Origin of the sequence: Enterococcus canintestini (assembly GCF_001885735.1) — a bacterium.
GTDB lineage: Bacteria > Bacillota > Bacilli > Lactobacillales > Enterococcaceae > Enterococcus_C > Enterococcus_C canintestini.
In genome coordinates this window covers 1-53,746 of record NZ_JXKG01000018.1, presented here as the reverse complement: position 1 = coordinate 53,746, position 53,746 = coordinate 1, and the positions used below count along the sequence as shown (strand labels likewise).

Below are 53,746 nucleotides of genomic sequence, written 5' to 3'. Positions count from 1 at the left end.
TTGAAGGGTGGTTATGATTTTTATCAAGTAGTACCGTTATTGAATTATCTTCCAATATTTTTTACTCTTTTGTGTAGTGATAAATAATATCATGCAGAATATCTACTACATCCGCTTCTACCCGATCATTATAGTAGGCTGCAAAGCGTTCATCTGCTACGTACATATCCGCTAGACCACGATGATACTTTTGATTATAAAAGGGAGCAGCAACTTGTAACCAAGCTTTGTGAGCGTCAAAAACTTGGTGAGCTATCGTACTATCTAAGTCAATTTGGTCAGATTGCGCCAAAATTTTTAAATTAGCAAATAATGCGATTTCTGTTTCTTGTAATTGTTCATACTGACTAGGTGTTAAATGGGACCATTTATCATTGGCGGCACGAACGGCTTTTTCACCGTATTTTTCGCGAATTTCTTTACCAAATTGCGCTTCGTTTTCAGCAATTTTATCCGCTTTAAAAGCAGCAAATTTTTCACTATCGTTCATTTTAGTTCCTCCTTGGTAATAGACTAATGTTTGAGAAAGTGTCTGAATTGTTTTAGTTAGTTGCGCTTGTTGTTGTAACAATAACTGATATTGTTCTTCTAAAAGCACCAGTCGTTTTGATTGTGATAAGTTCATTGCCGTTTTGATTTTAGTCAAACTAAAACCAAAGCTTTTAAAAAACAAGATTTGTTGTAACGCATCGACGGCATCATTATCATAAAATCGATAGTCAGAGTCTGGTTTGCGCTTGGCTTTTAACAAGCCAATTTGATCATAATAACGCAATGTTCGACTCGAAACATTGGCTAACTTTGCTAATTCATTAATCGTATACATACAAGAGGCCTCCTCGTATAGTCGTTTCGTTTTCTTTCTCATAGATAGCATAAGCTTTGACGTTACGTCAAAGTCAAGTATTAAAAAGAAAAAATTTTTCAGGTATGTTGCATTTTTTATAGCACTTTTATTTGAAGGGATGTAAACAGAATCGATTGCAAAATTATTGGTTATTTAAACTAATTTAAAGCATAATTTTCTCGTTTTAGTCAAACTTTCTTTTTAAAAGTTAAAAACCGTTTATGTTATACTATTTTTGTGGCAACGTACAAAACCATAGGTATATGTAATAAAAATTATTTGAAAGGAACGATGTTATGAAAATAATTGAAACGCCAGTTAATAGAAATTTAAATTTAGAAAATTTTTATCCTAACATTACCAAATTTATTTTTGGTAAGACTGCTTTGAAATATTATAAACTTTACGCAGCGGATCGCACCCAAGTGATTTATGCGGATACGTATGACAAAATTCGCCTCATTTTAATTAATGATCGCAAAAAAATCCGAAAAGAAGAGGTGGATACTATTATTCACCGCCTTTTAAAAGTTGACCGTCGGGCTGTCCATGTTGATGTCAACATTAAACACAAAATGCAAGAAGCTGGCAGCACTTTTTCTAAACCGCACAAAGATATTATTTTAGTGGAATATACCCCCAAAAAAGATTAGTGCAAATTTCTTGTAATTTTGTCTTAACGTTGCGAAAAAATTGGTTAGGACACTAGGACAAAGAAAAGTTGCTGAAAGTTAACTCTTACGAAAATCCTATCATCTCTTTAATTATAAAAGTAAGTCAGCGAAGTTTGGCTTACTTTTTTTGTCGCATAAAGAAAAAGTGCGATTTTTCTATCTTTTACTATTTTTTTGATATAATGAAAGGCATAAAATATCTTGAGGAGTTTAAAAAATGCCAAATTTATATCCTGACGACAGCTTAACGCTGCATACAGATTTATATCAACTGAATATGATGAAAACATATTGGGAATTAGGGCGTGCGGATCGACATGCTGTTTTTGAATGCTATTTTCGGGAGATGCCTTTTAAGACAGGCTATGCAATTTTTGCAGGCTTGGAGCGTTTTGTTCGCTATTTAGAAAATTTACGTTTTACAGACAGCGATATTGCGTATTTACGTGACGTAACTGGCTACCCGGAAGAATTCTTAGATTATTTAGCCGAGTTAAAATTTAGTTGTACGGTGCGTTCTGCTTTAGAAGGCGATTTGGTTTTTAGTAATGAACCAATTGTTCAAATTGAAGGCCCACTAGCACAAGCACAATTAATTGAAACAGCTTTATTAAACATGGTTAATTTCCAGACTCTAATTGCAACTAAGGCTGCCCGAATTAAATCAGTTATTGGTGATGATCCGTTGTTGGAATTTGGTTCCAGACGTGCCCAAGAAGTTGATGCTGCCTTTTGGGGCACGAGAGCAGCTTTTATTGGGGGGGCAGATGCGACTAGTAATGTTCGAGCGGGTAAAATCTTTGGTATTCCCGCCAGTGGTACCCATGCTCATTCATTAGTCCAATCTTATGGGAATGATTATGATGCATTTATGGCCTATGCTAAAACCCATCGAGACTGTGTCTTTTTAGTTGATACTTATGATACGTTAAAATTAGGTGTTCCCGCAGCGATTAAGGTCGCCAAAGAAATGGGCGATAAAATTAATTTCTTGGGTGTTCGGATTGATTCAGGGGATATGGCTTATATCTCTAAAAAAGTTCGCGAACAATTAGATGAAGCCGGCTTTACCAATGCAAAAGTTTATGCTTCAAATGATTTGGATGAAAATACTATCTTAAGTCTAAAAATGCAAAAAGCTAAAATTGATGTTTGGGGTGTAGGAACCAAATTGATTACCGCCTATGATCAACCAGCATTAGGCGCTGTTTATAAATTAGTATCGATTGAAGATGATAATGGTGAAATGGTGGATACAATAAAACTTTCATCGAATGCCGAAAAAGTTACAACGCCAGGTAAAAAACAAGTGTGGCGCATTAATCGTAACAAAGATGGGAAGTCTGAAGGGGATTATATCACTTTGTGGGATGAGGACCCAAGAGAAGAAGAGGAAATCTTTATGTTTCATCCGGTTCACACCTTTATTAATAAAACTGTTCGTGATTTTAGTGCCCGTCCGGTTTTACAAGAAATTTTTTATGAAGGTAAGTTAGTATATGACTTACCAGATTTAGCACATATTAAAGCTTATGCTCATGAATGCCTAGATTCTTTATGGGATGAATACAAACGAGATTTGAATCCCCAACAATATCCGGTCGATCTTTCTACTGACTGCTGGAATCACAAAATGGCAATCATGGAAAAAGTGCGTAAATCAGTCGCAGCAGTAACCAAAGAGGAGGGACGTTTTTAATGTCTTTACAAACAGAAATTATTAACGAATTAGGAGTAAAACCAGTTATTGATCCGAAAGCAGAAATTAGAGTTAGTGTGGATTTTTTAAAAGCATATCTTAAACGAAATTCATTTTTGAAATCTCTCGTACTGGGAATTAGTGGGGGGCAAGATTCTAGTTTGGCTGGACGCTTGGCTCAACTAGCTATTTCTGAATTGCGAGCAGAAACAGGTGAGAATTACCAGTTTATTGCAGTGCGTTTACCATATGGCACCCAAGCAGATGAAGCAGATGCTCAAAAAGCATTAGCTTTTATCAAGCCAGATGTTTCTTTAGTAGTGAATATTAAGGAGGCTGTGGATGGACAAGTTGCTGCTTTAGAGGAAGCTGGTGTGGCAATTTCAGATTTCAATAAAGGAAATATCAAGGCGCGTCAACGCATGATAACCCAGTATGCTATTGCTGGGGCTAATAATGGAGCGGTCATTGGAACAGATCATGCCGCTGAAAATATTACGGGTTTTTTCACAAAATTTGGTGATGGTGGCGCAGATATTTTACCGCTATTTCGCTTAAATAAACGCCAAGGAAAACAGCTTTTAAAAGAACTAGGTGCACCTGAATCTTTGTATTTAAAAACACCAACGGCAGATTTAGAAGATGACAAGCCCCTAGTTGCAGATGAAGTGGCATTGGGAGTTAGCTATGATGAAATTGATGACTATTTAGAAGGAAAGGCTGTTTCTGAAAAAGCACAGCAAACAATTGAATCATGGTGGGAAAAAGGACAACATAAACGTCACTTACCAATTACCGTTTTTGATGACTTTTGGAAGTAAAATAAAATTATGATGGTGCAAATTAATTTTTAATTAAAATATTTCCGTCACTTTTGCTATATAACTTAGTTTATTTTATACTAAAAGTGGAGTTTTGGGGAAGACTCCGTCAACAACGGCTAGAGGATACCAGTATGGATCCTCTTTTTTTTTGCCCTTTTTTAAATTTTTTGGAGCTTCTTTACACTTACAAATCAAACCGCTACAATAAAAGCTATTGAGAAAAGAATAACAAAAATAAGGAATAGAAGGTTTCTTCATGAAAAAATTAAAATATGTTTTTGCTGCGATAGCAGTTTTTTTACTGATTATAATGAGTAACTTATATTTGCAGTGGTGTCAAAATGATTTATCGCTTGATTTAGCATTGAAGTTTGCATTTTCCTGGCATACAGCTAAATTTTTCTTAGGTAGTTTGGTTTTATTGGCCGTTTATGGTGTTTTTGCAGCTATTGCCGGATCGCTTTTATTTGGGGGCTTATTTTATAGCGTGGCCATTGGTTTATTAGGTTTTGCTGACTATCAAAAAATGACTGCCCGCCAAGAACCTATCTATCCTGATGATTTGAAAATGCTAGGACAACTTGGTGTTTTAAAAGATATGGTGGGTTGGCCACTTTTCATTTTTGCCCTTTTTGTCCTTTTATTAGCGCTATTAGCATTGGGATATAGTATTTATCGCAGTCGTAAATTAGCGCCCAAAAAGCAAATCTTTCGAGGAATTATTTTTTTACTGAGTGTCTTCTTTTTACTTTATGCCAGCCATTTTAATTCTAATGATAACTTATTGCGTAAAGCGTATAACAAAACAGCGCTTTGGATTCCATACTCTCAGAAGATGAACTATTATAACGTTGGTTTTGTCGGCGGTTTTTTGTACAATTTAAGAGTTGAAGCGATGACAAAACCACAAGATTATTCGGCAGAAAAAGTTGCCTCAGTTGTCAAAAAATATCAAGGCGATGCTGAAACAGATAGTAAAGAAAAGCCTAACATCATTTATGTCATGTCAGAAAGTTTTTCTGATCCCGCTCATTTAAAAGGAATTCAGTATACTGGGCAACCGTTGGCAGATTATTATGCGGTCGCAAACAATACTTATAGTGGCAAAATGTTGTCGCAAAATTATGGGGGCGGGACAGCTAATATTGAATTTGAAGCGTTGACGAGTTTTAGTATGGAGCTATTAAACGCCCAGATGACAACGCCTTATACGCTTTTAGTTCCAAAATTAAAGAGCTTACCATCACTTGTTTCCCTAACAAAAGAACAAGGCTATGATACTACTGCCATTCATCCTTATGATACTTCGATGTATAAGCGAAAAGACGTTTATAATATTTTAGGATTTGATCGTTTTCTTGATCAAGATACAATGAAATATCGTGATAAAATTGAAAATAATCCTTATATCTCTGATGAGTCTGCTTATGATGAGATTTTGGATCTTTTAAAAGCCAATAAGAAACCGCAATTTGTGCATTTGGTGACGATGCAAACACATATGCCTTATGGTGATAAGTACAATAATATTTCTTATAACGTAACTGCTGATGACAATGCGAATACGAATGCGATTGCGAATTATTTACAAGATGTAGCTTATAGTTCAGCTGCATTACAGCACTTTACCGAGGCGGTTAAGCAGTTACCTCGCCGTACATTGATTGTTTTTTGGGGCGATCATTTACCGGGGATTTATTCTGATGCCATTCAAAAAGCCAATAGTGGCACAACCCTCCATGAAACTCAGTTTTTAATGTTTGATTCAGCGGGAAAATTGGCGAATAGTCAGCAACATGACGCGATTACAAGTCCGTTTTATTTTGCGCCTAATCTATTCTCTCAAGCAGGACTTAAACTTAGCCCTTATTATGAGATGCTTCTACAGTTAGCACATACTTTGCCAGCTTTTGAAAAAAATATGTATTTAAATCAAGGAACGTGGCAAAAGAATTTGACATTAACAGGAGCGGCTAAAACGACTTATGAAGATTATCGTCTGATTCAATATGACATCTTAGCAGGCAAGCAGTATAGCTTAAAAACGGATTTTTTTAAATAATTATTTTTATGATAAGGAGTTACTATGAGCTTTAAGAAAAAAGACAACCAACTTTATTATAATCCCATTCGTCGGGCTATTTTAAATCATAATTTGATTGAACCAGGTGATAAAGTTGCAATTGGTTTAAGTGGGGGAAAAGATAGTAGTAGTTTACTTTATTTTTTAGATACCATTGCCAAGCAAGAACGGCTGGGCTTTTCTTTTGAAATAGTACCAATCAGTTTAGATATGGGCTTTGAAGGAGTTGATTTACAACCGCTCCACAATTTATGTCAAAATCTAGGTTACAAGTTGGAGGTTGTGCCTACAAATATTGCCGAAGTGGTATTTGATATTAGAAAAGAGCAGTCCCCATGTTCTTTATGTGCCAAGTTACGGCGGGGAATTTTGTACAATAAAGCGAGAGAACTTGGATGTAATAAAGTTGCTTTAGGACATCATTTAGATGACGCTATTGAAACTTATTTTATGAACTTTTTATTCCATGGTAAGTTAAATAGTTTTGAACCGAAAAGTTATTTGACAAAAACAGAAGTGACCTTGATTCGTCCGTTGCTGTATATACCAGAACAAGAGATTATTCGCTTTGTGAAAAGAGAAGAACTTCCAATTGTTTTTAATCCTTGTCCTGCTGATAAAAAAACAAAACGAGAAGAAATCAAGGGTTTTGTTGAAAATATTGCCAAAAGCTATCCTGATGTACGCCAGAAGTTTTTAATGGGGATGGAACAAGGAACTGCTGCGGATTTTTGGCCTTTAACAAAATAGCTAATTTTATTGAATACGAAGAAAAGAGTTAGTACCTTTTCTTCGTATTTTTTTATAGTTAGAGAAGGCTTGTTGCAGTCAAACCATTAAATTTTTGCTTTAATCGGTTCTTTTTTCTACAATTAAATAAAACGAGCAGTAAAAGTTTTAATTTGAGGAGGTGGCGAGGATGAAAGTTTGTGTGGCAATTGATTCATATAAAGGGAGTGCAACTTCAGAGGAATTAAACGGTGCAGTTTGCCAGGCGTTGAAAAAATTAGGAATTAGCAGTTGTAATGTCCCCATTGCTGATGGTGGTGAAGGGACTTTAGCGATTTTATCAAAAGCGTTTACTGGTCAAAAAAGAGAAGTGGATACGATTGATTTATTAGGTCGCCCAATAAAAGGACACTACTGGCTAACAGAAATTGATCAAGTTAAAACAGCAATTATTGAATCTGCGCAAATACTTGGTCTTACGCGCATCACTCCAAATGAAAAAACAATCCAAGCTGCTCATTCCTATGGATTAGGATTAGTGATTTTAGCGGCTATAAAAGAAGCAACCCAAGTATTTGTTTCTTTAGGCGGCAGTGGAGTAAATGATGGTGGACTGGGCCTACTTGCAGCACTTTGTGGGCAAGATATTCCGCCAAAAAATCCATTGCTATTAGAGGAAAAATATTTAGCTGAGCTTGTATTTCCTAATTTAGACGGTAAAAAATTGATTGGACTAACAGATGTAATGAATCCTTATACTGGCGTGAATGGCTTTTCTTATGGCTTTGGCGCGCAAAAAGGTGGCACTGAAAAAATCTTGGCCCAGTTTGATGCTGCTGCTGAAGCTGTGCGGAAAAAATTCCAATCACAAATTGATCTGAATAAATTTTCAGGTAGTGGCGCAGCAGGTGGAATTGGTGGCAGTATTTTATTAGCAGGTGGGCAGTTACAACCGGGTTTTGCGACAATTGCGCAATTACTTGATTTAGATCATAAATTAGCGAGTTGTGATTTTGTGATAACTGGCGAAGGGCGCTTTGATGAGCAAACAGCCCAAGGCAAAGTTCCTTTAGGCGTCGCGCGCTTAGCTCGCAAACATCAACTTCCTGTCGTAGCTTTTTGTGGCGCACGTCCGGAAAATATCACTGGAATCGAATATCATTTTGATGGTGTTTTCTCAATTCAAACGCGACCAATAACGTTAAAAGATGCGATGGTGAAAAAAGTTACGCTGGAAAATATTGCATTATTAACTGAAAATGTAGTGAAAGTCTATTTATCAGGACAGAAATAATAAAAGTTAGGCGGTGTGACAAAAATCTTGTCACACCGCCTTTTTGCGTATAAATATTGTGATAAAAGCAGCTTTTGCCACAATCACTAACTTTTTAAAATATTTTTCGTTCCTGTAAGTGAGGCACCAAGATTTCAATAAAAGCCGCAATTTCCCGTAAAACATCCTTAAATACGGCTTTATGCGTTAAAAGGTAAAAATGGCGGAGGTGATGCTCGTGAATTTCTTGATAAGGAATATCAGAGTTAATCGCTAATTTTGAGATGATAGAGCGACCAAAACCTTCTTTTAACAAGGCTAAAATTGCTTCATTATTGTCGACAAAAATAACGTTTGGCAACAAATTATTTTCGCGTAAATAAATTTCATTATAAAAGCGTAAGCCCGATTCGTTTTCTCTTAACAGCCAGTATTGCGATTTTTCATCACCAGCTAAAACTAATTCATCTTCATAAATAGGTGTTTGGTTAATTGCTTCGTTTCGTTCTGGTTTTTCGATAAAACCAATACTTACCTTATTTTGTGCCATTTGTTGGCCTACTTCTTCGGAATTCATTAGTTTAATGGAAAAATCAACATTTGGAAATTGTTTGACCAAATGAGGGAGCAGTTTGGGCACAAAATAGACCGCACAGGTGTGTGAGCATCCGACAATACATTGTAAACGAAAATTTTCTTGGTTTTTGAGCCGCTGACTCGTATCTTCCCATTCTTCAATGATTTGCAAAGCGCGGGGATATAAAAAGACGGCTTCTTTTGTCGGAATGATTTCTTGTTTGCCGTTTCGAATGAACAAGTCTACTTGTAAATGTTCTTCTAATTTTTTGATCTGAGCGGAAATCGTTGGTTGGGATAAAAATAAATCTTCTGCTGTATGGGTAAAATTTCTAGTCTCGTAGACAGAAACAAAGGTGTGTAGTAGATGTAACATCAGAGAACCTCCGTTTTAATAAAAAAAACTAATAATAAGTATTTATACTATTTATTTTTCTTTTAGTCAAAAAATCACTATACTAACTACGTACTCACTAGTGAGAAAGTAAACAAATTTTTAAAACGATAAGGAGGACAAAAGTGCGAGACTTTTTAAAAACAATCCCCATTCCCATTTGTGGTTTGATTTTAGGTCTAGCTACAATTGGAAATGTATTAAAAAACTATCAATTCATTCTACTTGGTAATAGCTTTGGGGTGATAGCTGGACTGTTATTTAGTGCTGTTTTACTCAAAGTTTGTTTAACTTTTCACCATGTGCATGCAAGTTTGACCGATCCGATTATTGCATCGGTGGCCCCCACCTTTACGATGGGGACAATGGTTTTATGTACCTATTTACTTCAAATACAAATAATTGCACCAGTAATCAAATATTTATGGCTACTTGCCATTATCGTTCATTATTATTTGATGGCGTATTTTACGTATCATTTTTTAATTAAGCCCAGTGTTACAATCGAACATCTTTATCCTAGCTGGTTTATTGTTTATGTTGGAATCGGGGTCATCTCGGTTACAAGTGGGAATTTCTTCCCCCTAATTGGCCAAGTAAACTTTTGGGTAGGTCTATTTTTCTACTTACTTTTATTGCCGTTAATTATTAAACGGGTTTTCTTATTTAAAAAGATGGCAGAGGCGACCTTACCTTTAGTTACAATTATCGCAGCTCCAGGGTCGCTTGAGTTAACGGGATATTTAAAAGCATTTTCAGATCCGCAGTTGTTTTTAGTAATTAGCTTACTAATTTTATCACAAATATTATATTGGTTCATTATTTTCCAAGTAGTAAAAATGATTCGTTTGCCTTTTTATCCTAGTTACGCGGCCTTTACTTTCCCCTTAGCGATTTCTGCTTTTGCCGCTAAAAGTGCGAGTGATTTTTTTAAAGAAATAGGACAATCTTTTCTTTTGATGGATCTTTTAGCCGTAGTTGAAACGTCTTTAGCCGTTATTATGATAATTTATGTAGGTGGACATTACTTGCATTTTTTAATAAAGCAAGTTAAAAGATTAGCTGTTATACACCAAAGCTAAATTAAGCCTGCTGAAATAAAAATAAATACAATCTTTTGAACCGTTCTCATTTTACTTGTAGAAGAACGGTTCTTTTTGATTGTGGTCTAGTGCTATCAAATTTAATTAATTCAAATTTTCTGAATAAAGAACTATGTTAGCGGCAGTTGAGTCAGCTTAGATTCAATCTTTTCTAAACGTTTTTGTAGTTCTTGTAATTTTAATTGTAATTCTTCTTCTTGTTTACGTTTATTGTAGAGATTAGGTTTACCACTGTTTAAATAGGCAGTAATTAAGTCAGCGACTTTGCTTTTTGAGACAGTAACTTGCGTAACATTGCGCACTTTACCTGTGTCATCAATTTTTTTAGTTGTTAAAAGCGCCATTTCTTCCCAGGCCATTGGACCGGGAATATAGCCTGCCGGACCCTTTTCAATTAGCCCAGTTTCTTTTAACCAACCATAAAATGTGTGTTGATTAAAACCATTTTCTTTTCGAATGTGATAAAGTTTCATAACAAAACTCCTTTCTTTTTCTACTAACAAGTACGCAAAAAGAAAGGAGTTTTACTTAAATAAATTAGCATAAGTTAATTAATCTATTCACGGTATTAATTAAAAGTATGATGGTAGCAAAAATTTTTATAATGCCGCTAATAAAATTTGATAGATTCGCGCTACATCTTTTGGTGTGCCGCGTAGCTCATAGTCAGCTAAAAAAGGACAATTAAATTGAGCGGCATATTGTTTAGCCGTTAAACAGTATTGTCGATTAAAATTCTTATTCCCGCTTCCAACAATTCCTAAACAATTTTTCTGGTTATCTTCATAAGCAATATATTCTCTTAAGGCTTCAGTTAAAATTTCCTGATCGCCATTATCCACCCCATTGCCACCTTCTAAATAAGTGGGAACAAAAACAAAAAAAGGTGCTGTGATAGGCTCTGGTAATGTATTGTCATCTACTGCGTAAAGGGTGATAGGAGGATTTGCGTTATTTTTCTCATGTTGGCTTTGTGCATATTTTTGTAAATTTGTCACAAATGTGCGCGTGTTGCCAGAAATTGACATATAGTAAATGTTCATTTAAGTTACTCCTTTTTATTAGTACTTCGCTTTGAATTATAACATGCTTTTTTTAGAAATTTATAGTAGACCCACTTGGTAAAATACATGGGACATGGTAAGCTTACTGGTGGAGGTTGATAACATGATACGTTATGCAAAAAAGTCTGATGCAGCTGCTATTGCGCCACTTGTATTAGTCATTTTAGAAGATATGGAGTTACCTTTTGTTAAAAAATATGGCGCCAAAAAAACTTTGGCCTTGTTAGAAGAAAGTGTCGCTATTGGCGATTATCGTTATGGTTATAAACGTGCATTGGTTAAAGAAATTGATGGCAAAGTTGCCGGTGTGGCTTATGGCTATCCAGCTAGTGCAGAAAAAACGATTGATGAGCCCTTAATTCCATTACTAGAAAAATTTGATATTCCGAAAGATACTCGTCTTTTTACTGATCCTGAAACGATTGAACCCGAATGGTATTTAGATTCTATTTCTGTTTCAAAAGAATTTCGCGGGCAGGGGATTGGCGGCGAATTATTAGCGGCACTACCGCAAATTGTTAAACGAGATGGAGAAAGCGTCATCGGTTTGAGTGTAGATGAACAAAATCCTGGTGCAAAGCGATTATATGAGCGCAATGGCTTTAAAACAGTTGCCAAAACCATGATTGCTGGCCATCAATATGAACATATGCAAAAACCAATATCTTAAAAAAAGACCGCTGTTTTTAGCGGTCTTTTTTTATATGCAGTTATCTTCTTTAAATGTGATAGAAATTGTTATCTGGAAAATAGCGTAGCAAATTTTTTCTTTAATTTTCTAAGGTAAAAATCTAAGTGACTAGAGAAAAAGAGAAAAAGTGCGATTTGGAAGTTCTTTAATAGCAAAAACAGGTAAAAAGCCAGCGCACAGACGCTGGCAAATAAAATGCAATTAATGAATTTAGTAGTTATTTAGCAATTGGGAGTAAGGCGGTAATCCAATTTTTGTGATTTGCTGCGATTATAAAGCCAATAGTCCATAATGGCTGCAATACAAATACAAACCGGCGCATCATCGTCATTTGTCACATCTAAAACGTAGTAGTCGCCAGAAAATAAAGTGGCTTTATCCATTTTCATAATAAGATGATTGAAATGGCGAATACTATATTGATGTTGGTAAATATTACCTTGGACTGTCCAATGAAGTTGTTGAATATAATAAAAATCACCAGGCCAGCGAAAAATCTTTTGTAAAGTACCGACTTTTTCAAAATTTTTGTAAATTTCAAAACGCGTCCCAAAAGTAAAACTAATCTGCTTGATGCTGGCTACCATTTCCCCGTTCATTTTATAAAGAGAGAGCGCATCACCTTTTGTTCCCCAACGTCCCACGAGTAAAAACAAAGATTTTCCTTTTTCGTCTTTGACAATGGTACGGGTGATGGAACTCAACTGTTTGTCTTGAATAAAAAATTCAGACATCCTAGCGCCTCCTTATTCATTCGCTAAAGCTTCTACTCGTCTTTTAGTTTACGCCAAATTCTCGTCAATTGCTCGCATAATGGCTTTACCAACACCTGATTCAATGTTAGTGGCGGTTAAATACTTGGCGTTTTCTTTCAATTCAATTTTAGCATTTCCCATCGCAAAACTCACTCCAGCTAGTTGAATCATACTTAAATCGTTCATATTGTCGCCAATTGTCATCACTTCAGACAAAGCGATATTTCGTTCTTTGGCAACATGGGCGACTGCAATTCCTTTTTGGGCATCACGATGATTGATTTCAATATTATTTTGTCCAGAAGAAGTCACGTGTAATGTTTCATTTTGATCTAATTGTTTTGCCACTGGTCCTAACACGGCTGGACCATCTTTATGAAAACAAATAATTTTTAAAACTTCAAAATGAGGTTTCGTTAAAAGGGCTTTAATATCGGCGACGTAATTTACCGGTAAAAATTCTAATTGTGCCGAGGTCATCGCAATCGCCATTTTATGCGTTAAATGGGGCATTAATTCTGCCATGTGTTCCGAAAAATTTTCAATTCTTTTTGCTTGGCTTTCTGAATAAAGTCCTTCATTTGTTGCTACTTCATAATAAATATCAGCAGCACGTAAAGTATCTAAAATTTCTGAAACCACATCTAGTTCAATTGGAACGGTAAATAACGAATTTCCGTCCTCGTCAAAAACTTGAGCACCATTTAAGTTAATCATGGCGCATTTAATGCCTGCTTGTTCTAAAGCAGGTAAGGCTTCTTCTCGGTTACGCCCAGTAGCCACCATAAATTCAATTCCATGTTCTTTTGCATATTTAATCGCGGCAATATTTTCGACAGAAATCTGCATGCGGGAATTTAATAACGTCCCATCCATGTCAGAGGCAATTAATTTAATCATAAATAGGTGACACCATCCTTAAAATCTAATGTAAAAAGCTGAGGGAGTTCATTTTACGAACCTTCATACGCTTTCAGTTTAACATAGATTTGGACAAATTTGTGGCGGTTTCAAAGACAATCCTAGACATTTAGGCTACAATAACTTGGGAAGATAAAACCGATTTAAGCTGGCAGTCCGAAAAAAATTGTCCCTTTTATCAGTAGTTATTACAGGAGGTAGCCATGAAAACAATTATTCATAACAGTTGGCAAGATATCTTAGCACCTGAATTTAATAAACCTTACTATTTAGAGTTGCGGGAGTTTTTAAAACAAGAATATCAGACCCAAAAAATTTATCCAGATATGTATCACATTTTTGAAGCGCTAGAACTAACGCCTTATGAAGCAGTCAAAGTTGTTATTTTAGGTCAAGATCCTTATCACGGAGCTAACCAAGCTCATGGGTTATCGTTTTCCGTTCAACCTGGTGTCAAAATTCCGCCTTCTTTGCAAAATATTTATAAAGAATTACAAAGTGATTTAGGGATAGCACCGGTTAATCATGGCTATTTAACGAGCTGGGCAAAACAAGGTGTTTTACTTTTAAATACAGTGTTAACAGTGCGAGAAGGCCAAGCTTATTCGCATCGTGGTAAAGGCTGGGAGCAACTAACAGATAAAATTATAGAGAAGTTAAACGCAAGACAAAAGCCGATTGTTTTCATTTTGTGGGGCAAAGGTGCACAAGACAAAATTAAAATGATTGATCAAAAGCACCATGTCGTTATAGCTTCACCGCATCCAAGTCCATTATCGGCACATCGTGGTTTTTTTGGTTCACGTCCTTTTTCAAAAGCTAATGCTGCTTTAGTTTCTTTTGGTGAAAAGCCAATCGATTGGGCGCTACCCCAGGATGCAACCATTGTATAATACAGTGTAATAATGAAGCGCTTGCTGTTATATAATAAAAATGAAACTATGTGAAATTAATAACAAAAAACTGACGCTTTTTACTATAACAGCAAAAAGAACTGTTCTTTTTTTTGTGAATAGTGTATGATGGGGGTGAGAAAAAATACAGGAGGTAATTCCGGTGGAATTATTTGATAGTTTAAAATTTAAAATTGTACGTCGAGGCATCAAAATTGCTTTTCCAGAAGCAACTGATTCACGTATTTTAGGTGCAGCTGCGCGTTTGAATGCAGAAGAGTTGATTACACCTGTTTTGATTGGGAATAAAGATGAGGTTGCAAAGGCCGCTGTCGCTCGTGGTATTACCATTGATCAATTTGAAATTCTTGATCCTGATAACTATGCAGACTGGGATAAAATGGTCGAAGCCTTTGTAGAACGCCGTAAAGGTAAAGTAACCAAAGAACAAGCAGAAGAAATTTTAAAAGATGTGAACTACTTTGGTACTATGCTAACTTACATGGGTGTAACAGATGGAATGGTTTCTGGTGCGATTCACTCAACTGGCGATACTGTTCTTCCTGCGCTTCAAATTATTAAAACAAAACCAGGTGTTAGTCGTACCAGTGGTGCATTCTTAATGGTTCGTGGCCGCGATCAAGAAAAATATTTATTCTCTGATTGTGCGATTAATGTCAACCCCTCTGCTCAAGAGTTAGCAGAAATTGCGGTAGCTTCAGCTGAAACTGCTGAATTATTTGATATCGATCCTAAAGTGGCATTATTAAGTTTTTCTACAAAAGGTTCTGCTAAAGCACCAGAAGTAGATAAAGTTGTTGAAGCGACAAAAATCGCAAAAGAAATGGCACCAGATATTATTTTAGATGGTGAATTACAATTTGATGCAGCTTACGTTTCAGCTGTTGGGCAACTAAAAGCGCCAGAGTCAGCTGTTGCTGGTAAAGCGACTGTCTTTGTTTTCCCTGAATTACAATCTGGTAACATCGGCTATAAAATTGCACAACGCTTCGGTAACTTTGAAGCGATTGGACCAATCTTACAAGGTTTAAACAAACCTGTTTCTGATTTATCTCGTGGTGCAAATGAAGAAGATGTTTACAAATTATCTATTATTACAGCAGCACAAACTTTAAACATTGCTAAATAAAGTAGTCAAGTAGAGGCGTGACAATATTTTTGTCACGCCTTTTTTAATATCTAAGTTGTTAAATTTGTAGTGTTTGTTTTTGCATTCTACTATTGTCCCAGTTATACTTAGCAAAGCTTCTACTAAAAGTAGATATATTTATTGGTGAGGAGGAGCGAGCATGATCGCTTTAACAGATCTTTTGGCAACAGAAAAACTAGGCCAAATTATTGGTGAATGTGCCACTGCCGGCGACGTCATTATTTTGACAGGTGAGCTGGGGGCAGGAAAGACGACAATTACAAAAGGCATCGCCCAAGGACTTGGTATAAAAAGAATGGTAAAAAGTCCGACGTATACGATTATTCGCGAGTATGAAGAAGGCCGCCTACCCCTTTATCACATGGATGTTTATCGGATTGGAGCCGATGCTGAGGAATTGGGATTAGAAGAATATTTTGAAGGTGAAGGATTATCTGTAGTAGAGTGGGGACAACTACTAGCTGATGGAATGCCAGTCGATTATTTAGAATTAACTTTAAGAAAAGTTGAGCACGACGATAATGCCCGCACGGCGGAATTTACAGCTTTTGGTAGCCAAAGTGCAGCCTTTTTGAAACGGATTTTAAATACTTGGGAGAATAAAGCATGACAGATGTCGCTGTAACCATTCGACCTACCCAACCAACTGATGCTCCGCAACTTTTACAAGTGATGAAAAAAATCGGCAGTGAAACGGATTTTCTAATTATGGATGAGCATGGCCTTTCATTGACTGAAGAACAATTAGCCATGCAATTAGGCGCTTTTTTGGAAAGTAAAAATAATTTATCATTAGTAGCTTTAGCAGGAGAAAAAATTATCGGCATGGCTTCTGTTTTAGCCGAAGATAACCCCCGCGTCGCGCATATTGGCGAAGTTGGTATCTCCATTTTAAAAGAGTACTGGGGCATGGGACTAGGCGCTGCCATGATGGAAGAAATTATCTGGTGGGCAGAAAACTCCGGTGTTATTCGTCGATTAGAGTTGACAGTTCAAGCGCGTAACAAAAGAGCAATTCATCTTTATCAAAAATTTGGTTTTATTAAAGAAGGTAAAATGCAAAGAAGCTTTTTAACTAGGCAAAATGAGTTTATTGACGCTTATTTAATGGCACTTTTGATTGATTGAGTTCCTTTTTAAAACAGTAAAGGGTCCCAAGAGTTTTTGTAAATAAAAAAATAGACGTAACGTCTGTTAGCTATTAAGCTATACAAACGTTACGTCTATTTGATTGTCACTAATTTTTTTAACGGATCAGTACCAAATTCTGCTTCTTGCCGTAATAAAATTTCAGCACAAGCACGGCTATCTTCTAAAGCATCGTGGTGATTATTTAATGTAATATCTAGCATATCACACATTGTATTTAAACGGTGATTAGGAAATTCAGGGTATAGTTTGCGGCTAGAACGCGCGGTGCAAAGGGATAGATAGGGTTGTTTTTCCAAGCCATAATACTCAAGGCAACCAGCTAAAACTCCGTTATCAAATGGCGCGTTATGGGCGACAATTAAACTGTTTTGATTATAATATTGCGAAATTTGTTCCCAAACAGCAGGAAATTTAGGCGCGTTTACAACATCTTCCGGATGAATACCGTGAATTTGAATATTACGCCAGAAAAAAGGAGTTTCCGGTTTAATTAAAGAGTAGTATTCACCGACAATTTTACTATTGCGTACCATCACTAAAGCCAGTGAACAAGCACTATGTTTTTCGTGATTAGCTGTTTCAAAATCCATTGCAATAAAATTCATTTTAATCGTCCTTTCTTCGTGTAATTTAGCACAAAAAAGACGACAGAAGCAATTATTCCATCGTCTTTTTAACACAAATTAAAAATTTAAATCCAATTCAACCGGACAATGATCACTGCCAAAAATTTCTGTATGAATTTTTGCATCTACTAGTTTGTCTTTTAAGTCTTCTGAAACCACAAAGTAGTCAATTCGCCAACCCGCATTATTCTTTCGGGCGTTAAAGCGATAACTCCACCAAGAATAAACTCCTTCAAGTTCGGGATAAAAATAACGGAAGCTATCAATAAAGCCAGCATTTAATAATGCAGTGAACTTACTTCTTTCTTCATCCGTGAAACCGGCGTTTTTGCGATTGGTTTTCCAATTTTTTAAATCAATATTTTCATGGGCAACATTTAAATCACCACACAGAATAACTGGTTTTGTCTGGTTCAGTGTAACTAAATAATTACGAAAATCATCTTCCCAAGTCAAACGATAATCCAGCCGTTTTAGTTCATTTTGTGAGTTTGGGGTATAGCAGTCGACTAAGTAAAATTCCGGATATTCTAAAGTAATCACTCGGCCTTCTAAATCATGGTGATCAATGCCAATTCCATAAGTCACATTAAGCGCTTCTTTTTTTGCGAAAATAGCTGTTCCAGAATAGCCTTTTTTCTCAGCATAATTCCAGTATTCATAGTAATTAGGTAAGTCCATTTCAATTTGACCGGCTTGTAATTTCGTTTCTTGTAAACAGAAAAAGTCAGCATCTAATTCGTTAAAGACCTCCATAAAATTCTTTTTCATCACTGCCCGTAAGCCGTTGACGTTCCAAGAGATTAATTTCAAAATTTTTCCTCCTTTATCCCTATTAACATTCTTATTTATTTTAGCGAAAAATGGTGTAAGATGAAAGAAAAGGCAACTAAAGGAAGTGTTTTAATGAAAATCGGTGTCCTAGGAATTGGCAATATTGCCCAAAAGGCTTATTTGCCGACGTATTTAAAAAAACAAGATGAAGCCCAGTTTTACTTTGCGACGCGTAATAAAGAAGTTCAAGCCTTACTCAAAAAACGTTATGGCTTTTTACATGTATATGAAAATATCACCGAATTATTCGAGCAAAATATTACTGCTTGTTTCATTCATAGTGCAACTAAAAGTCATTATGAGCTGGTAAAAGCATGTTTAAAAAAAGGAATTCATGTTTTTGTCGATAAGCCGCTGACAGAAAGTTTATCGGAAACTAAAGAATTATATCAACTTGCGGCTGATAAAAATTTAATTTTAATGTTAGGTTTTAATCGACGTTATGCACCTTATATGAAACATTTAAAAGATTTACCTGACAAAAGACAACTGCACCTGCAAAAAAATCGGATTGCCGGTCGGGGTACGCCTGAGTTTTTAGCTTATGATTTATTTTTACATTTAGTCGATACAGCAGTCTATTTAATGCCTGGTACGCCAAAACTTGCTTACGGTGATTTGCAAGTGACAGACAATAACTTGGAATATGCGACGATGTTACTTACCAGTGAGCAGATGAGCGCGACGATTACAATGGATTTAAGAAGTGGCGCCAATTATGAGCGTTACGAGGTGACAAGTCCCGCTAAAACGTTAATTCTTGAAAATCTGACAAATTTAACGGAATTAAATTCTAAAGGCAGTCTGCAATTAAGTGGTGACGATTGGCAGACGACTTTAGCAAAGCGTGGGTTTGAAGAAATGGTCACTCAATTTTTAGCTGCGGTGGAAAAAAATGAACAGCCCCTACAAGAAAATGTTATCGTTAGCCATCAGTTATGTGCGGAACTGCTAGCCAAAAGTCAAGCCTAGGTGGCAAGATTTTCCTTGACGTGCTAAAATGAGTGGGATGTTTTTAAAAGAGAGGAAAATTTTTCATGAAAGATGCATTTAAACAAGCTTTTCCTGAAATTAGTATTTTATTAGATGAACCGTTAATGAATTATACTTTTACCAAAACCGGTGGCCCAGCCGATGTTTTAGCTTTTCCTAAAAGTGCAACTGAAACGAAAGCTTTAGTGGACTACTGTCGGGAAAATGATATTCCGTGGTTAGTTTTAGGCAATGCGAGTAATTTAATTGTTCGGGATGGTGGTATTCGCGGACTCGTTATTATGTTAAGTCAAATGACAAAAGTGAGTGTCAAAGATACGCTTGTAGAAGCACAAGCTGGGGCAAAATTAATTGATACCACTTATGCTGCTTTAAAAGAAAATTTAGCTGGCTTTGAATTTGCCAGTGGTATCCCTGGAAGTATCGGCGGTGCTGTCTTTATGAATGCGGGTGCTTATGATGGCGAGATTAAAGATGTTTTTGCCAGTTGTGAGGTATTATTTGCTGATGGTACAATCAAGACATTAAATCATGATGAAATGAATTTTTCATATCGTCACAGCGCAGTTCAAGATTTGGGTGCGATTATTTTATCAGCTCGTTTCCAATTAAAAAAAGGAAATCACGAAATGATTAAAGCGCGGATGGATGAACTAACTGCTTTACGTCAATTAAAGCAACCTTTAGAATATCCTTCTTGCGGGAGTGTCTTTAAACGCCCAGTTGGACATTTTACAGGCAAACTTATTCAAGATGCTGGTTTACAAGGAATGAAATGGGGCGGCGCCCAAATATCTGAAAAACATGCAGGCTTTATTGTGAACATTGATAATGCGACAGCAACAGATTATGTCGAACTAATCGCCTACATCCAAAAAACGATTAAAGAAAAATTTGATGTAGCTTTGGAAACAGAAGTCCGGATTATTGGTGAAGAATAAAAATAAGCGGTGTGACAAAATTTTGTCACACCGCTTATTTTATTCTTTTTAATACATTTCTGTGCGATTCTTTTTAGTAAGTCGTAATAAAATGCTACAAACAGCAGCCGTTACAACACCGGCTACAATGGCTTCTGGAATACCTTGCGTGAAAATAACCGTTAAAATAGCGCCATATAAGAAATCGTGACTTTGTCCACTTTGACTAACATAAGTGGCATAACTATTTTGAAAGAGAAAATAAATCAGATTCATTACTAATAGCGTATTAGTTAAACCACCACTAATTCCGGCGATAAATAAAGTGATGCTATTGGCTTTATTTTTTAGTAAACGCCGTCCGTATTTATAGACAAAAAATGGAACTACACCAATCAAAATGCGGGGGAGAATCGCGACAATTAATGCTTTCCAATCGCCATGATTTGTCCCAATAACGTTAATAAAAGGTGAGAAGACAAAAGATAGCGGATTGGGTCTGGTGGTGGAATTGTACACGCTCATAATCCCCATTGAAAAACCGAGAAAGGCACCTAAACGAGGTCCTAAAATAATGGAACCGATAATCACAGGGACATGTAAAATTGTCGCATTTAACGGCCCAATTGGGATAAAACCTAAAAAAGGTACAAGACTCATTAAAATCATGATGCCTAAAAAGAGTGCAGTTAACACAAGATCAAATGTTTTGCTGTTTTTCATCATAAACTCCTTTTACTTAGCGTCGCTTCTACTGCTTTAATGATAGTTTCATTTGTTGCTAGTGCACCGCGACCAAAATCACCACAAGCGAGTAATGCTTCACGTGGTTCTATTTCTTTATACCCGAAGTCTTTTAAAGTGGCAAGATTTTTTTCCATGACTGGGTTTTGATACATGTAGGTATTCATGGCAGGAGCAATTAATTTAGGTACTTTGGTTTCTAACGCCATCGCCACAGTCGTCACCATATCATCAGCAATTCCATTTGCAAGTTTGCCGATAATATTTGCAGTAGCAGGAGCAATTAAAAGTAAATCTGCATGTTTGGCTAACTCAATGTGATTGACTAAATCAGCTCTTCGTTCAGTCATTACATCAGTATGGACTGGTCGTTTGGATAATGTTTGCAAGGTAAGTGGGGTAATGAATTGGGTGCTGTTTTTTGTCATTAAAACATCCACTGCATAGCCGCGTTTGGTTAATTCATTTGTTAAATCTGCTGCTTTATAAGCTGAAATACTAGCCGAGACACCTAGTAAAATATGTTGTTGGCGCATAATTTTTCTCCTTTATACAATTATTGTTTTGAAGCCGTCACAATTGCTGCTTTAATCAGTTCGGCAATTTCTTGTTTGGTAGTGCCAGTGGTGTAACTGCCATCTTGTGCAATTAAATAGCCCAGATGTTGTTTTTCACCGACTTTCGTTAAATCATTGGCTAAAATAAAGTCAGCCTGATTTTTTTTAATACTATTCATAGCTACGGTATAGAGTTCATTAAAGGAAACATCCACTAACAGTTTGAAGCCAACTAAAATCGTTTCGGGTTGTAATTGCTTAATTAACTGAATAATTTTTGGATTTTTCTTTAAAATTAGAAATAGATGATCCGTTTCTGATGAGATTTTTTTCTCTGTTACTGGTAATTCTTCCAATTCACGAATCCCGTTTTTTAAATCGGTCATGTTTAAGGAGTTACCTTGATAATTTTTCAACAAACGATTTAAAACGGTCAATAATTGTTCTTCTGATAAACTCGTAGCTGGCGTAAAGTCACTGACAGCCATACTGTGAATAACAGCATCGTAGTGATTTTGTGATAATAGAGACTCTAGAGTAGCACTTAAATTTTTTGTATCACTAATCAAGTGTAAGTTAATATTAGTGTTACTGGGCTTTTGTGCACTGTTTGTTGTCACATAGTCGATTGTAGTTGTCTTTTCATAAAAGGCATTAGCGATGGCTACACCTAAACGACCACTAGAATGATTGGTAATAGAGCGGACATCGTCAATTTTTTCTGACGTTCCGCCAGCGGTGATTAAAATTCGCATACAAATCTTCCTTTACATTTTAATAACACTACGTCCTTCATGGGTACCATTAAGTAAAGCAGCTGTTACTTCTTTAACAGCATTTAAAGGCACTTCATCATACTTTAATTGATCAGTTACTTTCCAATCGGTTGCTAAAAGTCGCCACATTTCTTGGCGCGTAGTCATCGGCTGATTAACAGAATCAATGCCAAAAACTTTTATGCCACGTAAAATAAAGGGTAAAACAGTAGTATTTAATTGGATACCACCAGCGTTACCACAAAGAGCGGCTACTCCTTCATAGTGAAGTTGGGGCAATAAAGCCGTTAAAAGTTCGCCTCCGACAGTATCGATGATGCCAGCAAATTGTTGTTTGGCTAATGGTCGAATTTTAGCTGGAATTAATATTTCAGGGGCAATAAACTCAGTTGCTCCTAAATTTTCTAGCCAAGATTTTACCGCAGTTTTTCGGCTTGTGGCAATAATCTTTTGATAGCCTAGTTGATGCAATAAGGCAATTGCGATACTTCCAACACCACCAGATGCCCCGGTCACTAAGACAGCTTCATCTTTTGCTATATTTTCGTTGATTTTTGCTACTGCTAAGGCAGCGGTAAATCCAGCTGTTCCATAAATCATACTTTCTTTTAAACTTAAATTTTGTGGTAATTTTACTAACCAGTCAGCGGGTACACTTTGATATTCACTTAAACCACCAGCATGAGTAACGCCTAGACCATAACCTGTCGCAAGCACTTCATCACCTGTTACAAAGCGTGGATCTGAACTTTTTACAACCGTACCGGCTAAGTCAATTCCTAAAGTTAAAGGATAGTTACGCACAACACCTGTTTTTGCCTGAGTTGCCAATGCATCTTTAAAGTTTAAAGATGAATACGCAATTTTCACAATAACGCCATCAGAATCAAGGGAGCTGAAATCTTGTTCTAATAAAGTAGCACTTACGTTTTCATCTTGGTTGTTAACGACAAATGCATAAAATTGATCGGCCATGATACCCCTCCATAAAAAAACAATTTAATTTTCTTCATCATACCATAAGATAAAAAAATACTTAGGGAAGTTTTCTCGTACCTAAGGGAAAAGTTTAGAAGTGAAAAAAATAGTCAAATTTTTTAAATATCCTTTTTTAAAGCGATAAAATAAAAGAATGGGTAATGTGAAAAATAGTTATTGTAATACAATTTAGTAAGTTTTTGCTATGATTGAATTAGGACTTGTTTTTTGTTCATTTATCAGTATTCTTAATGAGTATGACAAAAAATTTTGAAATGAAAAAGGGGGAGAAAAAGTGGCTAAATCCATCATCTCATTTAAAAATGTGACCAAACGTTACGACGATGAAGATACGGTATTAAAAAATGTCAGTTTTGAGATCGAGGAGGGCAAGTTTTATACCCTTTTAGGACCTTCTGGTTGTGGGAAAACGACAATTTTACGGATTATTGCCGGCTTTTTAGATGCTACAGAAGGAGATATCTTCTTTGACGGGCAAAAAATAAATGATGTTCCAGCAAACCAACGCCAAGTCAATACAGTTTTTCAAGACTATGCGTTATTTCCGCATATGAATGTTTTTGATAATGTGGCTTTTGGCATGAAAATAAAAAAAGTTCCCAAAGATCAGATTGAAAAACGCGTAATGGAAGCTTTACGTTTAGTTCAATTAAAAGGTTATGAAAAACGTGAAATCAGTGAAATGTCAGGGGGGCAAAGACAACGAGTAGCGATTGCTAGAGCGATTGTCAACGAACCTAAAGTTTTACTATTAGATGAACCACTATCAGCCTTGGATTTAAAATTGCGAACCGACATGCAATATGAATTACGAGAACTACAACAACGATTAGGCATTACCTTTATTTTTGTTACCCATGACCAAGAAGAGGCTTTGGCAATGAGTGATGAAATTTTTGTTATGAACCACGGTAAAATTGTCCAAAGTGGGACACCAGTTGATATTTATGATGAACCGATCAATCATTTTGTAGCAGATTTTGTCGGGGAAAGTAATATTGTGGCAGGTACTATGATTGAAGACAATCTGGTGGAATTTGTCGGTAAAAAATTTGAATGTGTCGATAGCGGGATGCGACCAAATGAACCGGTGGAAGTAGTTTTACGCCCAGAAGATTTGTCTTTAACTTCTGTTGAAAAAGGAAAATTAATTGTAAAAGTTGATACCCAACTCTTTCGCGGTGTGCATTATGAAATTATTTGCTACGATGAGCAGCAAAATGAATGGATGGTTCATTCAACGAAAAAAGCTGTTGAAGGTAGCCAAATTGGCTTGTATTTTGAACCAGAAGATATCCATGTTATGCGCTTTAACGAATCAGAAGCTGATTTTGATGCTCGTTTAGAAAGCTATGATGAATAGGGGGAGAGACTATGACTAAATTAAGACGTTTTTATTCCGTACCCTATTATATTTGGCTGCTTCTATTTGTGATTGCTCCGGTCTTACTAATTATTTATCAATCATTTTTTGATATGAATGGTAATTTTTCTTTATCAAATTATGAAACTTATCTTGGTTCGGGTAAGTATTTAATGATGACCTTAAATTCAGTTTGGTACGCATTTTTGATTACATTGTTTACCTTAGTGATTAGCTATCCCACTGCGTACTTTTTAACTAAGCTACAGCATAAAGATTTATGGTTGTTGTTAATTATTTTACCGACGTGGATTAATTTGTTGCTAAAAGCCTATGCCTTTATTGGTATCTTTGGTGTTCATGGCGGGATTAATAACTTTTTAGGATTATTTGGTATCGCGCCAAAACAGATTTTATTTACCGACTTTAGTTTCTTAGTAGTAGCGACTTATATTGAATTACCGTTTATGATTTTACCCATTTTCAATGCTTTAGAGGAAATTAATCCTTCGTTAGTTTTTGCTAGTCGTGATTTAGGGGCTAATAGTTTAGAAACATTTCGGCGCGTGATTTTTCCTCTTTCTTTAAATGGGGTAAAAAGCGGTGTGCAAGCAGTCTTTATCCCGTCACTTTCTTTATTCATGTTGACGCGTCTAATTGGCGGTAATCGGGTGATTACCTTAGGGACAGCCATCGAACAACATTTCCTCGTGACCCAAAACTGGGGGATGGGTTCTACGATTGGTGTGATTTTAATTATCGCGATGTTTATCGTGATGAGCTTAACTGGGGAAAAACGTAAAGGGGGCGTCAAAAAATGAAGAAATTTCGTTGGTCGAACCTTTACCTTGTATTTGTTTTTATCATTTTGTATATTCCGATTTTTTATTTGATTTTTTATTCCTTTAATGCTGGGGAAAATATGAATAGCTTTACAGGTTTTAGTTTGCAACACTACAAAGCTGTTTTTGAAGACACACGTTTGATTATTATCGTGTTAAATACTTTTATGTTGGCTTTTTTATCAGCATTATTAGCCACCATAATCGGCACGTTTGGTGCAATGGGAATCTATTATACGAAAAAAAGACGTTGGCGCAATGCGTTTTTAAGTGCGAATAATATTTTATTAGTATCACCAGATGTCATTATTGGTGCGAGCTTTTTGATCTTATTTACACTTTTAGGTAATATTTTCAAAAGCTTCAGCTTAGGCTTTTTTAGTGTTTTATTATCACATATTGCGTTTTCAATCCCAATTGTCGTTTTAATGGTTTTACCAAGATTAAAAGAAATGAATGATTCCATGATTGATGCGGCTCGTGATTTAGGGGCAAACAATTTGCAAGTATTGCAAAATATCATTTTGCCTTATTTGGCACCAGGGGTTATTGCAGGTTATTTCATGGCCTTTACGTATTCCCTTGATGATTTTGCTGTAACTTTCTTTGTGACAGGTAATGGCTTTACGACGTTATCTGTTGAAATTTATTCCCGGGCAAGACAAGGAATTAGCCTAGAGATTAATGCATTAAGTACATTAGTGTTTATCTTTTCAATGGTTCTTGTGATTGGGTATTATTTCATCAGTAAAGATAATCGCAGTAAAAAGCAAAAGAACCGCCGCAAGAAAGTGGAGGTGCCAGAATTACGATGAAAAAATTACAATCTCTTTTTATTGGTATTATCGCTGTGATTTTAGTTTTAGTTTTTGCCGTTAATCGCTTAGAACATACTAGTGGTATGGCTGGCGCAAAAGTATTAAATATATATAACTGGGGCGATTATATTGACCCAGATCTTTTAAAGAAATTTGAAAAGGAAACTGGCTATAAAGTCAATTATGAAACTTTTGATTCGAATGAAGCGATGTTTACCAAGATACAACAAGGTGGGACTGCTTATGATATCACCATTCCAAGTGAGTATATGATTCAAAAAATGATTCAAGAAAAACTAGTTTTACCTTTAGATCATAGTAAAATCAAAGGTTTAAATAACATTCATGAAGATTTTTTGAATCAAAGTTTTGATCCTGAAAATAAATACTCCGTTCCTTATTTCTGGGGAACTTTAGGAATTGTCTACAATGACAAATTTACCAAAGCAGATGAGTTAAAATATTGGCGAGACTTATGGAATGAGAAGTTTCGTGACAATATCATGTTAATTGACGGTGCGCGTGAAGTGATTGGCTTGGGGTTAAACAGCCTTGGTTATTCATTAAATAGTAAAAATGATGCCCAGTTAAATGCTGCGGTGAATAAATTAAAAGGATTAACTCCTAATATTAAAGCCATTGTCGCTGATGAAATCAAAATCTATATGGCCAATGAAGAAAGCATGGTTGCTGTGACTTTTTCTGGTGAAGCTGCTGATATGATAGCTGAAAATCCACATCTACATTATGTTATCCCAGCGGAAGGCTCAAATTTATGGTTTGATAATATAGTCATCCCTAAAACTGCTCAAAATAAAGCTGGAGCATATGATTTTATCAACTTTATGTTGCGTCCTGAAAATGCCGCTCAAAACGCAGAATATATCGGTTACTCCACGCCCAATAAAGCAGCTATGAAACTTCTACCTAAAGAAATTATTGAAGATAAACAGTTTTACCCTACTGATGAAATGCTTAAACATTTGGAAGTTTATCAGGATTTAGGGAAAAAATACTTGGGGATATACAATGATTTATTCTTAGAGCTCAAGATGTATCGGAAATAAGGAGAATCTACAATGGAAACGGCGTATTATCAATAATTTTTGGACATCTCCATCTACCGTTTTCGCTATTGGTTTCTCAAATTTCTCTCAAAAATTAGCTTTTTCGATGTTATTTTATTTTTTCTCTCAAAAATTTCTCTCACGTAATGTACTAGTAAGTATTTATTGTATTTAAAAATTGAAAGAATTAAAGAAGTTTTTTTGATTGTAAGATGAACCATAAAATCAATTTAATCTAGTATAACCATTGTAATAAGTATATCGTTTTTACCCAACAATTAAAAATGTTTAAACAAACAGAGTATTTTATTTTGACTGAAAACATTTAATTACTAATTAAAAGACTTTTAGTGCAGGAATGCTAGAAGTCTTTTATTCTGTTTTAATAGAAAGGAGATGCTATATCAGTTAAAAAATAAAGCTACTAATATCTACAGTGAGTTGTACTACTAGTATCCAAAAGTATTCGTAGAAAGTCCTTCATATCGCTTAATGTTTGAAAAAGCAAAAATTGCTTACATACTTCTAAAGTCAAGAATGGATTTTGCGTTATCGAAAAATCAAATTGACAAAGAAGGATTCGTTTATTTTGAATTTACTGGACAGAAATTTGCTTATATGATGAATTGTAGTGAACGGAAAGTAAATCGAATCAAAAACAGTTAGGGGAAAAAGAATTATTGACATAAGTTCATACAGGATTTAATAAAATAGAAAGAAATAAAAAACGTTTATATATTTGTGAATTAGAAGCAATGGAAAGGGAAATCTATGTGTTTCGACAAAGAGATCGTGTGGCTCAAAATCTCGCTACAAGTGAATATGATAAACGATTTACTTCATCTAAAATGGCTAAAACTCTTGAAAATAGTGGACTAGACAAATGTCTAAAAAACTATAGAATCCTATTTTTGATACTAAATTAGATACAAAGAAAAATAATCAATGAAATATGTCAATCAATTGGATAATGAAGAAGATTGTACGTGGCGTGAACAATTGGGAAAACAATATGCTCATATTTTTTGTAGAGAACAATTACTCAATTATATTGGACGTACAACAAGTAGTGTAGAAAAAGCTGCCAAAGCAATCGATATTTTCTATCAGATAAAACGAAAAGGAAAAGAGAGAAGAAGTATTACAGAAAATCCAATCGATGCACAACATTGCGGTAAATCGAAAAAGAAAGCAAGGGGAGGGGAAAGTGGCTGTAACACCCATTCACTAGGCGATGCGTTTTCTTTGTAATGATTGGTGCAGTGGCAAGCATGGTGTTTATCATTAATGGGTAGGGTATGAAGTCCCCACGTCAGAAATGAAAGGCGTTTGGACTCCTCGGACCGTCACTAAAAAACGGTTCAACCACAAAACAAGAACGAAGCCAACAAACCTGTCGGCAAACAAGCAGACACGTCAACATCAGAGAAGTCGACAACCACAGAATTAGCGAACGGAAAAGATGCAAGCAATAAAATGGCGGTATGAACTCAAACAACCTAGGGTAAACGAAGGTCGAGCTGGGACGAGCGACACAAATGAAGCAACAGATACTTCTGGTGGGGAGGGGAAAATCCGACTTAATCAATAGATTTGTTCAATCCAATAGAAGAGCATACTAAACCAACCACTCCAAGTCAACCGGCTGACAGCAAGCCTGTAGAAAAACCAAGCGCACCAAATCAACCCACAAAGCCAGCAACTGGTACTAAAAATACGAATATAAGTGAAACGTGTCATTATTGCGTTATCAACACGTCCTTATCAGAGAATCTTACCCAGACTTTGCAACAATCGGTAATAGTGGTATGTTTTTGTAAGTGTCTAGTATTTAGTTAGGATTGCAAAATAAGAATTTAGAAGTAAGAGGATAGAGAAATTTGTCCTCTTTTTTGTTGTCTAGGCGGAGCGGGAGACCAATGAAACAAGTATCCGAAATGGTCGGTTTAAAGGTTCGATTCCTTGTATTTGTATAGAAGCTAGAAATGGATTCGAAGGTAAGTTAATTGATTCTCCTTTCAACTTATCAGTATAGTTTCCGCCAAATCTTTATTGATGACTATACTGAGCCGCAGGTATTCAGATGTTCCGACATTGGCGAGTACGGGTTCGACTCCCGTTGCCTGCGTACAAAATTTTATAGGAGATTTTCCTATTTCTCTTGGCGGAAAAGATAAAAATCTGAAAGGAGACCATGACATGGCAGATATTACAGTGAATCAATTAGCTACTCAAACTTTTTATCAAATTCCCCAAATCTTTATGACACGGACAGAACGAATCAAAGATCAAACAGGAAAAGTCATCAAAAAGATTCGATATACGAGCGATTACGCCCAATTATCCAATGACGCAAAATTGGCGTACGGCGCATTGTACAATCGGTGTCAGTTATCGATTCGTTCTTACGAATCTGGAAAACATGATTTTGTTGATGAATGTGGTTCAGTTTTCTTGATTTATACTGTCGAAGAATTAATGGAGTTGTTAGATAAGTCGAATAAGACGATCACAAAGATCAAAAAAGAATTAAGACAGAAAAAACTTTTACGAGAAGAAAAGCAAGGATTAAACAAACCCAATCGACTTTATCTTCAGTTAGTTGAAGCTGATCATCAAATTATTGAAGAATATGATTCGAATAATTGCTTAATAAAACGACTTGATTATTTTGGTAATGAACTTTCTCTTCCAAATAAAAATCATTATAGAGAAACAGAAAAAACGGTTGAAACCATTGTGGGACAAGGACGTGTAAATTTTTCACGTGTAGAAAATACACGTCTTGACGTGAAAAATTTACACACTAGTAATACTTACTCTAGTAATACTGAAAATAATAACGATACAAATCGATACGAGAAACCAACAAAGACTCCTCTTTCAGAAATCTCAGAAAAAGAAGCAATAAAAATGGGGGATTTTCCATTTTTTACGGAACGAACAATTGACTTACTTTCTTTTTTTGGAACAGATGCAAAAAGAATGATTAATAAAATTTATGTTGCGAAACGAAAAGTAGAAAAAGAGTATGCGGATATACTAACCATTCATTTTCGTCTTTTGTCACGATTGAATGGAGAACTTTGGGCACAAGATTTAGAACACGAAGTAGAGAAATTTATTTTTAAATATCGTACCAGTTGCCATGAAGGAAAACCGATTCATGATATATTTGCTTATTTTTATCGGATGATGACTCAGTTCTGGAAATTAGTGTTGTTGGCAGAAACGGTTGTTTCTTTTTCTGAAATTGAATCTTTGAGACAAAAACTTTTAGCAAATGAATTGACAGAACGAAGTGTGATTCAAGCTATTTTTCCTGATAAATATACACTGCCACAATTGGATCAAGAGTTGATTAATTTACGTAAAATAGCGCTGGAGCGTGTGAAGGAGGAAAATAATGTTTCGAAACACGAATCGACGATGTTATAACGGGTACCATGTACCACTTGAAACGATGAGATATGCCAGTTGGCCACCTACTTATGTTGAATGTGATTGCGGAAATCTAGCGAAACATATCGTGCATTATAGACGCTTGCCTTGCGGGACACCACATTTCGCTCAGACATGGATTTGGGAATGTCCAATATGTGGACAGAAATATCGTTTACCTAAAGGCTCTTTCGAGTTTGAATCGATTAAGTAGAAAGAGAATATCCAAAATGGTATAGATCAGAAATAAGCAGAGTATAACCATTTTACGGTATTAAAGCAATTGTCGAAAAAGGAGATAAAAAGTATGAGGAGAGAACAAGAGAAAATTGAAAAACCAGTTACACGAGCAAAAAATCAAAGAATTTTTCGTATGACAGACATTCAACATTTTGGTGCAGAGTGTTATTGTTTCCCTGTATTTGAAACAGTTTCTATTCCGGAAGAAAAGACGCGTATCCTTCGGCGTTTACGAAAATTTCGTGTTGATGGCAAAAACGTTGTAGAATTTGAAGTATACATGGAAGGATTAGAGCGCAAACAGTATGAGAAACAAATCTTCCCGTTGAAAGCTATTTATCCAAATATCAAATGTGTAACCAATATCTATGGGAAAACAATCGCACGTCGGGTGAAACTAGGGCAACCGTTACGTTGGCTGCTTCCAAAAGGGAATCAGAGTGAAGATTAAAAAACTGAATAGACAAACAAAATACTTAATGTTCTCTTTTTCGATGTACCTTAACATCTAATCAAAGGAAACAAGGAAAGCCTTTGGACACTTGGAAAATCCATGGAGAACTTAGTGATCATAGTGGACTTGGAGAGTCCGCGGCTAAAGTTAGGGCATACTCGCTAGACCTTTTTTGAACTCAACGTCAGTTCTCTTTTACGTAAGTACAACAACGAATTGGCGCGTATGAGTCCATGCTATAGGAGCTAGGAACGGAAATGAACGAAAACGATGAGGGTTTTCGGTAAACCATGGATGGCACAAGAATGAAGATTGTGGGAATTGGGACTAATGATCGGCTATAGCGCCTTATCTAATCAGAACCGCTACTAAGGGGATAAGGTTACGTACATTTGTGAAATAGAAAATCAGATCTTCAGTAATGAGGAGATCACTTAGGAAAAGTTTTTTAAAAGACTTGTTTCTAAGCGTGTGCGGTAGTACATGTAGACACTTGCCAGGATAGCAAATGATTTGCAGGAGCATTTACCGTTGTCTACTAGGGTTCTGGATCCGGACGCCATAATCCAGTCGAATACCCGTTAGGGTAGATCGAAGAAGAGAACAGAGAAAATTAATGGTTTCCATAGGACGGAAAATAGATGGATTAAAGAAGCAAGGGAGTGTTTTAATTTTTTACTGGAAGAAATTAGACTCTTCCCGATATTCGTAGGAGCCAGCATATTAGATGAATGAAAAGATAGAGTGGGAGAAAGAACATGGATATTGTAGAAAGAAGAGCGGATACGATATCAAAATAATCAGAGAAAACACGGATACCATCAGTGATAAAGAAATGCTTTTAGCAGAGCTGATAAATGATGAACTGTTGAGGGAAGATATAACTTTTAATCAAAAATTACAAATTATAAAACGAGTGATGAAATTAGTTGAAATCCAAGAGCCTCTTACGAAAGAAGAACGATTTGAAATTGTTTGGGAATATAAAAACTTGTTTTCAATCTGGACAATTAACTTAGATACAGGCAAATCAGAAATTACTTGGAAAAAAGATGAATTAGAGCGCTACTGCAACATGTATGGAGTAACGCTAAAAGAGTTCATTAATTGGAAACTTGAAGATAATTAGTCAACGAATGATAGAAATTTCAGAAAGGGTGAAGTAATGTTAAAAGCCATGAAGTTAGAAAAAATAGGTTTTAATCACTCAATAAAACAAAATAATTTCTTTGATCATGAAGGTACTTCGTGGATTGTACGGGCTATCTCTGGAAATCGAATCAAAGCCCGGTATGTGAATGTTGGTGGTATAAAAGGATTTCAACATAACTTAATTGAGGCAACAGTAGTCGCACAAAAAACTGATACGTTTTTAAATGAGACTTAAAAAATGCAGAAACGGAATACATTGGTTTGCTCTGGAGTTAAACAAACGGCCTAGCGAACAAAAATTTCTATGACACCTTGAAAACTGAATAATCAAAGAAAGTAGGCGGTAGTATGAAGCGAAAATGTCGATCACCTGATGTTATTGGTAAGCGTAAAGTTTTGCGTTGGCCCGAATCAATGAAACGGTGTCGCTCACCTTAAGACCCTTGATGGGTGGTTCAATATTTTTTAACGTAAACGTTAAGTCTGTTTCATTATCAAGAGAAAGGGACGATTGAACCTGTATACCTTGTTTATTTTCCATTGTTGCTTGATTTTTATCTTTGTAAAAGACAGTGATGATTTGGCAGCTGCCTAAGTCCTCATAAGCTACGCCGAGTTGTTTTTTCAGGTCAGCATGTGTCGGCAAAGTCGTGTCTGTTTTTGTATCTTCTTTTGATTCTACTAAAACAGAAGGACTGCTGCTCGTTTTACTTTCTTTGGTTATCGTTGATTTTCCTTGAAGGGAGAAGGCGATTACAACTAAAAGAAATACAACAACACTTCCTAAAATACCGCCTATCACTTTTTTTCTAGTTGTCATGAGATGTCTCCTTTTCATTTATCTTATCTAAATATAACAAAAAAATTTTTTGGAAATAGTTGTAAAATAGTTGTAATGCAACTATTTTACGTGAAAACTATGTTTGTAAGATGAAAGTAGGGAGCATTATGCAAAGAAAAAATGCGGACAATAACCGTCAATCCCGAAGCAATAGATGATTTGAAGGAAATTGTCGAGTTATGGAAGCAAAAAAAGACATATGTTGGAAAATTGACACAAGGGCTTGTTACTGAGGAATTGTTCAAAGAAGAATTAAAAAGACTAAAAACTGAAAGTGAGGAAGGAAAAGATGAAAAGTAGCATTGTAAAAGGGTTAATCGTATCAAGTATTGCATTAGGTGGGTTAGTAGTCGCTGGACATGAAGCCAACGCAGCAGAATGGAAAGCCAACACACCTGACCAAATTCAAATTGTCAACGGACAAAAAGAATACACGATGAAACTTGGAGATACGTTATGGGCGATTGGGCAAAAAATTAATGTAAATCATGTCAAATTAGCTGAAATCAACGGGATTAACTTAAGTGCTGGGGAACAGTACCGCTTACCAGTTGGACGTGTCATTAGCTTTGAAGGTAATGTAGCAACCGTTAAAGAAAGCAATGGTCAAGTAGTCAGTCAGGCAGTTATTCAAGATAAGGATAAAGTAGACGCTTCTAAACCAGCAGGAGAACCTGTCAACGGAGACCAAGCGCAAACGCCACAAAATAGTGGACAAACAACGACACCAGCACAACCACAAACTGGCAACCAAGATGGGACACAAGCAACAACACCTTCTGAAAATGGAGGTACAGGTCAAACTGAAACATCTGTGACACCAACAGAACCAACAACGCCAGTAGAACCTACTGAACCAAGCAAACCAACGGAACCTGAAAAACCAGTGACACCAGGTAAAGATATGACGCCAGTTAATGTTGGAAACAGTGGAAAGATTTTTGATAGTGAAGCAGAAGCTATTGCTTATGGGGATAAAGAAATTAAAGATGAAAATAGTAAATGGTACTTATGGGGATATAGTACAACTGATTTATTAAACAAAGACAATAAAACAATTGGAAAATGGACGGTAGATTTCTATAACCCAGATAAAAATTAATGTGAGTTTAAAATAAGAAATAGTTAAAAAAGAAGACATGAAGAAAATGTCTTCTTTTTTTGTATCAAATAATTTAGAAAAGGGGACATTAGATATGAATAGTAAAATTAGAAAGCACTCCTTTCTAAAAGGCATGCTTTTTGTGTTATTTGCGAATATGTTCTTGTTTGGCGGGAACACATTAGTGAATGCTGTCGAAACAAGTGATTCAGCACAGCAAATTACCCAAGTAAGCAATGAACAAGTAGTTATTCAGCAGGAACCAGCTATTAGCGAAAAACCAGCTGAACAAGCAACTACAGAGCCAACACAAGAAATTCCTGTTACTGGAAATGAAAAACAAAATATCGATGCGACGATCGGTGAAGAACAAAATGCTGCTGATAGCCCGGTAATTTCAAGTGAGCCGGCAGTAGATGACAAGGAAGCTGAGCAACTAGCTGAACCAGTTGTAGGCAGTAAAGAAACTGAAAAACCCGCTGAGCCGGCAGTAGAAAGTAAGGAAGTTGAGCAACCTACTAAGCCGGTTGTAGGCAGTAAAGAAGCTGAGCAACCTGCTGAACCGACAGTAGAAAGTAAGGAAGTTGTAAAACCAGCAAAAGCGACTACAGATAAAAAAGAAGTCGTTAAGTCAAGAGCAAAAAGACAAGCCTTGCCACAACAAAAATTAGATGTAAAGTGGATTGATAAAGGGATTAACTGGATTGTCTACTCCGCAAAAGACCGTGAAAACTTCACAATGGATAGATGGGCAAAGTTCTATGTTAATGGAGAAGTTGCTTTCTGTATTGAGCCGAATAAAGAAGCTGCGATTGGTGCAATTCACACTGGTAGTGAATTATCTAGTTATATGAAAGATGTGAATCTTAGAAATAAAATTACCATGATTTCACATTTTGGTTTTATTAAAAACAAAGACCAATCCGACGAACAATACATTGCCACACAAATGATGATTTGGGAATTGCTTGGTGCGAAGTACCATACTATTTACAATGGTTTAGATTATGAATCAAGAAAAGCCAACATTCAAAAATTAATTAGTGAAGCAGAGAAAAGAACTTCTTTTCACAATCAAACTAAGGTCATTAAAATTGGTGATAAATTAGTTTTAACGGACACTAATAATACATTGAAAAATATGGAAAATATCCGTGTACCTAAAGGGGTAAAAGCCACTATTGATGGAAATAAACTCATTATTGTAGTTGACAAAACAGCACCTGATAACGCAACAGTAAGCTTAGACCGTATCAAAATTTTAGGAACACCATTAGTTTTTCAATCAGGGAATGCACAAAAAATAGGAGTATTACGCCCTACAGACCCCTTAAATAGTATTTTAAAACTACAAGTAATTAAAAATGGAAATGTCAAAATCGTTAAAGAAGATACTGAAACAGGAAATAAAGCCCAAGGAAAAGCGACTTTAGAAGGCGCTAAATATGGTTTATACAAAGAAGATGGAACAAAAGTTGCCGAAGTCACCTTAAAAAATGTAAATGGCAAAGTCCAAGCAGAAGTAAAAGACTTAGACCCAATCAAGTACTACTTCCAAGAAATCCAAGCGCCTAAAGGGTACACGTTATCAACGGACAAACTTTTTGTATCTGTACCTGCTGGAGAAACAGCGGTAATTACTGCTAAAGACCGTGTTATCAAAGGAAACATTAATGGTTACAAAGTTGGAAACAAAGAATTAGTCGCAACAACAAATTCTGATATTAAACCAAAATTAGCTGGTGTTGAGTTACAAGCAAAATCTAAAACAACAGGTAAAGTAGTCAAAACAACAACGGATAAAAATGGCTACTTTGAGTTTAAAGGTCTTGCTTATGATGACTACGAAATTTCTGAAACAAAAGGAATGGAAGGGTACAAATTAATTCAACCGTTTGCTGTCACAATTGAAAAAGACGGTCAAACAATCAACTATGTTTTAGAAGATAAAATCATTGAACAAAAATTAAAAGTAGTTAAAGTAGACCAAGAAACAGGGAAAACCATTGCCTTAGCGGGTACTCAATTCAAAATTTGGGATAAATTAGCAAACAATGGTCAAGGTGGCTATGTATCAATGGTATTACCGAACGATACAGAGCTTTCAGACGTCTTTACAACGAATGAGAAAGGGTACTTTGTTACAACGGATACCTTAAAATACGGAAAAGACCGTTACGAGTTGCGAGAAATTGAAGCACCTGAAAAATATGTCTTAAACCCTACACCTTATGTCTTTTCAGTGACAAGCGATACAGACACGATTCAAGTAATCAACTTTGCAAATCGCTTAGCGAAAGCCAATGTAGAAGTATTGAAATATGACACGACAACGAATTTTGACAAAAAAACAGCGATTGCTGGTGTCGCATTTGACTTGTTCAAAAAAGACGATAAAGGTACAACCTTTGTTGGTACATTCAAAACTGACAAAGACGGTAAAATCAATGTGAACGATTTATTGGTTGGCGATTACTTCTTCAAAGAAGTGAAACCATTAGCAGGGTATCTAGCCTTAGATAAAGACGTACCATTTACTGTAACCGTTGAGAAAGACGGTACAGTGATTGCATTAGAAGTGGAAAACAAACGGATTCCACCTGAAATCGGTACAACAGCTATGGGGAAATACACAAACCAACAAAAAGTAAACCCACTAAGCAGAGTAACCATTACAGACGCTGTCAAATATAGCAATCTGATTGTAGGAAAAACGTATACTGTCAATGGCGTGTTAATGGACAAAGAAGCGTCATTAAAAGCTGGAAAAGATGTTCCATTGTTAGCAAATGGCCAACAAATTACCGCAAGTAAAGTCTTTGTTGCGGAAAACCCTAACGGAACGATTTCTTTAGATTTTGTCTTTGACGCAAGCGCATTAGCAGGAAAAGAGACCGTCGTATTTGAAAATGTCTATCGGGACGGACGTTTAGTCGCTTCTCACACCGACATTCACGACAAAGGTCAAACAATACGTATTGTTAACCCTACGATTCATACAAAAGCAACAGGTCAAAACGGCGAAAAACAATTACAAGCTCTACCAAATCAGAAAGTGAAGGAATGGGTACAATTGAACGACTTAATTGTTGGGCAAATGTACAAATTATTAGTGCAAGGGTACATTACGCCAGACGGTGTGAAATTGGACGGCACAAATGCTGAAAAGATTTTCAAAGCAGATAAAACTACTTTAGAATTTCTCTTTGAATTTTTAGTTGACGGTCGGAAATTAGAAGGAAAAGGTTTAAGCTTTGCGGAATGGTTAGAAGCTCAAGTTGAACCTGACGAAGAAAGACCAAGTAACGAAATCGAATTTGAAGAAGTGGCGAAACACAACGTGGACTTAACAAGTGAAGAACAAACCGTGAATTTTGTTAAAGTGCCAACACCTGAAAAACCACATGTACCGAATACACCTGAAACACCAAAAGAAGTGAAAACCAGTGCAATGTTACCTAAAACGGGCGAACAAACAACATTGTCAATCGTGATGACAATGTTAGGCGTATTTGTACTTGTTACTCTAGGAGTTATCGTTTACAAGAAACGCAAAGCATAAGAACTAAAAAGAACGCTGACTAATAATAAGTTGGCGTTCTTTTTTTATTCTAGGAAAAGGACGGAAAAATATGGAAGCAACTTTACTAAGACAAGAAAGGTTTGACGTTATGAGAGAAATCGCAATCCAAGAGAAAGACCTTGCTTTGCAATGGCGTAGCGGCAAAGGACAATTATTGTACGTCAAACTGAAAAAAGCCAAAACGCTAGAAGCAAGAGTGAATAACTTAATTACAAAGCGAAACATTCATGAAATTAGTTCGCTCAAAATTTTAAAAAATCAGCGGACGTTCACGCTAAAAGTAGACACGCAAAGAACCACTTATCTTCACTCACCAAGTGGGAATTACGACGCACCTGTTTTTTACATTGAAACACCAATTACAAAAGCAGAGTACGAACGTATTTTCAATTCAAAATAAACGAATACAAAGGAGGAAATCGAATGATTATTTTATCAGGAATCTTTCTACTTGTTGTAGGTGGCGTTGGGGGTTACCAGCTTGCCAGTTTTCCTAAGTGGGTAGAAATGCAGCAAAATAGAGCCATTCAAAATCATTTTCATGTGAAAGCCAATGAGTATACGTACTTTGTAGAAGGGATAGAAGACGGCTTTATTTTATCACTACAAGACACCGAGTATCGTATTAAATTTTCGAGCAATAAACCGTTAAAAGTGGTTTATGTTGAAGAACTTGCACCTGTGGAAGGGTGATAAACATGTGGATTGAATTTTCAACGGAGGAACAAAATCGGTCAGTCGTTGATTTACCAATGAAACAACGGCTTCCTTTGGTACAAGGAATTCCGTTATTAGAAGAGACCAGTCGAGAGCTTTTGGCAATCCATCAACAAGTAGTGATTGATTATTGTATTTATAACGAGAAAAACCAAGATTTAGCGACGCTTGAAGCGACATTAACATTGCCTGTAGAGGGTCAAACGATTGTCGAAGCCATTCAAGCACCTGTACGGGATAATGAGGAGGTTGATTCTGAAGACGCAAGAGCATTTCTTGCATTATTTGAAAAAAGTTTACCTAAAGATAAGCGAACACAAGGAACAAAAAGAAGGAAAACAGGAACAAACACCAAACAAAAAACGGCTAGTCAGGAACTGATTGTTCAAGCTCCTTACACAAGGGGAAGAATGATTGTCAAATTTGCGACGTTTCTTAAAGTCATGTTTCTATTTTTTTTACTACTGGGGGGATTTTATCTTGGAAAATCTGTTCAATCAGAGCCTAAGATTCCAAGTGAAGTGAGCGAACAATTGAACAACTTGGAAAAACAAGTCCAACAACAAGCCAAAATTGATACATTCAGCCGCTTCTTTTTATCTAATTATTACACAGGAACAAAAGAAGATGACAAAGTACAAGAGAAAATCAAGCGTTTTGTTGACAAAGAAACATTGAAAGAGTTTCGAGGAACAGAAGAAAAAATCAAAAGTATTTTGCCTTGGGAAGTCAAACGTGATGGGTCGACTTGGCAGGTTTCTTACGTGATTAACCTACAAAATAACCAAGAAAAAACAACTACTCAGAAAGTGACATTTTCAATTAAGGAAGAAGAGAAACAATACAGAGTAATGACAGTACCCAAAGAAGAACCTTTTGAAATCAATCAATAAACCCAAAATTTTAGGAGGAATTTTCATGAAAAAAATGATTTTAACCAGTTTATTTAGTGCAACCCTTTTATTCGGTTCAGTTGGAACCACAGTATTTGCAGACGAATTAGTCCCTACTGATTCAAGTACGCCACCAATTGAAGTGCCAACAGACCCTAGTACGCCCGTTGACCCGACGGAACCAACAACGCCTGTCGACCCACCTGTTGACCCCGTTGAACCACCTGTCACACCAACAGACCCGACGGAACCAGTGGAACCAACAGAACCTACAGAGCCGACAGAACCAAGTGAACCTGAAAAACCTGTTGACCCAACAGAGCCAACAACGCCAACAGAGCCGAGTGAACCCGAAAAACCAACGGAACCAAGTAAACCTGTTGAACCTGAAAAGCCAGTAGAACCAAGTAAACCAACGGAGCCTGAAAAACCAGCGAAACCCACACAGCCTGACAAACCAGTAGATGTCGTTGTGACACCAAACGGAGAAATTAGTCATGGTGGGAATACTAGTCAGCAGCCAACCGTACCCATTGAAACGAGTAATGTCAATGAAATCACCCATGTACCAACACCCAACACACCTATTACAACGGCAAACGGGGAATCAATTGTTGCCGTTCTTGATGGTACACCACTAAAACAAACAGAAGAGGGATTGAAACCCATTCAATCAGATTTTAAAGTGTTGCCTAGTGGAAACGTTGAAGTAAAAGGGAATGATGGGAAGTTAAAAGTATTGCCAAAAACAGGGGAAGAAATGAATGTCTTTTTATCTACCGCAGGCGGTATCTTATCACTAGTATCTGGTTTTGTCTTCTTTAAAAAACGTCAATCAATGAACAATGATTAAAGAAAAGGGGGAGTTAACGTGTTAGTTTTAGTTGCTATGGTGCTGTGTGTTTTAGCAGCATTCTTTTTTTATCGTTTACTCAATAAAGATTACACAAAAAAGAGATTTTTTTTCGTTTTTTCACTCACCGTTCTAAGTGCTTCAACAGCTGTAGGAATATTTTTAACAATGCTTTTTAAGTGAGGCGGTTGCATGATTAAGAAAAAACTCGTCTGTGGCTGTTTTCTTTTTTTACTCCCCTTTTTCTTGTTAGTAGGTAGTGTCTTTTTGACCATATTAATGATTAGTGGGGGGTCAATGAGTAATAACTCAGATTGTATTACACCTAGTATGGACAACCCAGCTGACGGAACCACTGTTCCACAATCGATTGATGAATTTGTAAAAAGTCATAAAGACGCCTACATTCTTTCGTGGAAAGCAGGCGGCTTTTTACCGTCTGCCAGCATTGCGCAAACCATGGTAGAAAATGGCTTTAACTTTACGAATCCTTCGGGAACGTCATTTTGGCAAGCACACAACATGGGCGGGGTAAAAACGTCTAAAATTAATGATTTTCCACTCACTTTGGCTACATTTGGACGTGATTCTGTTGACATTACAGGAACAAAAGCGGGAACAAACGTCGGTGATAACACAGGCGGTGCTTACACGTGGTTTAAAGATTATAATGCAGGCATTGTCGGCAAAGCGGAGTTTATGGCACACCAAAGTCTTTACACAGGAGCTATCAATAATACTGATGGCTTAGGAACGCTCACGGCTATTTATCAGGGTGGTTGGGCGACTGACCCAACCTATCTTATGAAACTAACAACAACCTACAACAATTTAGGTAGAAAGTTTCAATGGTTAGACCAAGAAGCGATTCAAAAATACGGAGCTGCACCCTACAAGAAAAGAGACGAAATACCTAGTATTCTTGATAACCTACCTAAGAACAACGGAGAACAAGCAAACGGTCAATCTAGTAATTGTGTTGTGGTTTCTGATACGTCGGAACAGGTCACGGGAGAAAATTCCGCACCAACATTAGATGTTCCAGCGGAATATAAAGGGAAATTAACCCTGCCACCACCCGATAATAAAAATTATGCAGGAAACAGTTATCCATTTGGACAATGCACGTGGGGTGCTTTTAATCGAATGGCACAAATTGGACGCCCAATTGAGTGGTTTTCAGGTGACGGTGGGAATGGTGGTTCTTGGGGAGCTACGGCACGAACAAAAGGGTACACCGTTGTAAAAGGGAAGCCTACTGTTGGTTGGGCTGCTAGTTTCTATGGCGGTTTAGCTGGGTCTACGCCCCCTTATGGACATATTGCAGTAGTGGAATATGTCAATCCAGACGGTAGTATGTTGGTTAGTGAAACCAATGTCGTAAGTAGTGGTTCTGGGACACGTTCTTGGCGAGTGATTAACAAAGAAACTGTCGCACAAACGGAATTCATTCAAGGAAAAGGAGGATAGTGTCTATGGGCAACTATGATTTTATTAGCAAAATTCTATGTCCCGTATTGTTGGTCATACTTGTTTTAGGTGGCTTTTGGTTTGTGTCTGAAAGGCAAGAACAGGGAAGGGAAATTCAACGGTACCAACAAGAGTTAGCTAAGCAAAAAGAAACGCTTGTTGAGAATGAACAACGTTTAGAAAAATTTTCTAAGCAAACAGAAACCGCACCAAAAGAAACAAACAACGAAGGACTGATTACTGCCACCAGTCACCTGTTTTCAGCTGTTTTTGACTATCATTCAGACCGTGAAAAAGAAAGTGTCAAAGCAAGAAAGGAACAAGCTAGCACATTTGCGAACCAACAAGCATTAAATGGGCTTTTCCCAAAAGACGCAGATACAATCACCCCTTCTGTCACAACTGTTTCACGTTTAGAAAGAGAGCCAGAAATCTATTTAATGGCGTCTGAAAAGCAGGAAATCAAAGCGTTAGTCATGGTTGAATATTCCGTAACTATTGCTGGTAGCAACGCTCAAAAAGGCACCTTTATGTATAAAGTATCGTTTGACCCTACAGCCAAACAATTTACTTCTGTTAAGAATTTAGGTGAAATCCATGTTCCTTAAAGGTAGAAGGGTTCATTTTCTTTTAGGAATAGGCACTTGTTTTCTGCTAGGAATTTTTTGGCTTGTGGTTTCTACAATACAGACAAATCAAGCCATTCAGCGACAAGAACTTGACCGAAGCGTTGTAACGATTGCCACAAATGAAGAACGGGCGCTTGTATTCTACAAAGATGATTGTTCCGATTGTCAAAAGATTTTCCCCGAATTGTACAAGGAAAATTTAGCCAATGATAATCTGTTGTTTATTAATTTAAATCAACCAAAAAATAAAGGGTACATTGCCAAGTATCAGTTAGAAACTGTTCCGACCATTGTAACGCCAAAAGGCAGATACGCAGGGACAGACACAGAGAAGATACAACAATTACTAGAATAATAATCTATACGAAGGAGTGAGTTCTATTGCACGAAGAAATAAATCAGTCAGAACGACGAGAACAACCGAAAGAAACAATCGCAACGACCTATGCGTACCAACGTCCAGCGATTCAAGCAGCGCTTTTTGTTTTGTGGCGGATTCATAACAAAGCGTACCAAGCAGGCGCTCGGTTGTTTTATGAAGAAATTCACCAACACATTCACACGACAAAAGGGGCATATAAAGAAGCCTTAGCTTTTTTAGAAGGGGCAAGCGTCGTGGTGAATGAAGTCGTGGTGGAAAATAAAGTCCCAACGGTACTGATTCAACGCTACGGAATTCTTGAAAATGACTGAACGAAAACCCGTATTCAATCCGCAAACAGTGACGAGTAAAAAAAAGGTTGCAAAAAAAGGGCAGTCAAAAAATAAAGGGGTGGCATTGTTTCAACGAAAAAAAAAGCCAGACCCAAGTACACGAACGATACGCTTTGCGCCACGAACCGCACAAAGTGTCGTATCGTTCATGTTTTTTAGCTTCTTTTTGGTGATGTGTGTGGTCGTTTTAATGACCTTTGGTCGAGTAGATACCTTGTCAAGAATTGCTATGAGTAAGCAAGTGAATAAAGAGGAGTTGGTAACAAACGTCAACAATGCCTTAAAGGACACCGAACAATTGCGCTATGAGGGCATGAAGTTAGCTGACCGATTATTTACGATTTCTCACAAAGATAATGGGAAAAAGTATTGGGAAGAACAGCTGGCACCTTTTTTGGCAACAGGTTTGAATCCTAATGATTTAGGCTTTAGCACGACAAGTGTTGACCGAATCGCTCGGAACGTTCGTTTTATTAAGATGGACACGATTGGCGAAAAAGAAGCCCTGTATCGTTTATATTATGATGTTCGTTTTACAGAAGGTGATACGTGGCAGCAAGTACAAGTGATTCTTCCAGTGAGCTATGAAGGGCAAGAAATGAAACTGATTGACCGCCCCTCATTTACGAATCTTGCGACAACAGAAGAAAAAAACACGAGTATCTACCAAGAAAATCGTTTTACACCAAAGGGAAGTGACGTGAAAGACGAAGAAAAAAACAAAGTCACTGAGTTTACGCAACGATTTTTTGAGTTGTATGTGACCAATGATGAAAAACTAGCGTTAATTGCCAATGTTCAAGGGTTAGGAAAGGCAACACTAGTGAAAGTTGAACCAAAAAAAGTGCTAAAAACAGACAATGGCAATTACTATGTTCAAGGCGTTTACACGTTCGCTTTTGATGAAAGTAACCCATTAACGTCTAATTTTACGTTAGAAATTAAACCCACCAAAGAAAGTTATTATGTAACGAAAATGAATGGAGAGTGAAACTATGTTTGATTTAAAACCCATTTGGGATAATTTATCAGGACAAGTGATTATTTTGTTGGCGATTGTTGCCTTATTTTTGATTGTGGTAGGACTTGTGACACAAGGATTCGCCCGTACGATTTGTACAGTTCTAGGCGTGTTGGTGTTAATTGCTTTGATTTTAATGTTGTCTGATGCAGAAAAAATAGGGAATTGGATTAAGGATAAGGTGTTTAACCCTAGTGCAGGTGTTATTCTACCACCGAAAGGAATGGTCAATGTATGGAGTACAACTATACAAGAGAATTTAAGCAGCCTATCAAGATTTATTCCATAAAGGGCTATGCAATCCCTTTAGCACCTAATGGCATACGGTTGGAACATATCGTTGTAGGTGGTGTGTTTATCTTTCTAACCTTGCTGATTTGGTTATTAGGCTTTATTGCTAAGGTGTCCTTTATCCAATCCCTTTTTACAAATTATTGGTTAATCGTGATTGCAAGCGTGGGCGTCCTTGTTTGGACGCTCTTTTCATTGAAATGGGACAACAAGAATTTTATTGATTACATTCTAGGACGAGGAAGTTACGTTCTACAGAAAAAAAAGCGGTACGAGCATGAGTTGTTCGTACCTTTTTTTCATGAAAAAGTCACCTACCAAGTCAAAAAGAAATGAGGTGATGGGGTGGCACTAAAAAAGAAAGAACCTCGATTAGCTTTTCCAGTGGAAGCAATGACAGAGAACTTTGTTTTTACAGAAACGCAAGAAGTTTGGGTAGGCTACAAAATCGCCCACCAAGTTTTCCCTTTAAATGATTTAGATTTTTTTAAGGAGTACATTGAAGATGGGGAGGGATTATTTGAACATGACAATTACGAATATCATTTAATGAATATTCCTGAATACTTTGACTTAGAAGACCATGTAGAAGAAACCATTGACAAACTCGTACGAGGAAGTTTTTCAGACCTTGGGGAAACTTATTTTCGACAAGCAGGAGAAATTTTGCAGGACGAAGTACAAATGAACCAGTACAACACGTATTTATTTGTCCGTTTTACCACACCTATTCAAGTAGCCAACCCTTTAGAATACGTTGAATTGTTTAAAGATATGTGTGGACGATTGATTCACCGTTTGACAGGACAAAAAGTGCCAAGAAGTGTCCTTTTATCAACGTTTCGCAAAGCAGAAAAACAATTATACAATGACTTAGCGAATTACAAACAAATAGAACGTTTAGATACAAAAACAATGGGTCGTCTTTTTTATTATTTCTTCCACCGTGCAAATACACGCTTACCACAACGTGAATTACTTGTAGAAGAAATGACCGAAGGGGTGATTGAAAATCATAGTGGTTATCTAACCGTCGAACAGTTAGGGAAGACACATTATCTATCTTTTCTAACATTAACGGACGTTCCTACCAGTATGTTTGGGAGCGCATTTGTTCAAAATTTACAGGATAGCTTGTCTTCGCCGATTGAAACACATGTACGAGTGACATTTGACCATGAGGATAAAGACCGTCGACACGTGCATAAAATGAGAAAGCGAATTTTTGAACAGGACAAAGACCAAGAAACCGTTGACGGCATTTTAGATGATGATGAGGTCGTATTGTTCGGGGAAGAACGGTTGAGAGACCTTAATGAGCGATTAAAAAGCAAAGAACGTCGCTTGTGTCGCATGACAATTACGTTTGTATTAGCGGCAGAAAGCAAAAAAGAGCTAGAAGAACGAATCAAAGAAGTAGAATTTGTTCTTGATGGTACAGCTTACAAGGTCTATCGTCCACTTGTTGACCAACTGACCCTTTTCAATCAATGCTTAATCGGGAGTGTCAGCAAATTTAAGAGCTATGAACAAGTGGTTACCACAGGCTATGTGGCTGATTTTGGACTTGACCTTGAAAAAGAGGTGGGGAATCGCTATGGTATGCCACTTGGTCGAGTGATTACAGCGAAGAAGTTTAAATCCGTTCAACATGCGTTATCGTTATCGAGTAAAATCATTTGGTTTTTTCCGAATTTAACGAAACGAGCCATTGAAGGCGCCCAACATACTAACGGAAATACGTTGATTATCGGTCCGCCGGGTCAGGGAAAATCTGTATTGGTGAAATATATTTTCTTGTGGCTCACTTTTTTAGGACAAAAAATCCTTTACGTTGACCCAAAAAATGAAACGGAAGTTTTTTTCCGAAAAGCATTAGAAAAATTTGGCTACATTCCTGAATTTAAAGCGTTGTTTGAGCGAATTAATTTCATTTCTTTATCGAATGAGGAAAAATATCGAGGAATGCTTGACCCATTATTGTTTTTACCAAGAGAACAAGCGATTCAAACTGCCCGCAACGTTTTGGAAAATTTTGGAGAAGTCAACACGGACAGCCATACCTCCAGTGATAAGAAAACGTTGATTTTAGAAGCGGTAGAAACAGTTATGAGTGGCAAAGGAAAGAAACACTTAACGAAGGTGATTGAGGTCATTCGAGAAAAAGACCCAAAACTAGCCAAATTAATTTCAGGCTATAATGTAGGGTTAGGCAAAATCCTTTTAGGAAACGATTATAGCGAACCGATTCGCTTTGAAAATCAAATCAATGTATTGGGTACCCAAGGATTACAAATCCCCACACAGGAAGAAATAGAGGCAAAAAATCTAAATAATGAACAAATCGCTGGCATGTCCATTATGGAAGTCATAATGAAAATGACATACATTTTCTCCACGGACAAAAACGAAGACGCAGCGATTATTTTTGATGAAGCCAAAGGCTTTGAAGATACCGCTCAAGGACGATTCTTAATTGAAGATAGTTTACGGAAGGGACGTGCGAACATGACAGATATATACCTTGTCACTCAAGCGTTTATGGATTATGATAGAGAAGACAAGAAGGAATTGTTATCGTATAAGTTTGCCTTTCGTCCAAATCAAAAAGAAGCACAAGAAAAAGTGTTACACTTCTTTGGTATGGAACCTAATAGCGCCAACGTTCAGCTAATGAATGAACTAAAATCAGGGACGTGTCTTTTCCAAGACCACAGAGGACGAAATCAACCGATTGCCATTGATGTGTTATTTGATAGCTGGTTACTTGCGATTTCTTCTACCAATAAAGAAGACGAAGCGACCCAAGTGGCGCTTGCATTAGAACAAAGTTCCTAGAAATAACAAGAAAATTGTGGTATACTAGGGGTGCAAAGAAGGAACATGGTGTACACGAAACCCCTAGAGAGGTCGGATTCTCTAGGGGTTTTTCTGTGGGCTGATGTCGCCTCTTTACATGTTTTACTTCTTGTTTCGCTTATTCAGCCAATACTCGAATAAGGCAATGAATATGCCGACAAGAAGGGGGCAAAGAAATTCTTGAAACATGGTATACACCTCCTTCCAGTCGCAAGACTGTCGGATAAGGCGACACTTTATTATATCGTAAAACTATTTTAATTAGGGGGATTCATATGAAAAAAATACTTCTTTGGATTATTGGATTTGTAGGTATCTTGCTTTTAACTGGTTGTGGAGGAAACTCTATTAAAGATACATTGACTGCTGATGGTGGAGAATGGGAAGGCGAAGGATTTGGAGTATCAACTAAATTGACCTTTTATGATGATAATCAAATAAACGTAACAGAAAATAGTTCTAGCTATGGTGGTAGTTACAAGTATGACGAAAAAGATAAAAAGTTAACTATTACTTTAGAAGGAATTAGTACAACAATTTTAACAGACGTAAAAGAAAAAAACGGCAGTATAACAGCAAAAAATGGTGAAAAAGACGTGTCCTTAACCAAAATAAACCAGAAATAATGAGGTGATCCTTTGAAAAAGAAATCACTATTATTGACAGTCCTACTTTTTGTAGGCTGTTTTTTTATGTTTACACAATCTACGCCCGTGTTTGCGGCACCAGAACCCGATGAAAATAAGGTTATTATCAGAGAACCTACCACAGACGTAGATACCATTTACGAGAATTACAAGGATAATTCGTTTGAATTAATGACCCAAGATAAACCCAAAGAAAGTTTATCTGGAATAAGTGAAGCAATTACCAATGCCTCTGCTATATTAAAGAATTTTACATGGTCTGGTGTTAAAGGACTTGGTCAATTCAATGCTGAAATGGTCAAGTTTCTTTTTAGTATGGACGTTGTCACACCGATTAAACAACCTATTCAACAATTGACCTCCAATATCGCAGGAAACATGTTGAGTATTGCTGGAACGATAGGAATTGGGTTTGTTACGTTAATTATGGGAATTAAATTCATTGGTGAGCAGCGATTTCGCCAAGCGCTACGTGTCTTTCTAATGACAATCCTTATCTTTACAGGTCTTTCCGTTTGCAAAGACGCCAACACGTCCGATTCGTTGTTCAACCAAATGTTTGACGCAGACAAACAAATTGAAGCGGCATTTGTAAAAGTCAATCCCGTATTAAATGGTGAAAGTGTCCCAGAAAGTAAAGATGGGAACGTTAATGACCGCATGAAAAGCGCAGGAGAGTTGATTGCTTCTCGTGTATTTTACACCAATGTCTATGAACCTTATTTACTGATGAATTATGGTACGTCTAATCCTGAAACCATTCGTAAAAAACAAGTCGAATACAAAGACTCGGAATACGACCGTATCAACATTTTACTGGATAATGATGTGACCAATGATGAGAATATTAAACTTCATGAAGACATCACAAAATATGAAGCAGAAGAGCTTAAGAATCGAAACGTTCAGTATTACAAGAACTTGGATAATACTTTCTACGGACTGTTTTACATTGTCGTGAATTTGATTCAAACGATTGTGTATTTTGTCCTTTGCTTTGTTCGTCTCGTCATAGCGGTTTTACAGATATTCTTATTACCGCTTTTACCAATTCTTCTTTTAGTTGGATTATTCATGATAGGAATCAATGTCTTTGTGAATTATTTCAAAGCATTTGGCATGACCATTTTTATGAAAGCTATGACTGGCTTTGCCTGTATCTTCTTTGCTACGTTTCTGTCTTTAGGGTTTCAATTAAGTAACGCGGTTGATAATCCATGGCAAAAAATCTTAACGATTTTAATTTACTTGTTGACGCCATTAGGTTTGTATATCTTCCGTAAATTCTTAGGTAGTCTGTTTACTGGAAGGGTCTCTTTAGCCGACGCAATGGCGTTTGCAACCCACCCATTTAGTACCGAAAAGAAAATGCGTGAAGCTGCAAAAGAACAGAAGGCAGCCAACAAAGAACACCGCAAACAAGCCAAAGAAGAACGAAAAGCCGCACTGAGAAAACGCCAAGAAGAAGCGAAAAAACGAGGAAAACAAGAGCTTGGATTGAAACAAAAACCCGTGAAAGAACGAGAAGCCAAGCGCAGTGCCTTACGACGTGAGTTAAAACCAAAAGCACAGCACAAAGCCCCTAACAGTGTGGAAAAAGTGCAACAGAATCTGCAAAATCTACACGAAAAAGGACGCCAGCAAGAATCGAAGGAACAACAACAGCTTGCTCGTCAACGTCAGCGCAAAGCCTACGACAAGGAGAATTTGCAAACAGCAGCGGCACTTGTGGCAGCCAATCAAAACTTGAGGAAAGGAACCCCGTTAGCAGACGGAAAATCCGACCCAAGAGAGAAACAACAAGGGACACAAATCCTTCAAAACAACCGACGGATAGGACAATCACGAAAAGGAAGCGTCGACGGTCAACGTTCAGCGACACGTCGTCAAGGGCAAAAACAAGCGCTGGCTAAGACAGAAGCTGCACAGACGGGAACCAAACAGCGGCAAGCGACAAACAATCGGTCAGTCGCCCGTAGCCAACACCGAACGATTGGGCAAAAACCTGCCAATACAACGATTACACCTAAAACCAACAGCCAATCAAGAGGACGCTCCTTAAACGGAACGGGGGGCAGTCCATTGCGATATAAAGCACCTGTTCGTCAAAAAATGCAAGCTGTTCAACAAGTCATTGACCAACCATCACCGAAAGTTCAAGCAACAGAAAGTCGTCCGACGACAACCGTTGTGCCACCGATTACACGCATGGCCAAACGAAATGCACCACCTGTAAAAGTAAAAAAAGCAAAGAACGGGACAGCTGGTCGTCGAACCATTAAAACTAAGCCAGCCCCACCTTCTGCAAAAAATCCAACGAAAGGAATGAGACGAGCTCGTGCAAGAAAATAATTTTTTTAATGGACTGTTTCAGTCAAAAAATCCTTCAAAAGGAACCAACCAACCTCCACAACGGACAAAATACCAGCAACTACTCCTTGCCTTTTGTTTTGTCGGGGTGTTGCTTTATCCCTTTTCATTTGCGGGCGTTATTCCTTTGTTAGTGGTACAAACGATTGATAAGAAAGAGAAAGCAGCCCATGTCTATGATATGGATTATGAGAGCTTCCTAAAGCGTGGAAGCTCTCTTTTTTTTAGCCTAGCCTTTCTCTTTTTTGTCCTTAATCTACTTAGTTTTACTTTATGGATTCCACGTGGCTACTTTTCCGCCTATCTCTTTTTTCCACTTAATTTGTTACACACGAGCCTACAATTTAGCTGGGAAACAATCGTCGCATTAGTGCTTGGTGGGTGTGGCATGGGCAGTATCTTTGTTTCATTTTCAGCATTTATCGCCAAGCGGAAAGTCGTGTCAAAAGAAGATGAGCGCAAGCAAATTCTACAATCCAAAGACTACAAGAAACGAAAGAAAGAGAAGTTTAAAGAATCGCAACGATATACAGAAGAACATGAACGTGCGTATGAAACTGCCATTGAAACCATGGACTTTGCGTTGTATGAACAACTAAAAAAACAATTTCTTATAGGGACAAGTGAGTTTGGGCTGCCATATATCATGGACTTTGACGAGTTCAATCAACATGCGTTAATCCCAGCAACCACTGGTTCAGGGAAGACTGTTTTGCTTCAATTATTCGTTCAATATGCTGCTAAATTCAATATGCCAGCAATACTGATTGATGGTAAAGGCGCACGAGATACATTGGAAGCCATGCAAGCGATTGCTGGCTATTACGATAAAGAAGTACGAGCGTTTACAGATGATGGGGATATGCGATACAACCCAGTAGAACATGGGAATGACATATCGATTCGAGATAAGCTGGTTACCTTAGCAGAGACAGAGAGCGTCTTTTATTCAGGCGCCGCAAAAGCTCTTTTGCAAGTCACTATTCAATTATTAGACGAGTTTAAAGGTGCTGATGTCCACCTATCAGGTGACACCGAAACAACCACAGGTATCGAAAGAAGTTTGCCTTTTGTGCAAAAATTCTTGCTTCCTAGAAACGTTCTGCACTTGTTTGCGGACGCTATCTTACCCAATAATCCCAAGTTATTTGAGATTGAGGTAGAGAAAAAAAGTGAGCGTCCAAAGAAAAAAGCAGCAAAAGAAGTAACACAAATACTTGATGATTCAGGCGTTCAAACGGAGAATGAGAACCAAGAAGAAGTGAAAAAATCGCAAGTAAAAGATAGTAAATTTAGAAACATTTTCCAACAAGGAGACACACAACCAGAGACAGAAACGATTGTTCTTAATCGTGAAACATTGGATTTAGATTCGTATTATCTGTTACTCAAAAGGAATCTTAAGTACCTACCAAAAAATGAGGAAACAGGAGAGAACGTCAAGCGGAAATTGTTTGAACGATTGTTTATTCGCTATGAACACAAAGACTCTCCGTTTTATTTGTACGCTACTTCCGAAGCATTACAGACCAATTTAAACATGTTACTTGATAGCAAATTGGGGGAACTATTTGATACAAAAGGCGCAGAAAACAAACTAGATATTCAAGAAATCGCTCGTCAAAATGAGATTGTTTATGTCTCATTAAATGGATTGATTTACAAAGAATACATTCGTACATTAGCACAAATGCTTGTGGGGGACGTCAATTATTTTGCGTCAGAAATGTATCGAAAAAACCAAAGTAAAGGCATACTGGTACTCTTTGATGAGCCCGCTTCTTACTTAAACGAAGCGTTTATCGACATGGTAAACAAAGGCCGTGGTGCAGGTGTCCACGCCATTTTTTCCCCACAAACCATGGCAGATATTGCCAAACTGGGCGATAAATTACAAGAGCAGCTTGTCGGAAATGTAAATACATTGATTATTGGAAAGACGAATGAGACTGGCGAAGCAGAGTATTGGAGTAACACAATGGGTACCTATGAAGACATTGAGGTAACGAGCATGATTGAACAAGAAGAAGGATATTCTGATGTCGGAAAAGCTGATTGGACAGGCGAACGTGGAACAAAACGAAACGTCGACCGCTTCAAAATTAACCCAAATGCGATTAAAGCGTTGCGTACAGGTGAGTTCATTGTGTCACGTACTGCCAAGAATGTAGACGAGCCGCCACAAACGGTTTACGTACGAAACGCACTCAATTGGCTGCAAAAGAATAAATCAAATGAAAATAAATGATGTGCATAAATCCGTGGTTATACCGTGGTTACGCCGTGGTTATACCGTGGTTTTGATATTTTAGTGATGTGTCCTCGGCGCTTGGTATTAAAGGGTTTCTCCGCCTGTAAAATTCCTGACCATTTTCGCTCAACGTGGGTTAAAACCCCTTATAAGCGAAAATGGTCAGGAATTTTACAACTACGAAAAAAATACCAAGCGCCGAGGACAAACAGAATAGAGAAAAATATATGAGATAGAAGTAAGGATAATAATAATTAAGTTCAAGAGATAAGTTCAAAAGATGAAGGTCAAAAGATGAACAACTACCCCTTGCGATAGACGCCCCTTCACCAAACCTTGAAGGGGCTATCGCTCAGAGCAACAATCTCCTAAATCCTCAAACTTGGAGGACTTAAGAGTCGAAAAAGAGTTTCTACACGTTGTTTAAGAAACTCTTTTTCAATGAAACAAATAGGCAATGCCTATTTGTACCTTTTTAGGAGTGCGGTGATATTTTGAAAGCATTGCTTTACAATTACTATTTAGATTATAAATCAAGTAACAAAACTAGTTTAATCATTTTATGTTTACTTCATGAATTAAGAGTAGTCTTAAACCAACAATTATTCGATTTCTTTTCTATTGAAACGATTGCTTCCAAAAGAGCTGTTGAAGATGCCTTACGATTTCTTAGAGATAACGAGCTTATAAAATCGTCTAGGATTGGTAAGAATTCATTTCATTATTTAACGAAAAAAGGACACAATTACATTGGCGGTTATTACACGCTACCTAAAGTTCCTGAATACAATTTGCAGCACCATTTACAATGGATAGATGTCAATAAAGTA

General features: G+C 36.9%; 55 protein-coding genes and 2 pseudogenes. 43 read left to right on the top strand and 14 right to left on the bottom strand.

Features of this window, described 5'->3' with window-relative positions; all coding sequences use genetic code 11:
* Positions 1 to 61: 61 nt before the first annotated feature.
* Complete coding sequence (locus RU96_RS10180) at positions 62 to 826, bottom strand: MerR family transcriptional regulator (RefSeq protein ID WP_071865414.1); 765 nt, start codon at positions 824 to 826, stop codon at positions 62 to 64.
* Positions 827 to 1,143: 317 nt separating this feature from the next.
* On the opposite strand from RU96_RS10180, the gene RU96_RS10175 reads away from it, so the two are divergent.
* From RU96_RS10175 to RU96_RS10150, 6 genes are all read left to right on the top strand, one after another.
* Complete coding sequence (locus tag RU96_RS10175; RefSeq protein WP_071865413.1) at positions 1,144 to 1,500, top strand: DUF1827 family protein; 357 nt, start codon at positions 1,144 to 1,146, stop codon at positions 1,498 to 1,500.
* A gap of 238 nt (positions 1,501 to 1,738) precedes the next feature.
* Positions 1,739 to 3,220 (top strand): nicotinate phosphoribosyltransferase, encoded by a 1,482-nt coding sequence (locus RU96_RS10170; protein ID WP_071865412.1) that lies wholly within the window; start codon positions 1,739 to 1,741, stop codon positions 3,218 to 3,220.
* Positions 3,220 to 4,041, top strand: a complete 822-nt coding sequence (nadE, locus tag RU96_RS10165; RefSeq protein ID WP_071865411.1) for an ammonia-dependent NAD(+) synthetase — start codon at positions 3,220 to 3,222, stop codon at positions 4,039 to 4,041. The genes RU96_RS10170 and nadE overlap by 1 nt, the downstream gene beginning before the upstream one ends.
* 259 nt (positions 4,042 to 4,300) lie before the next feature.
* The gene (locus RU96_RS10160; RefSeq protein ID WP_071865410.1) at positions 4,301 to 6,106 is read left to right on the top strand and encodes an LTA synthase family protein; all 1,806 of its coding nucleotides are present in this window, start codon (positions 4,301 to 4,303) and stop codon (positions 6,104 to 6,106) included.
* A 24-nt stretch (positions 6,107 to 6,130) separates the two neighbouring features.
* The gene (locus RU96_RS10155) at positions 6,131 to 6,877 is read left to right on the top strand and encodes a tRNA 2-thiocytidine biosynthesis TtcA family protein (RefSeq protein ID WP_071865409.1); all 747 of its coding nucleotides are present in this window, start codon (positions 6,131 to 6,133) and stop codon (positions 6,875 to 6,877) included.
* A gap of 169 nt (positions 6,878 to 7,046) precedes the next feature.
* Positions 7,047 to 8,150: a glycerate kinase family protein gene (locus tag RU96_RS10150; protein WP_071865408.1), complete on the top strand. Its 1,104-nt coding sequence runs from the start codon at positions 7,047 to 7,049 to the stop codon at positions 8,148 to 8,150.
* 94 nt (positions 8,151 to 8,244) lie between these two features.
* Here the strand turns inward: RU96_RS10150 and RU96_RS10145 are convergent, their stop codons facing one another.
* Entirely contained in the window at positions 8,245 to 9,081 is an 837-nt protein-coding gene (locus RU96_RS10145; RefSeq protein ID WP_071865407.1) for a LysR family transcriptional regulator, read from the bottom strand.
* A gap of 143 nt (positions 9,082 to 9,224) precedes the next feature.
* Between RU96_RS10145 and RU96_RS10140 the strand changes: the two genes are divergently transcribed.
* Positions 9,225 to 10,181: a TDT family transporter gene (locus tag RU96_RS10140; protein WP_071865406.1), complete on the top strand. Its 957-nt coding sequence runs from the start codon at positions 9,225 to 9,227 to the stop codon at positions 10,179 to 10,181.
* Between the two features lie 131 nt (positions 10,182 to 10,312).
* Here RU96_RS10140 and RU96_RS10135 read toward each other — a convergent pair whose 3' ends face one another.
* Both RU96_RS10135 and nrdI read right to left on the bottom strand, forming a co-directional pair.
* Positions 10,313 to 10,675 carry a hypothetical protein gene (locus RU96_RS10135; protein ID WP_071865405.1) on the bottom strand — a complete coding sequence of 121 codons (363 nt, stop codon included), beginning with the start codon at positions 10,673 to 10,675 and terminating at the stop codon, positions 10,313 to 10,315.
* Positions 10,676 to 10,801: 126 nt separating this feature from the next.
* A complete protein-coding gene (nrdI, locus tag RU96_RS10130; protein WP_071865404.1) occupies positions 10,802 to 11,245 on the bottom strand; it encodes a class Ib ribonucleoside-diphosphate reductase assembly flavoprotein NrdI in 444 nt (147 codons plus the stop codon).
* Positions 11,246 to 11,369: 124 nt separating this feature from the next.
* On the opposite strand from nrdI, the gene RU96_RS10125 reads away from it, so the two are divergent.
* The gene (locus RU96_RS10125; RefSeq protein WP_071865403.1) at positions 11,370 to 11,936 is read left to right on the top strand and encodes a GNAT family N-acetyltransferase; all 567 of its coding nucleotides are present in this window, start codon (positions 11,370 to 11,372) and stop codon (positions 11,934 to 11,936) included.
* Between the two features lie 242 nt (positions 11,937 to 12,178).
* Here the strand turns inward: RU96_RS10125 and RU96_RS10120 are convergent, their stop codons facing one another.
* Both RU96_RS10120 and RU96_RS10115 read right to left on the bottom strand, forming a co-directional pair.
* On the bottom strand, positions 12,179 to 12,691 hold the full coding sequence (locus RU96_RS10120) for an LURP-one-related/scramblase family protein (RefSeq protein WP_071865402.1): 513 nt from the start codon (positions 12,689 to 12,691) through the stop codon (positions 12,179 to 12,181).
* Positions 12,692 to 12,739: 48 nt separating this feature from the next.
* Positions 12,740 to 13,612, bottom strand: coding sequence for a Cof-type HAD-IIB family hydrolase (locus RU96_RS10115; protein WP_071865401.1), 873 nt, complete (start codon positions 13,610 to 13,612; stop codon positions 12,740 to 12,742).
* A gap of 224 nt (positions 13,613 to 13,836) precedes the next feature.
* Between RU96_RS10115 and RU96_RS10110 the strand changes: the two genes are divergently transcribed.
* The 4 genes from RU96_RS10110 (at position 13,837) to RU96_RS10095 (ending at position 16,825) form a co-directional block, all read left to right on the top strand.
* Complete coding sequence (locus RU96_RS10110) at positions 13,837 to 14,526, top strand: uracil-DNA glycosylase (protein ID WP_071865400.1); 690 nt, start codon at positions 13,837 to 13,839, stop codon at positions 14,524 to 14,526.
* A 163-nt stretch (positions 14,527 to 14,689) separates the two neighbouring features.
* Complete coding sequence (gene pta, locus RU96_RS10105; RefSeq protein ID WP_071865399.1) at positions 14,690 to 15,676, top strand: phosphate acetyltransferase; 987 nt, start codon at positions 14,690 to 14,692, stop codon at positions 15,674 to 15,676.
* A 160-nt stretch (positions 15,677 to 15,836) separates the two neighbouring features.
* Positions 15,837 to 16,307, top strand: a complete 471-nt coding sequence (gene tsaE / locus RU96_RS10100) for a tRNA (adenosine(37)-N6)-threonylcarbamoyltransferase complex ATPase subunit type 1 TsaE (protein WP_071865398.1) — start codon at positions 15,837 to 15,839, stop codon at positions 16,305 to 16,307.
* Complete coding sequence (locus RU96_RS10095; RefSeq protein WP_071865397.1) at positions 16,304 to 16,825, top strand: GNAT family N-acetyltransferase; 522 nt, start codon at positions 16,304 to 16,306, stop codon at positions 16,823 to 16,825. Before tsaE ends, RU96_RS10095 begins: the two co-directional genes overlap by 4 nt.
* 95 nt (positions 16,826 to 16,920) lie before the next feature.
* Here RU96_RS10095 and RU96_RS10090 read toward each other — a convergent pair whose 3' ends face one another.
* The gene (locus tag RU96_RS10090; RefSeq protein ID WP_071865396.1) at positions 16,921 to 17,454 is read right to left on the bottom strand and encodes a 3'-5' exonuclease; all 534 of its coding nucleotides are present in this window, start codon (positions 17,452 to 17,454) and stop codon (positions 16,921 to 16,923) included.
* 78 nt (positions 17,455 to 17,532) lie between these two features.
* Positions 17,533 to 18,288, bottom strand: a complete 756-nt coding sequence (locus tag RU96_RS10085; protein WP_071865395.1) for an exodeoxyribonuclease III — start codon at positions 18,286 to 18,288, stop codon at positions 17,533 to 17,535.
* Between the two features lie 93 nt (positions 18,289 to 18,381).
* On the opposite strand from RU96_RS10085, the gene RU96_RS10080 reads away from it, so the two are divergent.
* Complete coding sequence (locus RU96_RS10080) at positions 18,382 to 19,281, top strand: Gfo/Idh/MocA family protein (RefSeq protein ID WP_071865394.1); 900 nt, start codon at positions 18,382 to 18,384, stop codon at positions 19,279 to 19,281.
* Positions 19,282 to 19,346: 65 nt separating this feature from the next.
* Positions 19,347 to 20,243, top strand: a complete 897-nt coding sequence (gene murB / locus RU96_RS10075; protein ID WP_071865393.1) for a UDP-N-acetylmuramate dehydrogenase — start codon at positions 19,347 to 19,349, stop codon at positions 20,241 to 20,243.
* Positions 20,244 to 20,291: 48 nt separating this feature from the next.
* Here the strand turns inward: murB and RU96_RS10070 are convergent, their stop codons facing one another.
* Genes RU96_RS10070 through RU96_RS10055 form a run of 4 tightly spaced genes read right to left on the bottom strand, consistent with a single transcriptional unit; the run spans position 20,292 to position 23,274 of the window.
* A complete protein-coding gene (locus tag RU96_RS10070) occupies positions 20,292 to 20,945 on the bottom strand; it encodes an ECF transporter S component (RefSeq protein WP_071865392.1) in 654 nt (217 codons plus the stop codon).
* The gene (gene coaC / locus RU96_RS10065; protein ID WP_071865391.1) at positions 20,945 to 21,502 is read right to left on the bottom strand and encodes a phosphopantothenoylcysteine decarboxylase; all 558 of its coding nucleotides are present in this window, start codon (positions 21,500 to 21,502) and stop codon (positions 20,945 to 20,947) included. Before coaC ends, RU96_RS10070 begins: the two co-directional genes overlap by 1 nt.
* A gap of 20 nt (positions 21,503 to 21,522) precedes the next feature.
* Positions 21,523 to 22,278, bottom strand: a complete 756-nt coding sequence (coaB, locus tag RU96_RS10060) for a phosphopantothenate--cysteine ligase (protein WP_071865390.1) — start codon at positions 22,276 to 22,278, stop codon at positions 21,523 to 21,525.
* A gap of 12 nt (positions 22,279 to 22,290) precedes the next feature.
* Positions 22,291 to 23,274 carry a YhdH/YhfP family quinone oxidoreductase gene (locus RU96_RS10055; RefSeq protein WP_071865389.1) on the bottom strand — a complete coding sequence of 328 codons (984 nt, stop codon included), beginning with the start codon at positions 23,272 to 23,274 and terminating at the stop codon, positions 22,291 to 22,293.
* Between the two features lie 298 nt (positions 23,275 to 23,572).
* On the opposite strand from RU96_RS10055, the gene RU96_RS10050 reads away from it, so the two are divergent.
* The 10 genes and pseudogenes from RU96_RS10050 (at position 23,573) to RU96_RS10000 (ending at position 32,910) form a co-directional block, all read left to right on the top strand.
* Entirely contained in the window at positions 23,573 to 24,661 is a 1,089-nt protein-coding gene (locus RU96_RS10050; protein WP_071865388.1) for an ABC transporter ATP-binding protein, read from the top strand.
* Between the two features lie 11 nt (positions 24,662 to 24,672).
* Positions 24,673 to 25,482, top strand: coding sequence for an ABC transporter permease (locus tag RU96_RS10045; RefSeq protein ID WP_071865387.1), 810 nt, complete (start codon positions 24,673 to 24,675; stop codon positions 25,480 to 25,482).
* The gene (locus RU96_RS10040; protein WP_071865386.1) at positions 25,479 to 26,318 is read left to right on the top strand and encodes an ABC transporter permease; all 840 of its coding nucleotides are present in this window, start codon (positions 25,479 to 25,481) and stop codon (positions 26,316 to 26,318) included. Before RU96_RS10045 ends, RU96_RS10040 begins: the two co-directional genes overlap by 4 nt.
* Positions 26,315 to 27,388, top strand: a complete 1,074-nt coding sequence (locus RU96_RS10035) for an ABC transporter substrate-binding protein (RefSeq protein WP_071865385.1) — start codon at positions 26,315 to 26,317, stop codon at positions 27,386 to 27,388. The genes RU96_RS10040 and RU96_RS10035 overlap by 4 nt, the downstream gene beginning before the upstream one ends.
* 468 nt (positions 27,389 to 27,856) lie before the next feature.
* Positions 27,857 to 28,054, top strand: a pseudogene (locus tag RU96_RS13540) (replication initiator protein A); the annotation flags it as partial.
* A gap of 279 nt (positions 28,055 to 28,333) precedes the next feature.
* Entirely contained in the window at positions 28,334 to 28,639 is a 306-nt protein-coding gene (locus RU96_RS10025) for a hypothetical protein (protein ID WP_010746408.1), read from the top strand.
* Between the two features lie 948 nt (positions 28,640 to 29,587).
* The gene (locus RU96_RS10020) at positions 29,588 to 30,826 is read left to right on the top strand and encodes a replication initiator protein A (RefSeq protein ID WP_010746407.1); all 1,239 of its coding nucleotides are present in this window, start codon (positions 29,588 to 29,590) and stop codon (positions 30,824 to 30,826) included.
* Between the two features lie 310 nt (positions 30,827 to 31,136).
* Positions 31,137 to 31,520, top strand: a complete 384-nt coding sequence (locus RU96_RS10010) for a hypothetical protein (RefSeq protein WP_010746405.1) — start codon at positions 31,137 to 31,139, stop codon at positions 31,518 to 31,520.
* A gap of 730 nt (positions 31,521 to 32,250) precedes the next feature.
* Positions 32,251 to 32,652, top strand: a complete 402-nt coding sequence (locus RU96_RS10005; protein WP_010746404.1) for a hypothetical protein — start codon at positions 32,251 to 32,253, stop codon at positions 32,650 to 32,652.
* A 36-nt stretch (positions 32,653 to 32,688) separates the two neighbouring features.
* Complete coding sequence (locus tag RU96_RS10000; protein WP_010746403.1) at positions 32,689 to 32,910, top strand: hypothetical protein; 222 nt, start codon at positions 32,689 to 32,691, stop codon at positions 32,908 to 32,910.
* Between the two features lie 141 nt (positions 32,911 to 33,051).
* Here RU96_RS10000 and RU96_RS09995 read toward each other — a convergent pair whose 3' ends face one another.
* Positions 33,052 to 33,495, bottom strand: a complete 444-nt coding sequence (locus RU96_RS09995; RefSeq protein ID WP_033646635.1) for a hypothetical protein — start codon at positions 33,493 to 33,495, stop codon at positions 33,052 to 33,054.
* Between the two features lie 310 nt (positions 33,496 to 33,805).
* On the opposite strand from RU96_RS09995, the gene RU96_RS13410 reads away from it, so the two are divergent.
* The 15 genes from RU96_RS13410 (at position 33,806) to RU96_RS09925 (ending at position 47,627) form a co-directional block, all read left to right on the top strand.
* Positions 33,806 to 34,618: a LysM peptidoglycan-binding domain-containing protein gene (locus RU96_RS13410; RefSeq protein ID WP_071865384.1), complete on the top strand. Its 813-nt coding sequence runs from the start codon at positions 33,806 to 33,808 to the stop codon at positions 34,616 to 34,618.
* A gap of 94 nt (positions 34,619 to 34,712) precedes the next feature.
* Positions 34,713 to 38,180 (top strand): SpaA isopeptide-forming pilin-related protein, encoded by a 3,468-nt coding sequence (locus RU96_RS09980; RefSeq protein WP_211269911.1) that lies wholly within the window; start codon positions 34,713 to 34,715, stop codon positions 38,178 to 38,180.
* A gap of 70 nt (positions 38,181 to 38,250) precedes the next feature.
* Positions 38,251 to 38,601 carry a PrgU family protein gene (locus RU96_RS09975; RefSeq protein ID WP_067395690.1) on the top strand — a complete coding sequence of 117 codons (351 nt, stop codon included), beginning with the start codon at positions 38,251 to 38,253 and terminating at the stop codon, positions 38,599 to 38,601.
* Positions 38,602 to 38,624: 23 nt separating this feature from the next.
* A complete protein-coding gene (locus RU96_RS09970; RefSeq protein ID WP_010746398.1) occupies positions 38,625 to 38,894 on the top strand; it encodes a hypothetical protein in 270 nt (89 codons plus the stop codon).
* A 5-nt stretch (positions 38,895 to 38,899) separates the two neighbouring features.
* Positions 38,900 to 39,811, top strand: a complete 912-nt coding sequence (locus RU96_RS09965; RefSeq protein ID WP_071865383.1) for a hypothetical protein — start codon at positions 38,900 to 38,902, stop codon at positions 39,809 to 39,811.
* Between the two features lie 25 nt (positions 39,812 to 39,836).
* Positions 39,837 to 40,664, top strand: coding sequence for an LPXTG cell wall anchor domain-containing protein (locus RU96_RS09960; protein ID WP_071865382.1), 828 nt, complete (start codon positions 39,837 to 39,839; stop codon positions 40,662 to 40,664).
* Positions 40,665 to 40,682: 18 nt separating this feature from the next.
* On the top strand, positions 40,683 to 40,847 hold the full coding sequence (locus tag RU96_RS12965) for a hypothetical protein (protein WP_010746395.1): 165 nt from the start codon (positions 40,683 to 40,685) through the stop codon (positions 40,845 to 40,847).
* Between the two features lie 9 nt (positions 40,848 to 40,856).
* Positions 40,857 to 42,134: a CHAP domain-containing protein gene (locus RU96_RS09955; protein ID WP_010746394.1), complete on the top strand. Its 1,278-nt coding sequence runs from the start codon at positions 40,857 to 40,859 to the stop codon at positions 42,132 to 42,134.
* Positions 42,135 to 42,139: 5 nt separating this feature from the next.
* Complete coding sequence (locus tag RU96_RS09950; RefSeq protein WP_071865381.1) at positions 42,140 to 42,742, top strand: hypothetical protein; 603 nt, start codon at positions 42,140 to 42,142, stop codon at positions 42,740 to 42,742.
* A 64-nt stretch (positions 42,743 to 42,806) separates the two neighbouring features.
* Entirely contained in the window at positions 42,807 to 43,118 is a 312-nt protein-coding gene (locus RU96_RS09945) for a thioredoxin domain-containing protein (RefSeq protein WP_035016678.1), read from the top strand.
* 26 nt (positions 43,119 to 43,144) lie between these two features.
* Positions 43,145 to 43,456, top strand: coding sequence for a hypothetical protein (locus tag RU96_RS09940; RefSeq protein ID WP_010746391.1), 312 nt, complete (start codon positions 43,145 to 43,147; stop codon positions 43,454 to 43,456).
* Entirely contained in the window at positions 43,449 to 44,468 is a 1,020-nt protein-coding gene (locus tag RU96_RS09935; protein WP_071865380.1) for a conjugal transfer protein, read from the top strand. Before RU96_RS09940 ends, RU96_RS09935 begins: the two co-directional genes overlap by 8 nt.
* Positions 44,469 to 44,472: 4 nt before the next feature.
* Complete coding sequence (locus RU96_RS09930; protein ID WP_071865379.1) at positions 44,473 to 44,787, top strand: hypothetical protein; 315 nt, start codon at positions 44,473 to 44,475, stop codon at positions 44,785 to 44,787.
* Entirely contained in the window at positions 44,733 to 45,125 is a 393-nt protein-coding gene (locus tag RU96_RS12870; RefSeq protein WP_000456293.1) for a TcpE family conjugal transfer membrane protein, read from the top strand. The genes RU96_RS09930 and RU96_RS12870 overlap by 55 nt, the downstream gene beginning before the upstream one ends.
* A gap of 9 nt (positions 45,126 to 45,134) precedes the next feature.
* Positions 45,135 to 47,627, top strand: coding sequence for an ATP-binding protein (locus RU96_RS09925; RefSeq protein ID WP_143350964.1), 2,493 nt, complete (start codon positions 45,135 to 45,137; stop codon positions 47,625 to 47,627).
* Positions 47,628 to 47,750: 123 nt separating this feature from the next.
* Here RU96_RS09925 and RU96_RS12865 read toward each other — a convergent pair whose 3' ends face one another.
* Positions 47,751 to 47,837 (bottom strand): type I toxin-antitoxin system Fst family toxin, encoded by an 87-nt coding sequence (locus RU96_RS12865; RefSeq protein ID WP_143139644.1) that lies wholly within the window; start codon positions 47,835 to 47,837, stop codon positions 47,751 to 47,753.
* Positions 47,838 to 47,923: 86 nt separating this feature from the next.
* Between RU96_RS12865 and RU96_RS09915 the strand changes: the two genes are divergently transcribed.
* From RU96_RS09915 to RU96_RS13115, 4 genes and pseudogenes are all read left to right on the top strand, one after another.
* Complete coding sequence (locus RU96_RS09915; RefSeq protein WP_067396482.1) at positions 47,924 to 48,274, top strand: hypothetical protein; 351 nt, start codon at positions 47,924 to 47,926, stop codon at positions 48,272 to 48,274.
* Between the two features lie 12 nt (positions 48,275 to 48,286).
* The gene (locus tag RU96_RS09910) at positions 48,287 to 50,647 is read left to right on the top strand and encodes a CD3337/EF1877 family mobilome membrane protein (protein WP_071865378.1); all 2,361 of its coding nucleotides are present in this window, start codon (positions 48,287 to 48,289) and stop codon (positions 50,645 to 50,647) included.
* On the top strand, positions 50,634 to 52,913 hold the full coding sequence (locus tag RU96_RS09905; RefSeq protein WP_071865377.1) for a type IV secretory system conjugative DNA transfer family protein: 2,280 nt from the start codon (positions 50,634 to 50,636) through the stop codon (positions 52,911 to 52,913). The genes RU96_RS09910 and RU96_RS09905 overlap by 14 nt, the downstream gene beginning before the upstream one ends.
* Before the next feature lie 497 nt (positions 52,914 to 53,410).
* A pseudogene (locus RU96_RS13115) lies at positions 53,411 to 53,746 on the top strand (ArsR family transcriptional regulator); the annotation flags it as partial.

Coding starts and splice junctions, on each gene's coding strand:
- RU96_RS10145 (WP_071865407.1), bottom strand. CDS start 9,081: ATGTTACATCTACTACACACCTTTGTTTCTGTCTACGAGACTAGAAAT.
- RU96_RS09915 (WP_067396482.1), top strand. CDS start 47,924: ATGAAAAAAATACTTCTTTGGATTATTGGATTTGTAGGTATCTTGCTT.
- RU96_RS10125 (WP_071865403.1), top strand. CDS start 11,370: ATGATACGTTATGCAAAAAAGTCTGATGCAGCTGCTATTGCGCCACTT.
- nrdI (WP_071865404.1), bottom strand. CDS start 11,245: ATGAACATTTACTATATGTCAATTTCTGGCAACACGCGCACATTTGTG.
- RU96_RS10005 (WP_010746404.1), top strand. CDS start 32,251: ATGAATGAAAAGATAGAGTGGGAGAAAGAACATGGATATTGTAGAAAG.
- RU96_RS10040 (WP_071865386.1), top strand. CDS start 25,479: ATGAAGAAATTTCGTTGGTCGAACCTTTACCTTGTATTTGTTTTTATC.
- RU96_RS10175 (WP_071865413.1), top strand. CDS start 1,144: ATGAAAATAATTGAAACGCCAGTTAATAGAAATTTAAATTTAGAAAAT.
- RU96_RS09930 (WP_071865379.1), top strand. CDS start 44,473: ATGTTTGATTTAAAACCCATTTGGGATAATTTATCAGGACAAGTGATT.
- murB (WP_071865393.1), top strand. CDS start 19,347: ATGAAAGATGCATTTAAACAAGCTTTTCCTGAAATTAGTATTTTATTA.
- RU96_RS10095 (WP_071865397.1), top strand. CDS start 16,304: ATGACAGATGTCGCTGTAACCATTCGACCTACCCAACCAACTGATGCT.
- RU96_RS10150 (WP_071865408.1), top strand. CDS start 7,047: ATGAAAGTTTGTGTGGCAATTGATTCATATAAAGGGAGTGCAACTTCA.
- RU96_RS10010 (WP_010746405.1), top strand. CDS start 31,137: ATGAGGAGAGAACAAGAGAAAATTGAAAAACCAGTTACACGAGCAAAA.
- RU96_RS09975 (WP_067395690.1), top strand. CDS start 38,251: ATGGAAGCAACTTTACTAAGACAAGAAAGGTTTGACGTTATGAGAGAA.
- RU96_RS10155 (WP_071865409.1), top strand. CDS start 6,131: ATGAGCTTTAAGAAAAAAGACAACCAACTTTATTATAATCCCATTCGT.
- RU96_RS10070 (WP_071865392.1), bottom strand. CDS start 20,945: ATGAAAAACAGCAAAACATTTGATCTTGTGTTAACTGCACTCTTTTTA.
- RU96_RS10120 (WP_071865402.1), bottom strand. CDS start 12,691: ATGTCTGAATTTTTTATTCAAGACAAACAGTTGAGTTCCATCACCCGT.
- RU96_RS10115 (WP_071865401.1), bottom strand. CDS start 13,612: ATGATTAAATTAATTGCCTCTGACATGGATGGGACGTTATTAAATTCC.
- RU96_RS10170 (WP_071865412.1), top strand. CDS start 1,739: ATGCCAAATTTATATCCTGACGACAGCTTAACGCTGCATACAGATTTA.
- coaC (WP_071865391.1), bottom strand. CDS start 21,502: ATGCGCCAACAACATATTTTACTAGGTGTCTCGGCTAGTATTTCAGCT.
- RU96_RS10135 (WP_071865405.1), bottom strand. CDS start 10,675: ATGAAACTTTATCACATTCGAAAAGAAAATGGTTTTAATCAACACACA.
- RU96_RS10090 (WP_071865396.1), bottom strand. CDS start 17,454: ATGAATTTTATTGCAATGGATTTTGAAACAGCTAATCACGAAAAACAT.
- RU96_RS10180 (WP_071865414.1), bottom strand. CDS start 826: ATGTATACGATTAATGAATTAGCAAAGTTAGCCAATGTTTCGAGTCGA.
- RU96_RS09955 (WP_010746394.1), top strand. CDS start 40,857: ATGATTAAGAAAAAACTCGTCTGTGGCTGTTTTCTTTTTTTACTCCCC.
- coaB (WP_071865390.1), bottom strand. CDS start 22,278: ATGCGAATTTTAATCACCGCTGGCGGAACGTCAGAAAAAATTGACGAT.
- RU96_RS13410 (WP_071865384.1), top strand. CDS start 33,806: ATGAAAAGTAGCATTGTAAAAGGGTTAATCGTATCAAGTATTGCATTA.
- RU96_RS12870 (WP_000456293.1), top strand. CDS start 44,733: ATGGAGTACAACTATACAAGAGAATTTAAGCAGCCTATCAAGATTTAT.
- RU96_RS10160 (WP_071865410.1), top strand. CDS start 4,301: ATGAAAAAATTAAAATATGTTTTTGCTGCGATAGCAGTTTTTTTACTG.
- RU96_RS09950 (WP_071865381.1), top strand. CDS start 42,140: ATGGGCAACTATGATTTTATTAGCAAAATTCTATGTCCCGTATTGTTG.
- RU96_RS10055 (WP_071865389.1), bottom strand. CDS start 23,274: ATGGCCGATCAATTTTATGCATTTGTCGTTAACAACCAAGATGAAAAC.
- RU96_RS10020 (WP_010746407.1), top strand. CDS start 29,588: ATGGCAGATATTACAGTGAATCAATTAGCTACTCAAACTTTTTATCAA.
- RU96_RS12865 (WP_143139644.1), bottom strand. CDS start 47,837: ATGTTTCAAGAATTTCTTTGCCCCCTTCTTGTCGGCATATTCATTGCC.
- RU96_RS10080 (WP_071865394.1), top strand. CDS start 18,382: ATGAAAATCGGTGTCCTAGGAATTGGCAATATTGCCCAAAAGGCTTAT.
- RU96_RS10035 (WP_071865385.1), top strand. CDS start 26,315: ATGAAAAAATTACAATCTCTTTTTATTGGTATTATCGCTGTGATTTTA.
- RU96_RS10045 (WP_071865387.1), top strand. CDS start 24,673: ATGACTAAATTAAGACGTTTTTATTCCGTACCCTATTATATTTGGCTG.
- RU96_RS09935 (WP_071865380.1), top strand. CDS start 43,449: ATGACTGAACGAAAACCCGTATTCAATCCGCAAACAGTGACGAGTAAA.
- nadE (WP_071865411.1), top strand. CDS start 3,220: ATGTCTTTACAAACAGAAATTATTAACGAATTAGGAGTAAAACCAGTT.
- RU96_RS09980 (WP_211269911.1), top strand. CDS start 34,713: ATGAATAGTAAAATTAGAAAGCACTCCTTTCTAAAAGGCATGCTTTTT.
- RU96_RS09970 (WP_010746398.1), top strand. CDS start 38,625: ATGATTATTTTATCAGGAATCTTTCTACTTGTTGTAGGTGGCGTTGGG.
- tsaE (WP_071865398.1), top strand. CDS start 15,837: ATGATCGCTTTAACAGATCTTTTGGCAACAGAAAAACTAGGCCAAATT.
- RU96_RS09995 (WP_033646635.1), bottom strand. CDS start 33,495: ATGACAACTAGAAAAAAAGTGATAGGCGGTATTTTAGGAAGTGTTGTT.
- RU96_RS09960 (WP_071865382.1), top strand. CDS start 39,837: ATGAAAAAAATGATTTTAACCAGTTTATTTAGTGCAACCCTTTTATTC.
- RU96_RS10110 (WP_071865400.1), top strand. CDS start 13,837: ATGAAAACAATTATTCATAACAGTTGGCAAGATATCTTAGCACCTGAA.
- RU96_RS09965 (WP_071865383.1), top strand. CDS start 38,900: ATGTGGATTGAATTTTCAACGGAGGAACAAAATCGGTCAGTCGTTGAT.
- RU96_RS10025 (WP_010746408.1), top strand. CDS start 28,334: ATGAAATATGTCAATCAATTGGATAATGAAGAAGATTGTACGTGGCGT.
- RU96_RS10000 (WP_010746403.1), top strand. CDS start 32,689: ATGTTAAAAGCCATGAAGTTAGAAAAAATAGGTTTTAATCACTCAATA.